The 57,671-nt window shown below is 72.0% G+C and carries 45 protein-coding genes (1 of these 45 running past the window's edge); 21 read left to right on the forward strand and 24 right to left on the reverse strand.

Translation table 11 applies throughout. The features are described from left to right. Window positions 1–35: 35 nt before the first annotated feature. Complete coding sequence (locus ACWGJ2_RS28950) at window positions 36–1,127, reverse strand: CU044_5270 family protein (protein ID WP_453349213.1); 1,092 nt, start codon at window positions 1,125–1,127, stop codon at window positions 36–38. Next, a complete protein-coding gene (locus ACWGJ2_RS28955) occupies window positions 1,124–1,735 on the reverse strand; it encodes an RNA polymerase sigma factor (RefSeq protein ID WP_453349267.1) in 612 nt (203 codons plus the stop codon). The genes ACWGJ2_RS28950 and ACWGJ2_RS28955 overlap by 4 nt, the downstream gene beginning before the upstream one ends. Window positions 1,736–2,537: 802 nt before the next feature. On the opposite strand from ACWGJ2_RS28955, the gene ACWGJ2_RS28960 reads away from it, so the two are divergent. After that, entirely contained in the window at window positions 2,538–3,320 is a 783-nt protein-coding gene (locus ACWGJ2_RS28960) for a DUF2637 domain-containing protein (RefSeq protein WP_453349214.1), read from the forward strand. A 92-nt stretch (window positions 3,321–3,412) separates the two neighbouring features. Here the strand turns inward: ACWGJ2_RS28960 and ACWGJ2_RS28965 are convergent, their stop codons facing one another. The 5 genes from ACWGJ2_RS28965 to ACWGJ2_RS28985 form a co-directional block, all read right to left on the reverse strand. Beyond that, a complete protein-coding gene (locus ACWGJ2_RS28965) occupies window positions 3,413–4,294 on the reverse strand; it encodes a DUF5707 domain-containing protein (protein ID WP_453349215.1) in 882 nt (293 codons plus the stop codon). A 194-nt stretch (window positions 4,295–4,488) separates the two neighbouring features. Then, window positions 4,489–5,628, reverse strand: a complete 1,140-nt coding sequence (locus tag ACWGJ2_RS28970; RefSeq protein WP_453349216.1) for a hypothetical protein — start codon at window positions 5,626–5,628, stop codon at window positions 4,489–4,491. A 231-nt stretch (window positions 5,629–5,859) separates the two neighbouring features. Continuing rightward, a complete protein-coding gene (locus ACWGJ2_RS28975) occupies window positions 5,860–6,750 on the reverse strand; it encodes an alpha/beta fold hydrolase (protein WP_453349268.1) in 891 nt (296 codons plus the stop codon). A gap of 222 nt (window positions 6,751–6,972) precedes the next feature. Next, a complete protein-coding gene (locus tag ACWGJ2_RS28980; RefSeq protein ID WP_453349217.1) occupies window positions 6,973–7,599 on the reverse strand; it encodes a DUF6344 domain-containing protein in 627 nt (208 codons plus the stop codon). A gap of 176 nt (window positions 7,600–7,775) precedes the next feature. After that, complete coding sequence (locus ACWGJ2_RS28985) at window positions 7,776–8,861, reverse strand: Lrp/AsnC family transcriptional regulator (protein ID WP_453349218.1); 1,086 nt, start codon at window positions 8,859–8,861, stop codon at window positions 7,776–7,778. A 92-nt stretch (window positions 8,862–8,953) separates the two neighbouring features. On the opposite strand from ACWGJ2_RS28985, the gene ACWGJ2_RS28990 reads away from it, so the two are divergent. After that, window positions 8,954–10,261 (forward strand): amidohydrolase family protein, encoded by a 1,308-nt coding sequence (locus ACWGJ2_RS28990; protein WP_453349219.1) that lies wholly within the window; start codon window positions 8,954–8,956, stop codon window positions 10,259–10,261. Window positions 10,262–10,344: 83 nt separating this feature from the next. Then, window positions 10,345–11,871, forward strand: a complete 1,527-nt coding sequence (locus tag ACWGJ2_RS28995; protein ID WP_453349269.1) for an AbgT family transporter — start codon at window positions 10,345–10,347, stop codon at window positions 11,869–11,871. Between the two features lie 57 nt (window positions 11,872–11,928). Here the strand turns inward: ACWGJ2_RS28995 and ACWGJ2_RS29000 are convergent, their stop codons facing one another. The 4 genes from ACWGJ2_RS29000 to aspS form a co-directional block, all read right to left on the reverse strand. Continuing rightward, entirely contained in the window at window positions 11,929–13,110 is a 1,182-nt protein-coding gene (locus tag ACWGJ2_RS29000) for an FUSC family protein (protein ID WP_453349220.1), read from the reverse strand. Window positions 13,111–13,197: 87 nt separating this feature from the next. Further along, complete coding sequence (locus ACWGJ2_RS29005) at window positions 13,198–14,676, reverse strand: NAD(P)/FAD-dependent oxidoreductase (RefSeq protein WP_453349221.1); 1,479 nt, start codon at window positions 14,674–14,676, stop codon at window positions 13,198–13,200. A 219-nt stretch (window positions 14,677–14,895) separates the two neighbouring features. Beyond that, complete coding sequence (locus ACWGJ2_RS29010; protein WP_453349222.1) at window positions 14,896–16,977, reverse strand: PhoX family protein; 2,082 nt, start codon at window positions 16,975–16,977, stop codon at window positions 14,896–14,898. 263 nt (window positions 16,978–17,240) lie between these two features. Then, window positions 17,241–19,004, reverse strand: coding sequence for an aspartate--tRNA ligase (aspS, locus tag ACWGJ2_RS29015; protein ID WP_453349270.1), 1,764 nt, complete (start codon window positions 19,002–19,004; stop codon window positions 17,241–17,243). Window positions 19,005–19,112: 108 nt separating this feature from the next. On the opposite strand from aspS, the gene ACWGJ2_RS29020 reads away from it, so the two are divergent. After that, a complete protein-coding gene (locus ACWGJ2_RS29020; protein WP_453349223.1) occupies window positions 19,113–21,365 on the forward strand; it encodes an ATP-binding SpoIIE family protein phosphatase in 2,253 nt (750 codons plus the stop codon). Window positions 21,366–21,466: 101 nt separating this feature from the next. Here ACWGJ2_RS29020 and ACWGJ2_RS29025 read toward each other — a convergent pair whose 3' ends face one another. After that, window positions 21,467–22,426, reverse strand: a complete 960-nt coding sequence (locus tag ACWGJ2_RS29025; protein WP_453349224.1) for a pirin family protein — start codon at window positions 22,424–22,426, stop codon at window positions 21,467–21,469. A gap of 141 nt (window positions 22,427–22,567) precedes the next feature. After that, window positions 22,568–23,074, reverse strand: coding sequence for an SseB family protein (locus ACWGJ2_RS29030; RefSeq protein ID WP_453349225.1), 507 nt, complete (start codon window positions 23,072–23,074; stop codon window positions 22,568–22,570). 115 nt (window positions 23,075–23,189) lie between these two features. On the opposite strand from ACWGJ2_RS29030, the gene ACWGJ2_RS29035 reads away from it, so the two are divergent. Then, window positions 23,190–25,016 carry an acyl-CoA dehydrogenase gene (locus tag ACWGJ2_RS29035; RefSeq protein ID WP_453349226.1) on the forward strand — a complete coding sequence of 609 codons (1,827 nt, stop codon included), beginning with the start codon at window positions 23,190–23,192 and terminating at the stop codon, window positions 25,014–25,016. A 100-nt stretch (window positions 25,017–25,116) separates the two neighbouring features. Next, entirely contained in the window at window positions 25,117–26,439 is a 1,323-nt protein-coding gene (locus ACWGJ2_RS29040) for a M18 family aminopeptidase (protein ID WP_453349227.1), read from the forward strand. 34 nt (window positions 26,440–26,473) lie between these two features. Here the strand turns inward: ACWGJ2_RS29040 and ACWGJ2_RS29045 are convergent, their stop codons facing one another. Beyond that, the gene (locus ACWGJ2_RS29045) at window positions 26,474–27,223 is read right to left on the reverse strand and encodes a hypothetical protein (RefSeq protein ID WP_453349228.1); all 750 of its coding nucleotides are present in this window, start codon (window positions 27,221–27,223) and stop codon (window positions 26,474–26,476) included. Between the two features lie 149 nt (window positions 27,224–27,372). Between ACWGJ2_RS29045 and ACWGJ2_RS29050 the strand changes: the two genes are divergently transcribed. Beyond that, the gene (locus tag ACWGJ2_RS29050; RefSeq protein ID WP_453349229.1) at window positions 27,373–28,029 is read left to right on the forward strand and encodes an ArsR/SmtB family transcription factor; all 657 of its coding nucleotides are present in this window, start codon (window positions 27,373–27,375) and stop codon (window positions 28,027–28,029) included. Between the two features lie 160 nt (window positions 28,030–28,189). Beyond that, entirely contained in the window at window positions 28,190–28,417 is a 228-nt protein-coding gene (locus ACWGJ2_RS29055; protein ID WP_453349230.1) for a hypothetical protein, read from the forward strand. Between the two features lie 230 nt (window positions 28,418–28,647). On the opposite strand, the gene ACWGJ2_RS29060 is transcribed toward ACWGJ2_RS29055, so the two are convergent. Beyond that, on the reverse strand, window positions 28,648–30,582 hold the full coding sequence (locus ACWGJ2_RS29060) for an NHL domain-containing thioredoxin family protein (RefSeq protein ID WP_453349231.1): 1,935 nt from the start codon (window positions 30,580–30,582) through the stop codon (window positions 28,648–28,650). A gap of 339 nt (window positions 30,583–30,921) precedes the next feature. Between ACWGJ2_RS29060 and ACWGJ2_RS29065 the strand changes: the two genes are divergently transcribed. Then, window positions 30,922–31,752 carry a maleylpyruvate isomerase family mycothiol-dependent enzyme gene (locus tag ACWGJ2_RS29065; RefSeq protein WP_453349232.1) on the forward strand — a complete coding sequence of 277 codons (831 nt, stop codon included), beginning with the start codon at window positions 30,922–30,924 and terminating at the stop codon, window positions 31,750–31,752. A 188-nt stretch (window positions 31,753–31,940) separates the two neighbouring features. Here the strand turns inward: ACWGJ2_RS29065 and ACWGJ2_RS29070 are convergent, their stop codons facing one another. From ACWGJ2_RS29070 to pdhA (ACWGJ2_RS29090), 5 genes are all read right to left on the reverse strand, one after another. Continuing rightward, window positions 31,941–33,269, reverse strand: coding sequence for an MFS transporter (locus ACWGJ2_RS29070; protein WP_453349233.1), 1,329 nt, complete (start codon window positions 33,267–33,269; stop codon window positions 31,941–31,943). Next, window positions 33,266–33,943 carry a GntR family transcriptional regulator gene (locus ACWGJ2_RS29075; RefSeq protein ID WP_453349234.1) on the reverse strand — a complete coding sequence of 226 codons (678 nt, stop codon included), beginning with the start codon at window positions 33,941–33,943 and terminating at the stop codon, window positions 33,266–33,268. Before ACWGJ2_RS29075 ends, ACWGJ2_RS29070 begins: the two co-directional genes overlap by 4 nt. A 204-nt stretch (window positions 33,944–34,147) precedes the next feature. Next, window positions 34,148–35,740 (reverse strand): dihydrolipoamide acetyltransferase family protein, encoded by a 1,593-nt coding sequence (locus ACWGJ2_RS29080; protein WP_453349235.1) that lies wholly within the window; start codon window positions 35,738–35,740, stop codon window positions 34,148–34,150. Between the two features lie 14 nt (window positions 35,741–35,754). Then, window positions 35,755–36,720, reverse strand: a complete 966-nt coding sequence (locus ACWGJ2_RS29085) for an alpha-ketoacid dehydrogenase subunit beta (protein ID WP_453349271.1) — start codon at window positions 36,718–36,720, stop codon at window positions 35,755–35,757. A gap of 76 nt (window positions 36,721–36,796) precedes the next feature. Continuing rightward, complete coding sequence (gene pdhA / locus ACWGJ2_RS29090; protein WP_453349236.1) at window positions 36,797–38,104, reverse strand: pyruvate dehydrogenase (acetyl-transferring) E1 component subunit alpha; 1,308 nt, start codon at window positions 38,102–38,104, stop codon at window positions 36,797–36,799. Between the two features lie 373 nt (window positions 38,105–38,477). On the opposite strand from pdhA (ACWGJ2_RS29090), the gene ACWGJ2_RS29095 reads away from it, so the two are divergent. Next, window positions 38,478–38,993 carry a response regulator transcription factor gene (locus ACWGJ2_RS29095; protein ID WP_453349237.1) on the forward strand — a complete coding sequence of 172 codons (516 nt, stop codon included), beginning with the start codon at window positions 38,478–38,480 and terminating at the stop codon, window positions 38,991–38,993. Between the two features lie 60 nt (window positions 38,994–39,053). Here ACWGJ2_RS29095 and ACWGJ2_RS29100 read toward each other — a convergent pair whose 3' ends face one another. Both ACWGJ2_RS29100 and ACWGJ2_RS29105 read right to left on the reverse strand, forming a co-directional pair. Next, window positions 39,054–40,106 carry a phosphotransferase gene (locus ACWGJ2_RS29100; RefSeq protein ID WP_453349272.1) on the reverse strand — a complete coding sequence of 351 codons (1,053 nt, stop codon included), beginning with the start codon at window positions 40,104–40,106 and terminating at the stop codon, window positions 39,054–39,056. A gap of 478 nt (window positions 40,107–40,584) precedes the next feature. After that, window positions 40,585–42,201 carry a protein kinase domain-containing protein gene (locus tag ACWGJ2_RS29105; RefSeq protein ID WP_453349238.1) on the reverse strand — a complete coding sequence of 539 codons (1,617 nt, stop codon included), beginning with the start codon at window positions 42,199–42,201 and terminating at the stop codon, window positions 40,585–40,587. Window positions 42,202–42,604: 403 nt separating this feature from the next. On the opposite strand from ACWGJ2_RS29105, the gene ACWGJ2_RS29110 reads away from it, so the two are divergent. Further along, on the forward strand, window positions 42,605–44,290 hold the full coding sequence (locus ACWGJ2_RS29110) for a protein kinase domain-containing protein (protein ID WP_453349239.1): 1,686 nt from the start codon (window positions 42,605–42,607) through the stop codon (window positions 44,288–44,290). Window positions 44,291–44,336: 46 nt separating this feature from the next. On the opposite strand, the gene paaN is transcribed toward ACWGJ2_RS29110, so the two are convergent. Continuing rightward, the gene (gene paaN, locus ACWGJ2_RS29115; protein WP_453349240.1) at window positions 44,337–46,034 is read right to left on the reverse strand and encodes a phenylacetic acid degradation protein PaaN; all 1,698 of its coding nucleotides are present in this window, start codon (window positions 46,032–46,034) and stop codon (window positions 44,337–44,339) included. 187 nt (window positions 46,035–46,221) lie between these two features. Here paaN and ACWGJ2_RS29120 point away from each other — a divergent pair, with 187 nt between their 5' ends. After that, entirely contained in the window at window positions 46,222–46,830 is a 609-nt protein-coding gene (locus ACWGJ2_RS29120) for a TetR/AcrR family transcriptional regulator (protein ID WP_453349241.1), read from the forward strand. A 44-nt stretch (window positions 46,831–46,874) separates the two neighbouring features. Here ACWGJ2_RS29120 and ACWGJ2_RS29125 read toward each other — a convergent pair whose 3' ends face one another. Beyond that, on the reverse strand, window positions 46,875–47,366 hold the full coding sequence (locus tag ACWGJ2_RS29125) for an Lrp/AsnC family transcriptional regulator (RefSeq protein WP_453349242.1): 492 nt from the start codon (window positions 47,364–47,366) through the stop codon (window positions 46,875–46,877). A gap of 172 nt (window positions 47,367–47,538) precedes the next feature. Here ACWGJ2_RS29125 and pdhA (ACWGJ2_RS29130) point away from each other — a divergent pair, with 172 nt between their 5' ends. The 9 genes from pdhA (ACWGJ2_RS29130) to ACWGJ2_RS29170 form a co-directional block, all read left to right on the forward strand. Beyond that, window positions 47,539–48,714 carry a pyruvate dehydrogenase (acetyl-transferring) E1 component subunit alpha gene (gene pdhA / locus ACWGJ2_RS29130; protein WP_453349243.1) on the forward strand — a complete coding sequence of 392 codons (1,176 nt, stop codon included), beginning with the start codon at window positions 47,539–47,541 and terminating at the stop codon, window positions 48,712–48,714. Between the two features lie 116 nt (window positions 48,715–48,830). Beyond that, entirely contained in the window at window positions 48,831–49,841 is a 1,011-nt protein-coding gene (locus ACWGJ2_RS29135) for an alpha-ketoacid dehydrogenase subunit beta (protein WP_453349273.1), read from the forward strand. Continuing rightward, window positions 49,841–51,391 carry a dihydrolipoamide acetyltransferase family protein gene (locus ACWGJ2_RS29140; RefSeq protein WP_453349244.1) on the forward strand — a complete coding sequence of 517 codons (1,551 nt, stop codon included), beginning with the start codon at window positions 49,841–49,843 and terminating at the stop codon, window positions 51,389–51,391. The genes ACWGJ2_RS29135 and ACWGJ2_RS29140 overlap by 1 nt, the downstream gene beginning before the upstream one ends. An 81-nt stretch (window positions 51,392–51,472) precedes the next feature. After that, on the forward strand, window positions 51,473–52,354 hold the full coding sequence (locus ACWGJ2_RS29145; protein WP_453349274.1) for an NTP transferase domain-containing protein: 882 nt from the start codon (window positions 51,473–51,475) through the stop codon (window positions 52,352–52,354). Then, window positions 52,351–54,048 carry a molybdopterin-binding protein gene (locus ACWGJ2_RS29150; RefSeq protein WP_453349245.1) on the forward strand — a complete coding sequence of 566 codons (1,698 nt, stop codon included), beginning with the start codon at window positions 52,351–52,353 and terminating at the stop codon, window positions 54,046–54,048. Before ACWGJ2_RS29145 ends, ACWGJ2_RS29150 begins: the two co-directional genes overlap by 4 nt. 13 nt (window positions 54,049–54,061) lie before the next feature. Beyond that, on the forward strand, window positions 54,062–55,252 hold the full coding sequence (locus ACWGJ2_RS29155) for a potassium channel family protein (RefSeq protein WP_453349246.1): 1,191 nt from the start codon (window positions 54,062–54,064) through the stop codon (window positions 55,250–55,252). Between the two features lie 147 nt (window positions 55,253–55,399). After that, entirely contained in the window at window positions 55,400–56,395 is a 996-nt protein-coding gene (locus tag ACWGJ2_RS29160; protein WP_453349275.1) for an NAD(P)H-quinone oxidoreductase, read from the forward strand. A 121-nt stretch (window positions 56,396–56,516) separates the two neighbouring features. Beyond that, complete coding sequence (locus ACWGJ2_RS29165) at window positions 56,517–57,395, forward strand: hypothetical protein (protein ID WP_453349247.1); 879 nt, start codon at window positions 56,517–56,519, stop codon at window positions 57,393–57,395. Window positions 57,396–57,461: 66 nt separating this feature from the next. After that, window positions 57,462–57,671 carry the 5' portion of a bacterial proteasome activator family protein gene (locus ACWGJ2_RS29170; protein ID WP_453349248.1) on the forward strand. 366 nt of this gene lie beyond the right edge of the window, so only the first 210 of its 576 coding nucleotides appear in the window; it begins with the start codon at window positions 57,462–57,464; its stop codon lies off the right edge, out of view.

Genomic DNA, 57,671 nt, shown 5'->3' on the forward strand with positions numbered 1-57,671 from the left:
GGCCGGGTGCGGCCCGGCCCCGCGCCCGTCCCGCCTCAGCTCCCCTTCGTGGGCCGGGCACCCACGCTGTCGACCACACCCTGGTCGCGGATCGACTCGCCGTAGAGCAGCGTGCCCTTCTTGCCGTCCGGGGTGTCCTTCGTCAGATAGTTGCGCGAGCCGAGGTAGGAGAGGTCCTCGGCGTCGAAGACCCACTCCGCGCGCTCCCCGCGCTCGGCATCCTCGAGGGCGATGCCCAGGCCCTCGCGCCCTGTGACGTCGCGCGCGTCGGGGGCCTTGGTGACCCCGGGGATGCGGGCCGCCGCCTTGTAGAGGGCCGCGGCGTTCTCCGGCGGCATGACCTGCTCCGAGATGAGAGTGCCGATCATGGCGAAGACCGCCTGGTCGTCCCCCCGCGTCTCCAGCTTCGGGATGTGCGCGTAGAGGTACTTCAGCAGCGCGTCGGTGTCCGTCGGGAGGGAGGCGATCCAGTGGTACGTGGGCCGGAAGAAGCCCGGCTCGGTGCCCTCCTCGTCGCCCAGCTCGGCGTTGATCGGGAGAGTGTCACCGTCCTCGCGGACGTACCCGAGCTTCATGACGGGTCCCGGGCGCTGCGAGAGCCAGGTCTCGCGCTCCCTCAGCGGGCTCGTCACGGCCTTCCCGCTGGTCGCGTCCGAGTCGCGGACCATGCTCCTGGTGTAGACGAACTGGTCTTCGCGGACCGTCTCGGTGCCGGTGGACATCGCCGCCTTGGAGATGCGGCCGAGCAGCGCGCCCGCCTGCCCCGAGCCCTCCGTCGCGGAGGCCGTGTCGCGCGCGCCGCCGCCGTTCCCGCTCCCGCTCCCGCTCCCGTCGCCGCTCAGGGCGAGCCCCGCGGTCAGCGCCCCGGCCAGCGCCAGCGCGGTCACCGGCATCAGGAGCGCGGGGCGCAGCAGCCGGGCGCGGTGGCCGGCGGGGGTGGCGCCCGGCTTCGTGGCTGCCCGGTCGCGGTCGGGGGCGCGGTCGTGGTCGATCTCGTGCATCAGGCGTTCCTTGTGGTGGAGGTGACGTCCGGGCGGCAGGTCCCCGACGGGGGGCGGGGGCAGCAGCCTGGCCACTTCCCCGGCCACGTCGTCGGTGACGGGACGGGACGAGCTGGCGTCGTTCATGCGGTTTCCTCCCGCTCGGACAGGGCCGCGAACGCGGCCTCGCTGGTTACCTCTCCGCGGCCGCGCCGCCGTTCCCGGTGTTCTTCCTCCTCGCTGAGCCGCCGCAGCCTGGCGCGGGCGCGGGACAGCCGGGAGCGCACCGTGCCGACGGGGATGCCCAGCGCCTCGGCGGTCTGCGCGTAGTCCAGGCCCGACCACACGCACAGCGTCAGCACCTCCCGCTCGGGCCGCCGCAGACGGCTCAGCGCGGCGTGAACGGCGGCCAGCCGACGGGTGTCGTCGACGCGGCCCGCCGTCTCCTGCGCGAAGTCCGCCACCGTGGGCGGCTCGGCGCGACGGGCCAGGAAGGCGAGCCGTCGGCGCAGCGCGCGCTTGGCGTTGTCCGCCTTGTGCGTCGCGATGCCCAGCAGCCAGGGGAGCGGCGACCCGCCGTCCGGTTCCAGCCGCTCCCGGGTGCGCCAGGCGGTCAGGAAGGTCTCGGACATGACCTCCTCGGCCGTCGACCAGTCGCCGGTCAGCCGGAGGGCGTGGTGGTAGACCGCCCTCGCGTGGTCCTCATACAGGTCGGCGAACGCCTGCCGGTCCCCCGCCCGTATGCGTCGGCGCAGATCACCCGCGTCGTCTCCCGCGTCTCCCGCGTCTTCTGGATAGCTCACATCCGTTGTCTCTCCGCGACACGGACGGAGTTCCTGTGATCCATGACACATTCCACCGGTCCGCCGCTACACCCCTTCGCCACTCCGTTGTCCGTCATGTTCTCGTGTACGCGGGTTCCTGAGCCCGAGGGATAAAGTGCGCGAAGAGTTCACTTGTCCAAGGGAGCGGGCAGCTACGAAGTCCGGGCAATTCCCCCGCAGTCCGCCGCTTGCGTGGCCGCGCGATGACGGCAACGCAAGCGGAGGCGACAGTGGGAGCGATGCGGGAAGCGGGTCCGCGCCGCCTTCGGGCGTCGGACAACGCGCTGACCGGGCGTGTCTCCCGGCGCGACGCGGTCGGCCCGCCTCCCTCCCGCTGTGCGCGGCGAGGATGCGGAAGCCCTGCCGTCGCAACCGAGTGAATTCATAAGACCGACGAGGATATTCGGAATCTCTTCACACCGGTGTGATTCACCTGTATGCCACACACCTTCACTCATGTGCCGCACTACGCCTATTGCCATTGCTTCGTTTGCGTGAGTGTGACTACACCAGGCGAGGCAAACTCCAGCGACCCTGCGACTTCCGGTCTCTCCTTCTCCCCGCAGCACGGGGAGGGATTCTCCCGGTCCTTCCCCTCAACGCGCCCTGAAGTGGCACCCGTTGCCCAGCCACAGGACTCGGGGTCGTTGTTGGAGGTGTTTCTCGCCGCACTGGGAGGCATCGAGGCGGAGTTCCACCAGCAGTGGTCCGCGCGGATGGAGGCCGGGCGCGCATGAGTGAGCCCTCGTACTACGGCGATCCCTACTGGACCCAGACCGTGGATCCTGGATACACGCCGACGCCTCCCCTCTACGAGGCGTATCCGCTGCCCGTACCGCCCGAGGACGGCTACAGCACGGCCGAGTTCGCGGCGCCCGAGGGGGGCTGGGACTTCGAGGGGGAGCTGAACCAGCTGCTCGACGAGGCCAACGGGACCGGTGGAGCACACGGGGCCGGCGGCGCCCATGGCGCTGGTGGAGCACATGGCGCCAGGGGCGAGGAGCCGCCCGAGTCCGAGATCGTCCGCCCCCGGCGCGTCCTCGCGGCGCACCGCCGCAAGCGCGTACGGCGGCCTCCGATGGAACTGCTGCTGCCGCTGCTGTCCTTCACCGTCGCGACGCTCTCGTTCGCCGTCTTCGCCGGGGTCAGCACGCTCGGCGGCATCGTCACCTACGCCCCGCTGCGCGAGCTGGCGGCGCCCGCCGTGGGGGACGTCGCCTCGTGGTGGCCGATGATGGTGCACGGCCCGTGGGTGGCCGCCTCGCTGGCCATCCTCCGCAACCCGACCATGCGCGGCAGGCACGCGAAGGTGGCCTGGTCGGTGCTGCTGCTGTTCTCCATGGTCACCGCCGCGCTGTGCATCGCCCGCGCGACGAAGGACTTCACCGGGATCGCCATCGCCGCGCTGCCGCCCATCGCGGCGCTGGCCTGCCTCCAGCTCCTCATCCTGCACATCGCCCCGCCCCGGCCCCGGCACGCGCTGCCGCCGCCGGGCAAGCCGCACCGTGCTTCCTGACGGGGCCGGAACCGGCCCGGCCCCGGTTCCGGCAGCGTTGCCGTTGCCAGAACCGGAACCGGAGCCAGAACCAGGAACCGGAACGGTGCCGGTTACCTCACGTCGACGTAGTCACCCGTGGCCTTGACGGCCGGAGTGGTCGAGGTGCCCTTGAAGTAGTAGCGCCAGTAGCCGTCCACGGTGGCCGTGGAGGTGGTGGACAGCTCGCCCTTGGAGTTGGTGGTGACCGTCTTCAGGGTGCCCGGGTAGGTCTCCTGGGACTTCTTGCGGAACTGGAGGTCGGTCTTCTGGACCGTGTAGCCGCGGTAGTCGCCGGTCTCCCAGTTGGCGCGGGTCAGCTTGCCCGTGACGGTGACCTTCTTGCCCTTCTTCACCGGCTCCGGCGCGGCGTTGACCGTCAGCTTCGAGTACCGCTGCACCTTGGTGGAGCCGTGGTAGTCGTTCCAGTACATGTCGCCGTCGTTGGAGAGGGCGCCGACGGTCACCTTCCAGGAACCGGCCAGGTCGTTGGAGTACAGGTCGAGCTTCGGGTCGACCGTGACCGTGAGCTTGCAGGTGGACGTCGTCGCGGAGGACGCCGTGCAGGTGGCCTGCTCCTCGTTGGTGAAGATCAGCCCGTCGATGTTGTCCAGGTCGGTGCCGTGCCACAGGTCGACGGCCACGTCGTAGATCCCGGCGGAGTGCTCGGCCGTCACCGAGACCGTGTAGGTCTTGGCCTTGGTGGTGCCCAGGGCCAGCGCCTTGCCGGAGTTCACCGAGTACTTGACGATCCGCGGCTCCTCCGCTGCCGCGGCCCGCGCCGAGGCGCCGTCACGCTTCGCCGCCTTCCCCCAGTGGTCGGCGGCGGTGGGCTTCTCGGCCCGCAGCCCCGCACCTGATTCGTTCGCGGTCGCGACAGCAGGTGTCGCAGACGCCGCTATCGCGGCCAGACCCAGAGCACCGGTGGCGACGGCCACCGCAGCACGAGTGCGCATGTTTTCCCCACATTCAGGTATCAGCGAGTCTCCATGACTCTGCGGACAAGACCTGATGCAGGAGTGAATAGTTGTACGCGATGATGGATTTTCTGTGACCGACTTTGACCGACCGACCGGTTCGCGCTCCAGGCCGGGGACGGACCCGCCCGTTCCGTCGCTCTACGCCGCCGACGCCACACCCGTCGCCCGGTTCACTCGTACATCACGTACTCCGGCTTCGGCCGCAGCTTCAGCACCTCCTCGGGCTCCATCAGACGGCTGCCGCCCTCGGCGTCCTCCTCGTAGAAGAGCTTGAAGCCCGTGTGCAGCCCGTCCGGCATGTCCTTCACCAGCTTGTGCCAGGTGTCGCGCTTCATGCCGGGTGAGCCGATGCCGTCGGCGCTCTTGATGAGGGCGACGCCGGGCTCCGCGCGCAGCTTCTCCTGCTCGGGGACGACGGAGACGGCGACCTGGTGGAAGACGAACGGCTTCTGCGGCAGGTCGTGCTTCTCGACCAGCTCCGAGAGATAGCGCGAGACGCCGTTCAGCTCGGGCCCCGAGGTCTTCCCGTAGGTGTCGCCGGGCTTCTCGCCCGCGCCCATGTCCCACTCCGGGTCGAGCGCGATGCCCACGTCGGGGTGGACGAGCCACTCGCGCAGCGCCTTGACCTCGTCGAGTGCGGAGGAGCGGCCGGGCTGGATGTTGAGCAGGAGCAGCGCCTCGTGTTCGCGGGCCAGTTCGTGGAAGCGGTGGATGGTGTCGCCCGCTGTACGGGTGCGGTACGCGCCGTCCGGGCCCGGCCCCGGGTTCACGACGGTGGCCAGCAGTTCGAGCGCGGGCAGCGGCTCGCGGTCGCCCGCGTAGGCGCGCGCCTTCTTCTCGATCTCGGCGACGCGCTCGCCGGGATCGCCGGTGCCCAGACGCCCGAGCGCGGCGGCGCCGGGCAGGCCGCAGTACCCGACCATGCGGTAGTGCGGGAACAAGTCCCGGCCGCCGCGCGGGAGTTGGGGCCGCTTACGGGTCCGTCGCGGCGACGGGGAGCCGGAGCCCTTGTCCGAGGGCGCGCCCGCGCCGGGCGAGGCGGACTCCTTGGCGGCGCCGTCCGCCGAGCCGCCCGCGCCGCCCGCGCCGCGCGAGGGCTCGGCGCACGCGGCGAGGAGCCCGAGCCCGGCGGCGGCCGAGCCCGCGAGCACGGAGCGGCGGCTCGTCGGCCTCTTGGCGGTACGGGCGGGTGTACGGGCGGGGTCGGCGGTACGGGCGGGGCCCGGCGCGGGTTCCGCTTCCGCGTCCTCCCTCCGCGCCGGGTGCCCGCTCTCCCGTGCTCCGGGTTCGCCGTGTGTCGCGCGCGCCACGTGACCTCCGTCCGTCGTCTTCCGTCGTCTTCCGACCGGGTGTTCCCGGTTCGACAGTGCTTCGCCATCTGCGCTTCTCCAGCGCGCCACCAGGCGAAACAACCCGACAGGCGGATCAGGCCAAAGCTCTGCCGAGAGAAATACGGCGCGGCCCCGCACGCATGAGCGGCCCCCGCGCGGGCAGGCGCGGCCCGGCATCCGTGACGTCGAAGCCCCCGGCCCGCGCGCCGATCAGCGCTCCCGGAAGAACTCCGTCAGGAGCCGCGCGGTCTCCTCCGGGGCCTCTTCGGGGAGGTAGTGGTCGCAGGGGAGCGCGTGACCGCGCACGTCGGAGGCGTACTCGCGCCAGACCTCCGGCACGTCGTAGTGGCGGCCGACGAAGCTGTGCGCGCCCCACAGCGCGAGCACCGGGCAGCCGACGAGGCGGCCCGCAGCCGCGTCCTCGTCGTCGTGGACGAGGTCGATACCGGCCGCCGCGCGGTAGTCCTCGCAGGAGGCGTGGATCGCGGCGGGGTCGGAGAAACAGCGCACGTACTCGTCCACGGCCCTCGGGTCGAAGGGCGTGCCGCCGTGGTGCCGGGCGCCCATCCGCGTACGGATCCAGAAGTCCGGGTCCTGGCCGATGAGGTGCTCGGGGATGCCGTTCCCCGTCGCGAGGAAGAACCAGTGGTAGTAGCCGAGCCCGAACGCCGCGTCGGCGTGCCGGAAGGCGTGCCGGGTCGGCACGATGTCGAGGACGGCCAGCGCCGGGACCGCCTCCGGGTGGTCCAGGGCGAGCCGGTGCGCGACCCGTCCGCCGCGGTCGTGTCCGGCGACGGCGAACCGCTCGTGGCCCAGCTCGCGCATCACCAGGAGCTGGTCCCGTGCCATCGCGCGCTTCGCGTAGGGCGCGTGCCCGGCGTCGGCGTCGGAGGGCGGCTTGTCGCTGTCGCCGTAGCCGCGCAGATCGGTGAGGACGACGGTATGTCCCGCCGCCACCAGCGCGGGGGCGACCCCGTGCCAGATCAGGTGCGTCTGCGGATAGCCGTGCAGCAGCAGTACGGGCGGGCCCTCGCCCGCGACGCGTACGTGGACACGTACACCGTCGGCGTCCACGGTGCGGCGGGAGAACCCGGGCAGCAGGGGCTGGGGCTCAGGCTGGGGCTCAGGGTGGGTCTCGGGGTGTGGCTCGGGGTGAGGCTGAGGCTGGGGGGAGTCGCTCATGGTCCCGATCACAGCAGTGCGCCGGGACGCCGTCCAAGTGCCGTTCGCGACAACGCTTATAGGCGGGGCCTATCAGGGGCCTGTCAGGAGCGGGTCCCGTCCGTGGGACCCGCCGAGTCACCGACGTCGTGCGCTCGGCGGTCAGGCCGGGCTGAGGACGCGTTCGCGCGTGGCGCGGCTGTCGCGAGCGCGTGCCGAGGGGATGCGGCCCGCCGCCGACGCCGTCGGAGCGGGGGCCTTGGCCTTGGGCGCCGCGATCGCCGCCGAGGCCGCGCCGCCGCCCCGGTGGTCGCTCACGAGCGCGTCGCTGACCAGCGAGGAACGGGTCCTGGAGCTGGGGGAGGAACCGTGCGCCTCGGCCCGGATGCGCTGCTTGATCGTCGGGGGCAGCGGCTGCCTCCGGTTGCGACGGGCCGTGTACGACGGGGGCGGCACACACCGCGACGCCTTGGGCTTCGACCGCACGAACCTGCGCTTGCGCGCCCGCTCCGGTTCCGGTTCGTCCCGGACGCTCAGCGCCGTATCGCCCGAGCCCCCGCGTGGGGCCGCCTCTCCGGTGTCCCCGGTCTCACCGGTGCCGGTGACGACGGTGCGGGCCGTGCCACGCGCTGCCGGGACGGTGGCACCGGCGGCGGCGTTCTGCGCCGAGGCCGGAACGTACGCCGGGACGGTGGCCGTCCGGCGGGTGGCGAACCCGAGGTGGGCGAGCAGTTTGCAGAGAACGGTGATGAAGGCTGTCCAGAGCTGCGTGGTCTTGGCGGTACCCATGACCCCTCACTTTCGGATGGAACGATCCGCGTATGTTCCTCATGATGTGTCCGAGATGCGAGGTGTGGTGGACCGACGCTCCTATTCGCGGATCTTCCGATGAACACCACCCGTACGGCCCAGTGGGACCGGGAAAAACCAGAACCGGCCCCCCAGAAGCCCGGTCAGAAGCCCGGTCAGAAGTCCAGCGGGACGGCCCGCAGGCTGTGCCCCCGGCGGTCGAGAACACGCCCTACGTGCTTCACCGTACGCAGCACCACCGCGCGCTCGGTGACCTGGAGCCGCAGCTTCGCGAGGCGCCGGTTCAGGTGGGCCTCCATGGCGTGGACCTCGTGGAGGGCGCGCAGCCACACGTCGAGGATGAGATTGTGCGGCCCGGCGGTCACACTGCACATCCGCAGCCCGGGAAGCGTCCGCAGCGCGGCGGCGGCCTCGTCCAGGTGCTCGGCGGGTACGGAGGCGAAGTAGACGACGGAGACGGGCAGGCCCGTCAGCGGGCGGGCCAGCGCGCAGCGCAGCGACAGCCGCCCCGTCGCCGTCAGCACCCGCAGGCGGCGGCGCGCCGTGGCCACGCTGGTGTCCGCCTCCTGCGCGAGCCGGGTCAGCGGCATCCGCCCGTCGCCGCCCAGCGCGAGCGCGATGCGGCGGTCGACGGGGCGCAGCGGCTCGTCGGGCAGGTCCTCGCGCCGGGCGCGCAGCAGCTCCTGCTGCGCCGGGGTGAGGCTGCGCAGCCGCCAGTACGCGCCCTCGAAGGGTGCGGCGGTGATGACGTGGATGCGGGTGCCGCGCACACCGGGCAGCCTGCTCACGCGCTCGCCGACGTAGGACGCGAGGTCAGCGAGGTCCCCCGCGCCGACGATGGCCAGCAGATCGCGTCCGCCCGAGGTCTGCTTGAGGCTCAGCACCCTGGCGTCGTCGGCGAGCGCGGCCGAGACCTCCTCGCGCTGTGCGCCGCCGGTGTCCACCTCGACCTGCGCGTAGACGGCCTCGTCTCGGCCCGGCGAGAGATAGCCGTCGACCCAGGCGGCGCCGGTCCCGGCCAGCCGCTCCCAGCGGCGGGCGGCCGTGACGGGGTCGATGCCGAGCGCTTCGCCGACCTGGGCCCAGGGGACGCGGGGGTTGATCTGGAGCGCGTGCACGATCGACAGGTCCAGCTCGTCGAGCCGGACCGCGGCCCCGGCACCGGCACCGGAACCAGAACCGGAACCGTCCGGGTCCGGCGCGTGTCCGGAATCCGTACGCTGCGATTGCTGCGCGTCCATGGTGATAGCAATCCTGCACTCAGAGGGGTTCACAGGCCACGATTCCTGCGATTTTACTCGTTGTTAACCGCTCATTCTGACGCTGCTCCCTCATGAGCACTACCTCGCAGACCGCGACCCCCGCAGCCGCTCCCGCCCCCGCCCCCTCGCTCCGCGTCCACCACGCCCGGCTCGTCGACGGCACGGGCGCGCGGCCCGTCGAGGACGCCGTGCTCGTCGTCGGCGCCGACGGCACCGTCGCGTACGCGGGCCCCGCCGCGACCGCGCCGTCGGCCGGGCCGGACGAGCGCGTCATCGACGCGGGCGGCCGTACCGTGCTGCCCGGCTTCATCGACTGCCATGTCCACCTCGGGGTGGCGACGGCCTCGGAGATGAACCGCAAGTTCGCCGCCGACCCCACCGTCGAGGTGTTCCGCACCGCCGAGCGGATGCGCGCCACGCTGCACGCGGGCGTCACCACGGCGCGCGACCTGGGCGGGCTGCCCGCCGGGTTCCGTACGGCCGTCGAGCAGGGCATGACCGAGGGGCCCAGGCTGCACACCGCCGTGCGCATCATGAGCCACACGGGCGGGCACGCCGACTTCTCCACGCCCAGCGGCTTCGACCCGAGCTGCGGCATCGGCGAGATCGCCGACACCCCCGACGAGGTCAGGCTCGCCGTCCGCAGGCTGCTGCGGGCCGGGGCCGACCTGATCAAGGTCTGCGCGACGGGCGGCATGGGCAGCCCGCACGACCAGCCCGACGACGAGGGCCTGACGGTGGAGGAGATCCGCACCGTCGTCGACGAACTGGCCCGGCACGGCGGCAAACCCGTCGCGGCACACGCGCAGGGCACGGCGGGCATCCTCAACGCCATCCGCGGCGGCGTCACCAGCGTCGAGCACGGCTACGGCCTCACCGAGGAGGCGTGCGAGCTGGCGGGCGAGCGCGGGGTCTTCGTCGTGCCGACGCTCTCCACCGTCTTCGACGGCATCGACAAGGCCACCATGGAGCCGTACCACTACGAGAAGAAGGTCCGCTGGTCCGGCATCACGAAGGAGAACATCTCCCACGCCATCGCGAGCGGCGTGAAGATCGCCATGGGCACGGACGCGGCGATGGTGCCGCACGGGCGCAACCTGCGCGAGCTGGCCCACCTCGTCTCACTCGGGATGAGCCCGATGGACGCGATCGTCGCCGGTACGCGCACGGCCTCCGAACTGCTCGGCCTCCAGGCGTCCGTCGGCACCCTGGAGCCCGGCAAGCGGGCCGACCTCGTCCTGTGCGACGGCGACCCGCTCGCGGACATCGCGGTGCTGTCAGACCCGGACCGCGTCCGGCTCGTCGCGCAGGGCGGCGTGATCCGCAAGAACACGCTCACGGCGGGCGGCGCGGGCAGCGCGGGCGGAGCCGGATCGTGAGAGGGGCGACGAAGACGCGCGAGGCGGCGGGCGGCGGCACGGGCGGCGGGGGCGGCGCGGGGAGCAGGCTGCTCGACGGCGCCATGGCGGGCATCGAACGCGTCGGCAACCGGCTGCCCCACCCGGTACTGCTCTTCACCGGGCTGTTCCTGGTCGTCGCCACCGTTTCGACGGCGCTCTCCTTCGCCGGGGTCACCGTGCGGGTGCCGGGGGACGACAAGACCCTCGCGGTGAAGGGGGTGTTCACCGGGGAGGGGATGGTCTGGCTCCTGAACAACTTCATCCCCAACTTCACCGGCTTCCCCTCCCTGGGCACCGTGCTGCTGATGATGGCGGCCGTCGGCGTCGCCGAGAAGACGGGGCTGCTGGAGACCGCCGTACGAGCCTCGATCGCACGGGCTCCGCGCGCGCTGCTGCCGTACCTCGTCGCCTTCGTCGCCTGCCAGGCGCATCTGATGAGCGACGTGGCCATCCTGGTCGTCCCGCCGCTGGCCGCGCTCGTGTTCAAGAACGCGGGCCGCAATCCGATCGCCGGGCTCATCGGGGGCTTCGCCTGCGTGTGCGCCGGGTACGCGGCGGGCTTCTCCATCGGCGCGCTGGACGCGCTCTACACCGGCATCACGGAGAAGGCCGCCTCGGTCCTGCCGAGCGGCGAGGACGCCGCCACGCACATCCTGATCAACTACTTCTACACGGCAGCCGCGAGCGCCGTCCTCGCCCTCATCGGCGGCTTCCTCATCGCCCGCGTCCTCGAACCCCGGATGCCCCGGCCGCAGGAGCAGGCCGAGGCCGAAGGAGAGGACGAGGGTGCCGTCGAGGGTGCGGAGTACCGTCCGTCGACGGAGATCACCCCGGCCCAGAAGCGCGGCCTGCTGCGCGCGGGGGCGGCCGTCCTCGCGTACGCGGCGCTCGTCGTCGCCCTCTGGCTGCTGCCCGGCAGCCCCCTGCGCGGCACGGGCGGCAGCCTCGTGCCCTCGCCCGTGCTGGACGGGGTGGTGCCGCTGCTGTTCGTCGCGTTCGTCCTCGCCGGGACGGTCTACGGGGTCGCGGTGCGCTCCCTCAAGAAGACCGAGGACGTGCCGCGGATGATGGCCGAGTCGATCACCGGGATGTCCTCGTACATCGTGCTGATCCTGGTCATCGCGCAGGTCATCGGCGTCTTCAACTGGTCGAATCTCGGCATCTGGCTCGCCGTGAAGAGCGCGGCGCTGCTGGAGTCGGCAGGGCTGACCGGCTACGTCGGGCTGGTCATGTTCGTGCTGCTGGTCTGCCTGCTGAACCTGGTCATCACCTCGGGCTCGGCCCTGTGGTCGCTGATGGCGCCGGTCTTCGTGCCGACGTTCATGCTGCTGGGCCTGGAGCCCGCGGTGACCCAGGCCGCGTTCCGCATCGGTGACTCGGCGACCCAGATGATCACGCCGATGAACCCGTACGTCTTCCTGATGCTGGTGGTGCTGCGCCGCTACGAACCGGGGGCGCAGCTCGGCACCGTGCTGTCGCGGCTGTTCGTGTTCGTGCCGCCGTTCCTGCTGGCGTGGCTCGCGGTGCTCGGCGTCTTCTACGGGTTCGAGCTGCCGCTCGGGCCCGGCGCGGAGATCCGCATGCCGTGAGGCCGCGTGCGCTTGCGCGCCCGTGCGCTCACGCGCCCGTGCGTCCGGGGTGACGGGTCACTCCGGGCGCACGGCGCCCTCGCCGTGCGCGTGCGCGAACTCCTGGAGCAGCCGGTGCGCGTCGATGAGCAGCGCGCCGAGGGTGGGCCACGCGTCGTTCTCGCCGGTGCGCCGGGCCAGCTCGTCGTAGTGCTCACGCCCGTTCTCGACGCGTCGCCGCAGGTCCTCGTCGCCCGCCTCCGGGTCCCCGAGGCGCTGGGCCGTCTCCGCGACGAGGTCCAGGAACTCCCCGTAGGCGCGCAGGAACCCGTCGTCGGGCGGATGCTCCTCCTCCAGCGAGCGCTGGAGGCCGAACGAGATGCTGCGCACCTGCTCGGCGGCGCGGGCCAGTGCGTCGACCATGGTGCGGTAGCCGCTGAACGTCGTGGGCGCGCTGCGGCTGAGCAGCCGCCGCGGGTTGTAGCTGATGCTCTCGGCGCCGTGCTCGACCGCGTAACGGGCTTTCCTGACGGTGCCGTCCAGCTCCCGGGCCCGGCGCGCCCACTCGGCGGCCGTGTCCTTCTCCGGAGGCCCCTCGCGCAGCCCGGAGGCCATGTCGGTGAGCACCGAGCAGACCGACGTGGACAGTTCCCGTACTCCCTCGGCCGCCGTCCCGTAGTGCATCGGCGGCAGCAGCACCAGGTTCACGACGAGCCCGGTGGCCGCGCCGAGCAGCACCATGGAGACGATCGGCCAGAGCATGGTCAGCTCGGTGCCGGAGAACGCGTTGTACGCGAACACCCCGGCCACCGGCACCTGGATGCCCTGCACCCCCAGCTTGTGCCAGCGCCCGATCAGCAGCCCGATGACCAGCATCACCGCGAAGGCGGCGACGTTGTCCCCGAGCAGCGGCCCCACCGCGCCGGCCGCGATCACCCCGAGGAGGACGGCGCCCACGTACTGCGCGCTCTGGAGCAGCGTGCGGTAGACCGTCGACTGGACGACGAGCAGCGCGGTGAAGGGCGCGTACGTGGGCTGCGGCGAAGCGACGACGTACTCGGCCAGCGTCCAGGAGACCACCCCGGCCAGCGCGCTCTTGGCGAGCAGCAGCGCGATATGGCGTTCGTGGCCCGCGTGGCCCCTGGCCCGGCTCAGCCACTGGCGCGCCCGCTCGGCGGCGCGCCCGGCGGCGCCGCGGGAGGAGGCTCCGTCGTGCTGGTCGCTGTCGTCGTCGTGGGGGCTGGTGCCGGATGCGCTCATGGTGCTCCGCTGTCGGGTACGGCGGGGTGGAGGGGTTCCCCCGACCTTCGCCCCTTACGCACCGTCAGCCCCGTGAGGCACACCACCTCAGCTCCTGCGGTCCTTGCCGTTCTTCGGCGCACCGCCGTTCTTGGCGGCCGATCCGCTCTTCGCGTGGGTGTGGGCGCCCTTCTTCGGCGACGCGCCGTTCTTGGACACCGCCCCGTTCGGCGAAGCGCCGTTCCCCGACGCCAGCTCGGCCACGCGCTCCCCCGGCAGATACGAGTCGGTGCGCTCGAAGTCCTCCAGCGTGCCAGGACGGCGGGCGAGGAAGCCGGTGCGGACGAAGTCGTCGCCCGTGGCCGCGTTGAGCACCCAGTTCGCCGCCGTACGGAAGCGCGCGGGGGCCGTGCGCAGGGCCGCGATGTGGTAGCCGCGCGTCACGAACTGGGCCGGAAGCCCCGCGAGTTCGAACCCCGCCGGCCTGGCCACCGCGTCCTTGCCGCCCAGGTCGACGACGAGGCCGAGGTCGTGGTGGCGGTACGGCGTGGTCGGCTCCCCGCGCAGCGTCGCCACGATGTTGCGCGCGGCCCGCCAGCCCTGGCGCATCGCGTGCTGCGCCGTGGGCGGGCACATCGCGCCCGCCTCCCCCTTCGCGAGGTCGGGCACGGCCGCCGCGTCGCCCAGCGCGAAGACGCACTCAAGCCCCGGCACGCTCAGATCCGACTCGACCACCAGCCGCCCCTTCACCGTCTCCCGGTCCAGCGTGCCGATGAGCGGGCTGGCGGCCACCCCGGCCGTCCAGATGAGGGTGCGGCAGGGCAGGACGCGGCCGTCGGTGAAGGTGACGGTGTCCTCGGTGACCTCCGCGACGGAGACGCCGAGCGAGACCTCGGTACCGCGCCTGGTGATGATCTCCAGCGCGCGCTGTCCGAGCCGGTCGCCCAGCTCGGGCATCAGCTTGGGCGCGATGTCGATCAGATGCCACTTGATCATGCGGGGGTCGATGCGCGGATAGCGCTTCGTGGCCGAGTTGGTCAGCCGCTGGAGGCAGGCGACGGTCTCCGTGCCCGCGTAGCCGCCGCCGACCACCACGAACTGGAGCCGCGCCGCGCGCTCCGCCTCGTCCGTCGTCGCGCAGGCGAGGTCGAGCTGCGAGATGACCTGATCGCGCACGTACGCGGCCTCGGCCAGCGTCTTCATGCCGCGCGCGTGCTGGTCGAGGCCCGGGATGTCGAAGCTGCGGGTGACGCTGCCGGGGGTGAGGACGAGGTAGTCGTAGCGCCGGTTCACCAGCTTGCCCGTGATCAGCCGCACCACGCAGACCTTGGCCTTCGTGTCCACGCCGATGACGCCGCCGGGGACGATCGCCGTACGGCGCAGGAGGCGGCGCAGCGGCGGCGCGACGGACTGCGGGGTCAGCACGCCGGAGGCCACCTGGGGCAGGAGCGGCAGGTAGAGCTGGTAGCTGTTCGGGGTGACGAGGGCGATCTCCGCCTCGTAAGGGCCGAGGTCGCGCTCCAGCCGCCGGGCGCACTCCACCCCGGCGAAGCCTCCGCCCACGATGAGAATTCTGGGTCGTTCCATGGCTGCACTCGCTAGGTCGACTCAGCACCGCGCGGGCAAACCTGGCGGTACCGTACGAAAAGGCTCGCACGGGGTCTCGGGGCCCGCCACTGGTCGGCCCCGTGGCCGGGCCGCCCCGGCCGGAAGCCGCGGAGGGGGAGGGCCGGGCGGCCCTCCCCCTCCGTCACGCGCTCGGCCGTGCGCCGAAACGCGCCTGCGCCGCGCGCCTGCGCCGTGCGCCTACGCGCCGATGTTCCCGCCGTCCTCGCGCCACACGCTGACGACGGACGGGCGCACGTACTTGCCCGGCCCGTCGGGCCAGGACGAGGCGGGCTCCTCGACGCTCGCGCCGTCCACCTCGCCCGGGTGCTGGACGGCGACGAGCACACGCCGGTCCTGCACGATCGGGCCGCAGGTCTCGGCCCCGGTCGGCACCGTCAGGAACTGCCGCACCTGGCCCCGCTGACGCCCCGCCGTCGCGACCCCGAACAGCCCGTCGTGGGTGCCCAGCGCGTTGCCGTCCGTCGAGATCCACAGGTTCCCGTACGCGTCGAACGTGACGTTGTCCGGGCAGGAGATCGGGCTGACCTGGTCCTTCGGGAAACCGGCGAAGTAGGTGGACGGGTCCTCGGGGTCGCCGCAGACCAGGAAGAGCCGCCACGAGAACTGCTTCGCCGTCGGGTCGTCGCCGCGCTCGGCGAACTCCAGCACCTGGCCGTGCTTGTTGCCGTTGCGCGGGTTCGCCTCGTCCGGGCCCGCCTTGCCGGCGGCGCCGCGGTCGGTGTTGTTGGTGAGCGCCACATAGACCCGCCCGGTGCGCGGGCTGGGCTCCACGTCCTCGGGGCGGTCCATCTTGGTGGCGCCGACCTTGTCACCGGCCAGGCGCGTGAAGACGTACACCTCCTCGGCGGTCATGCCCGGCACGTGCGAGGTGTCGCCCGTCGCCAGCGGGATCCACTCGCCCTTGCCGTCGAACTCGCCGTCCTCGGGGAGCGTGCCCTTGCCGTCGATCTCGCCCGCAGGGCTGTCGCCCTTGAGCTTGGCGACGTACAGGGTGCCCTCGTCCAGCAGCGTCAGGTTGTGCTCGCGCGCCGCCGCGCTGCCGCCGCGCATCATCCGCTTGGCGGAGACGAACTTGTACAGGTACTCGAAGCGCTCGTCGTCGCCCATGTAGACCACGGGACGCCCGTCGCGGGTCAGCCGCGGCTGCGCCGCCTCGTGCTTGAAGCGGCCGAGCGCGGTGCGCTTGCGGGGCGTCGCCTCCGGGTCGTACGGGTCCAGCTCGACGACCCAGCCGAAGCGGTGCGGCTCGTACGGCTCCTTGGTGACGTCGAAGCGCCTCTCGTACAGCTCCCACCTGCGCTGCGAGTCGGTGCCCTTGAGCGCATAGCGCTTGAGGCGCTTCTTGTGCTCCTCGTCCGTCACCTTGTCGGTGTTGGCGAAGTACTGGTCGACGTTCTCCTCGCCGTGCAGCGTCGTGCCCCACGGGGTGGTGCCGCCCGCGCAGTTGTTGAGGGTGCCCAGCACCGTGCGGCCCTCGGGGTCCGCCGAGGTGCGCAGCCACTCGCTGCCCGCCGCCGGGCCCGTCACCTCGAAGGGCGTGCTGGCCGTGATGCGGCGGTTGAGGCGGTGCCGGGGCACGGCCTTGAGCGCGCCCGTACGGCGCTCCTCGCGGACCACGACCACCGAGAGCCCGTGCGCGGCCATGCCGATCTCGACCTGCTCGCGGGTCGGCTTCTTCGCGTCGTACCCCGCGAACATGAGCTGCTCGTCCGTGTACTCGTGGTTCGCCACCAGGAGCTGGCTGCCGTGCTCGTGCTTGAGGGGGAGGAGGGAGAGGAAGTCATTGTTGTAGCCGAACTGGCCCGCCTGGGCCTTCGCCGACTGCTTCTCCGGGTCAAAGTCCGGGGCGCCGCGCAGGATCGGGTCGCCCCAGCGGATCACGACGTTCTGGCCGTAGCCCTGGGGGACGGTGACCTGGTCGGCGGTGTTCGGCTCGACGGGCGTGAAGCGCAGGCCCTTGGCGGCCTTGCCCCCTTTGCCTCCCTTGGCCGCGGCGCCCGCCGCGCCCTGCGCGCCGGAGGCGGCCGACGCCTCCTGGGGGGCGCCGAGCCCGGACCCCGCGGCGGCGGCGACGCCGACCACGGCACCGGCGCGCAGCATCGTACGGCGCGAGAGCGCGCCCGCGATGATGTCGCCGGCGTACTCGTTGCCGCTGGTGTTCGGCGCCTCGTGGAAGCAGGCGTCACCACAGCGGTAACGGCAGGTCATGGCCGATCTTCCGCCTTGGTGCGACCCCAGTATCGGCAGCAGCTTTCGCATGATCCCCTCCGGATGGTGCGGTTCCTCGCAGCGCGACGCTATGGGCGTAGATCCGCGAGGGAGCGTCGTGAGGGTGAACTACAGGTGAATCCCCCGACGCCGCGGGAGGCACGCCGCGCCGTGACCGGGGAGCGCCCCCGTACGAGTGGGGCGTCCGTCGTGCGAGTGCGGCGTCCGTACGCGCGTACGCGTGAAGGCCCCGACCGGGCTGGTCGGGGCCTTCACGTACGGACGTATACGGGCGCGGCGCGCTTACCGTCCCGCTACAGCTTGGGCTTGCGCACCGAGAGGTGCAGCTCCTTGAGGCGGGCCTCCTCGACCTCGCTCGGGGCGCCCATCATCAGGTCCTGCGCGTTGCCGTTCAGCGGGAACGCGATCGTCTCGCGGATGTTCGGCTCGTCGGCGAGCAGCATCACGATGCGGTCGATGCCCGGGGCGATGCCGCCATGCGGCGGGGCGCCGAACTGGAAGGCGCGCAGCATGCCGCCGAACTCGCGCTCCACGTCCTCCTTCGAGTAGCCCGCGATCTCGAACGCGCGGAACATGATCTCGGGCTCGTGGTTCCGGATCGCGCCGGAGGACAGCTCGGTGCCGTTGCAGACGATGTCGTACTGCCAGGCCAGGATGTCCAGGGGGTCCTGGGTCCGGAGCGCTTCCAGGCCGCCCTGGGGCATGGAGAAGGGGTTGTGCGAGAACTCGATCTTGCCGGTGTCCTCGTCCTTCTCGAACATCGGGAAGTCCACGATCCAGCAGAATCGGAAGACGCCCTCTTCGAAGTTCCCGGTGCGCTTGGCCGCCTCGACGCGGACGGCGCCCATGATCTTCGAGACCTCGTCGAACTCACCGGCCCCGAAGAAGACCGCCGTGCCCGGCTTGGCGTTCAGCGCCGTCAGCAGCGCGGAGACGTCGGCCTCGGTGAGGAACTTCGCGATGGGACCCGTCAGCGTGTTGTCGTCGCCGACGCGGACCCAGGCGAGGCCCTTGGCGCCCTGCTCGACGGCGAAGTCGCCCATCTGGTCGAAGAACTTCCGCGGCTGGTCCGCCGTGTCAGGCACGGCCAGCGCGCGCACGTGCTTGTCAGCGAACGCCTTGAAGCCAGAGCCGGCGAAGATCTCCGAGACGTCCACCAGCTCCAGCTGGGCGCGCAGGTCCGGCTTGTCGGAGCCGTACTTGAGCATCGCCTCGCGGAAGGGGATGCGCGGGAACGGGGAGGTGCACTCACGGCCGCCGCCCAGCTCCTGGAACAGCTCGGTCATCAGCTTCTCGATGACCGCGAAGACGTCCTCCTGCTCGACGAAGCTCATCTCCATGTCGAGCTGGTAGAACTCGCCGGGGGAGCGGTCGGCGCGGGCGTCCTCGTCGCGGAAGCAGGGCGCGATCTGGAAGTAGCGGTCGAAGCCCGCGATCATCAGGAGCTGCTTGAACTGCTGCGGGGCCTGCGGCAGCGCGTAGAACTTGCCCGCGTGCAGCCGGGAGGGGACGAGGAAGTCGCGCGCGCCCTCGGGCGATGTGGCGGAGAGGATGGGGGTCGCCATCTCGTTGAAGCCCTGCGCGACCATCTTCTCGCGGATCTTCGCGATGACCTTGGAGCGCAGCATGATGTTGCGGTGCATGCGCTCGCGGCGCAGGTCGAGGAAGCGGTACTCCAGGCGCTTCTCCTCGTTGACCCCGTCCTCGGCGTTGATCGTGAAGGGGATCTGCTCGGCGGCGCCCAGCACCTCCACCTCGCCGACCTCGACCTCGATCTCGCCGGTGGGCAGCTCGGGGTTGACGTTGTCCGCGCCGCGGGCCGTGACCCTGCCGTCGATGCGGACGGTGCTCTCCTTGGAGAGGGAGCTGAGGCGCTCGGCGACCTCGGTCTGCTCGGGCCGTACGACGAGCTGCACGATGCCGTAGTGATCGCGCAGATCGATGAAGAGGATGCCGCCCAGGTTCCGCCGATTGTGCAGCCACCCGCTCAGGCGGACGTCAGCGCCGACGTCCGAGGCCCGGAGTTCGCCGCAGGTGTGGGAACGGTACCGATGCATCATTCATCCAGTCATTCGGCTCAGGTGTCACTTGGGAATGCTTCTCAGACTACCGCCCTGGCCCACCCCCACTCGCCCCGCTTTCGGCAACCTACATAAAGTGGGGCAATGCGCACCGAGGACGTCCTGGCGGCCGTAGGCACCGGCCTCTGGCGATGGGACAACACCGCGGGGACGGTGACCCTCGACGCCCGCGCCTCCGCCCTCCTCGGCCTCCCCGCGCGCCCCAGCCCCACCGGTCTCCTCACCATCACCGAATCCACCGTCCGCTCACACGTCCACGTCGTCGACTTCGTGGAGCTCCAGGGCATCGCCAACCTCGCCGTCGCCGAGGGGACCGTCGCGGAGGCGTTGCTGCGGGTCGTCGACGCGGACGGTGAGGTCGTGCGCAGCGTCCGCACCCGGCTGCACCCGCACGGCGAGGGCGAGGGCGAGGCGTTCGAGCTGGTCGGCCTGATCTCCGAGATCCCCGACCCCTCACCGGCCCAGACGCCCGTCACGGGCGACTGGCGGCGCAACAGGGAGGCGTTCCTGCTCGACGCGGGCCGCGCGCTCGCCGAGGCCCACTCGACGGCCGAGGTGCTGCGCGTGGCCGCCTCGCTGGCCATGCCGGGGTTCTCGCCCGACGGGCTGGCCGTCTTCGGCGTCGAGGGCGACCGCATCTCGATCATCGGGCACCACGGGCAGGCGCAGGGCGCCGAGATTCCCTTCATGGACATGCCACTGGCCACGGAGTACCCGGCGGCCGAGGTCGTACGGACGGGGCGCGCCATCTACCTCGACTCACCGGAGGAGTACCGCCGGCGCTTCCCCACCACCTGGGCGCTGGCGGCGCCCTTCGAGCGCCAGTCGTGGGCGTACCTCCCGCTGATCGTCGCGGGCCGCACCATCGGCGCCTGGATGGCGGCCTTCGCCTATCCCGTCGCCTTCACGCCCGACGAGCGTGCCGTGCTGACGACGGTCGCCAGGATGCTGGCCCAGGCGCTCTCGCGTGCCTCGCTGCACGAGTCCGAGCGGGAGCTGACGGCGGGGCTCCAGCGCTCGATGCGGCCCACGCACAAGCCGGGCATCGACGGGATGGCGGTGGCGGCGCGCTACATCCCGACCGGCGGCGGGCTCCAGGTCGGGGGCGACTGGTACGACGTCATCCCGCTGCCCTCCGGCAGTACGGCGCTGGTCATCGGCGATGTGCAGGGGCACGACGTGCGGGCGGCCGGGATCATGGGCCAGCTCCGCATCGCGCTGCGCGCGTACGCGTCCGAGGGCCACCATCCCGACGCGGTGCTCTCGCGCGCCTCCCGCTTCCTCGCGGGCCTGGACGCGACGGAGGCGGAGGGCGAGCCGGGGCCGGGTCCTGGTCCGGGGGAGGGCGGGGAGACCGGGGCGCTGACAGGGACGGGGGGTGTGGGCGCGGTCGCGAGCGGGGGCAGGGGCGGGAGCGGGGGCAGCGGCGCGTGGGACGGCGACCCGCGCTTCGCCACGTGCCTCTACGTCGAGGCCGACCCGCACACCGGCACCCTCGACATCGCCCGCGCGGGGCACCCCGACCCCGCGATCCGCATGGCGGACGGCACGGTGCTGGTCCGGCCCACGGCGGGCGGGCTGCCGCTGGGCATCGACCCGGACACCGACTATCCGACGACGCGCCTCGTACTGGAGCCGGGCGAGACCCTGCTGCTGTGCACGGACGGACTCATCGAGACCGGCGGGCACGACATGGAGACGGGCTGGACCCGCATCCAGGAGGTCTTCACGCACCACTTCACGGGGCGCGCGGCCGAGGCGTACGGGGACGAGGGCCTGGAGGAGCTGGCCGACTCCCTCGTCCAGGCCGTGCACGGCCCGCCCTCGCACCACACGACGGGCCCGCTGGCCGACCGTCGCGAGGACGACATCGCGCTCCTGCTGCTCGCACTGGGCGACGGCTCCGGCGAGGGCGGCGGCGCCGTCTCCTCGCGCCGTACGGTCCTCACCATCGCGCAGGCCGAACCCGACCGCATCGCCGAAGCGCGGCACCAGCTCCAGGGCCTGCTCTACGACTGGACGAGCGAGGACCAGATCGACGGCGCCGTCCTGATGCTCTCGGAGATGCTCACGAACGTCCTCGTCCACACGGACGGCGACGCCCTCATGGTGGCCGAGATCAGCGGCCCACGGGGGCACCGGCTGCTGCGCGTCGAGGTCGCCGACAACAGCGACGAACTCCCCCACCGCCGTCAGCCGGGCGAGCTGGCCTCCTCGGGGCGCGGGCTGGTGCTGATGGAGATGCTCGCCGGGAGCTGGGGCGTGGACCCGAGGGGCGAGGGCAAGTGCATCTGGTTCGAGGTGCGGGAGGACGAACCGCAGCCCGAGTGGGGGTGAACCCCTGCTCGGGCTGCGGGACGGTCATGGCGCGGGCGCGGGCGCGGGCCTGGCGCCGGTGCCGGGGGGCCGGGCGCGGGGCCCGGGTTCCGGTTCCGGGGTCAGGCGCGGGTGGCCGGGACGCGGCCGAGGCGGCCCGCCTTGAAGTCGTCGAACGCCTGGGCCAGCTCGACGTGGCTGTTCATGACGAACGGCCCGTAGTGCGCCATCGGCTCGCGGATCGGCCGCCCGCCGAGCAGCACGACCTCCAGCTCCGGGGTGTGCGCGTCCTGGGACTCGTCGGCGCGCAGGGTGAGCGCGTCGCCCTCGCCGAAGACCGCGGTCTGCCCGGTGTGGACGGGCCGCCTGCCCGTACCGGCGGAGCCGCGGCCCGCCAGCACGTACGCCAGCGCGTTGAAGTCCGCGCGCCAGGGCAGCGTGATCTCGGCGCCGGGGGAGACCGTCGCGTGGATCATCGTGATGGGGGTGTGGGTGATGCCGGGGCCCTCGTGGCCTTCGAGGTCGCCCGCGATGACGCGCAGGAGCGCGCCGCCGTCGGGGGTGCTCAGCAGCCTGACCTGGCCGCCGCCGATGTCCTGGTAGCGGGGCGCGGTCATCTTGTCGCTGGCGGGGAGGTTCACCCAGAGCTGGAGGCCGTGGAAGAGGCCGCCGGAGACGACCAGCTCCTCGGGCGGCGCCTCGATGTGCAGCAGCCCGGAGCCCGCCGTCATCCACTGGGTGTCGCCGCCGTTGATGACGCCGCCGCCACCCTCGGAGTCCTGGTGCACGAAGGAGCCGTCGATCAGATACGTGACCGTCTCGAAGCCCCGGTGCGGGTGCCAGGGCGTGCCCTTGGGCTCGCCCGGCGCATACTCCACCTCGCCCATCTGGTCCATCATGATGAACGGGTCGAGATGCCGGTAGTTGATCCCCGCGAAGGCCCTGCGCACGGGGAAGCCCTCACCCTCGAAGCCCGTGGGGGCCGTGGTGACGGTCAGCACGGGGCGCTCGGTGGCGGCCTCGGGGCCCGGCACGGCGACACGGGGGAGCGTGAGCGGGTTCTCGACGGTGATCGCGGGCATGGCGGTCCTCCTAGACTCACCGTTCAATGTAGTTGAACGGTGAACATCTGCCAACGTGCCCGCATTCCCGGCCCCGCGCACCGGCCGTCCGCCCTGCGCAAGCGCGCAAGCGCCGCGACCGTCACCCGTGGCCGCGGAGGATCACCCGTACATGCGGCGCATCGCGAAGTCGACCATCTCCTCGACCGCCTTCGCGTCGAAGACGACCCGGTGGTCACCCTCCATGTCGAGCACGAAGCCGTACCCGGACGGGAGCAGGTCCAGCACCTCGGCGCCCGTGATCACGAAGTACTTGGACTCCTTGCCCGCGTAGCTGCGCAGCTCCTTGAGGGTGCTGAACATGGGGATCACCGGCTGCTGGGTGTTGTGCAGGGCGAGGAAGCCCGGGGTCTCGCCGCGCGGACAGTAGACCTTCGAGGTGGAGAAGATGCCCTGGAAGTCCTCGGCGGACATGGAGCCGGTGGTGAAGGCGCGGACGGCCTCACGGAGGGAGGGCGGGGACGGCTCGGGATACAGCGGCTGCCCGGCGCCGTGCTGCCCGTAGGGCGGCGGGGGCGCCTGCTGTGCCGTGTACTGCTGGTGCCCCTGCTGCTGCCCACCGTGAGGGTAGCCGTGCCCGGCGGACGCGGTCTGCTCGTAGCCGTACATGCGGGAAAGAGTAACGAGTCACAGATGGACGGTTAGGGGTTGCTTCTTATTACCGACGGGTAGCATCATCGGAGACTGCTTATCAACCGAGAACGAGTCATACGGAGCCGTCGCCATGGGGCACTACAAGTCGAATCTCCGCGACATCGAGTTCAACCTCTTCGAGGTACTCGGCCGCGACACGGTGTACGGAACCGGACCGTTCGCGGAGATGGACATCGAGACCGCCAAGAGCGTGCTGTCCGAGATCGCGCGCCTGTCGGAGAACGAGCTGGCCGCGTCGTACGAGGAGGGTGACCGCACCCCTCCGGTCTTCGACCCCGAGACCAACACCGCGCCGGTCCCGGCGTCCTTCAAGAAGAGCTACCAGGCGTACATGGACGCCGAGTGGTGGCGGCTGGGCATCCCGGAGGAGATCGGCGGCACCACCGCGCCGCGCTCGCTCCTGTGGGGCTTCGCCGAGACGATCCTGGGCGCCAATCCCGCCGTCTGGATGTACGCCTCAGGGCCGGCCTTCGCCGGTGTCCTCCACGAGGAGGGCACCGAGGAGCAGCACAAGATCGCCAAGCTGATGGCGGACAAGCAGTGGGGCTCCACGATGGTGCTCACCGAGCCGGACGCGGGCTCGGACGTCGGCGCAGGCCGCACCAAGGCCGTCCAGCAGGACGACGGCACCTGGCACATCGAGGGCGTGAAGCGCTTCATCACCTCCGGTGAGCACGACATGTCCGAGAACATCGTGCACTTCGTCCTCGCCCGCCCCGAGGGCCACGGTCCGGGCACCAAGGGCCTGTCGCTCTTCATCGTGCCGAAGTACGACTTCGACTGGGAGACCGGCGAGCTGGGCGAGCGCAACGGCGTCTACGCGACCAACGTCGAGCACAAGATGGGCCTCAAGGTCTCCAACACCTGCGAGATGACCTTCGGCGCCAACGCACCGGCCAAGGGCTGGCTGCTGGGCGAGAAGCACGACGGCATCCGCCAGATGTTCAAGATCATCGAGTTCGCCCGGATGATGGTCGGCACGAAGGCCATCGCCACTCTCTCGACCGGCTACCTCAACGCCCTTGAATACGCCAAGGAGCGCGTCCAGGGCGCCGACCTGGCGCAGTTCACCGACAAGACCGCGCCGCGCGTCACCATCACCCACCACCCCGACGTGCGCCGCTCGCTGATGACGCAGAAGGCGTACGCGGAGGGCATGCGCGCCCTCGTCCTCTACACGGCCTCCGTCCAGGACGAGATCCTGGTCAAGGAGTACGACGGCGAGGACGCCTCCGCCGCGCACCGCCTCAACGACCTGCTCCTGCCGATCGTGAAGGGCTACGGCTCCGAGAAGTCCTACGAGCAGCTCGCGCAGTCCCTCCAGACCCTGGGCGGCTCCGGCTACCTCCAGGAGTACCCGATCGAGCAGTACATCCGGGACTCCAAGATCGACACTCTCTACGAGGGCACCACCGCGATCCAGGGCCAGGACTTCTTCTTCCGCAAGGTCGTCCGCGACCAGGGCCAGGCGCTCACCGCGCTCTCCGAGGAGATCAAGAAGTTCCTCTCCGAGGCGAAGGGCGGCGAGGACCTCGCGCAGGCCCGTGAGCAGCTCTCCAAGGCCGCCGTGGACCTGGAGGCGATCGTCGGCGCGATGCTGACGGACCTGGCCGCCACCGAGAAGGACGTGAAGTCCATCTACAAGGTCGGTCTGAACACCACCCGCTTCCTGCTCGCCTCCGGCGATGTCGTCATCGGTTACCTCCTCCTCCGTGGTGCCGCCGTCGCCGCCGAGAAGCTGCCGAACGCCTCCGCCAAGGACAAGCTCTTCTACGAGGGCAAGATCGCGGCAGCGAAGTTCTTCGCGGCGAACGTCCTCCCGGGTATCGCCGTGCAGCGCGGTCTGGCCGAGTCCATCGACCTGTCCGTGATGGAGCTGGACGAGGCGGCCTTCTGAGCCTCTGAAGCCGCCCCTCCCGGCTCACCCCTCATTCGGAACGCCCCTCTCCGCCCCATCCGGGAAGAGCGGGGCGTTTCGCATTCGTATGCTGAGGCATATGAGTCCGAGCACTGAGTCCTCCGAGCGCGACGCGCCTTCCCCGCCCCGCTTCGACTGCCGCCACACGGACGGCCTGATCGAGTTCCTCGCGGGCTCGCCCACGCCCTACCACGCGGTGGCCGGAGCGGCGCAGCTGCTGGAGAAGGCGGGCTTCCGGCAGGTCAGTGAGACGGACTCCTGGGACGGCTCCAGCGGCGGCAAGTACGTGCTGCGCGGGGGCGCGCTGGTGGCCTGGTACGTCCCCGAGGGGGCCGCTCCCGCGACTCCCTACCGCATCGTGGGCGCCCACACCGACTCCCCCAACCTCCGGGTCAAGCCGCTGCCCGACACGGGTGCCAACGGCTGGCGGCAGATCGCCGTCGAGGTCTACGGCGGCACCCTCCTCAACACCTGGCTGGACCGCGACCTCGGCATCGCCGGACGCCTCTCGCTGCGGGACGGCTCGACCCGGCTGGTGAACGTGGACCGGCCGCTCCTGCGCGTCCCCCAGCTCGCCATCCACCTGGACCGGCAGGTCAACGACGGGCTGAAGCTGGACCGCCAGCGTCACATGACCCCCGTGTGGGGGCTCGGGACGCCGCACGAGGGCGACCTGATCCGCTTCCTCGCCGAGGAGTCGGACCTCCCCGCCGAGGAGATCACCGGCTGGGACCTGATGGCCCACAGCGTGGAGCCGCCCGCCTATCTGGGCAGGGACCGGGAACTGGTGGCGGGTCCGCGCATGGACAACCTCCTCTCTGTGTACGCGGGCGCGGCGGCCCTGGCCGCCGTGGCCGAACACGGGGACCTCTCCCATGTGCCGGTGCTGGCCGCCTTCGACCACGAGGAGAACGGCAGCCAGTCGGACACCGGCGCCGACGGGCCGCTGCTCGGCAATGTGCTGGAGCGTTCGGTCTTCGCCCGTGGCGGCGGCTACGAGGACCGGGCGCGCGCCTACGCGGGCACCATCTGCCTCTCCTCCGACACCGGGCACGCCGTCCACCCCAACTACGCGGAGCGTCACGAGCCGGGCCACCACCCGATGCCGAACGGCGGGCCCATCCTCAAGGTCAACGTCAACCAGCGCTACGCCACGGACGGTGCGGGCCGTGCGGTCTTCGCCGCCGCCTGCGAGCGCGCCGGCGTGCCCTGGCAGAACTTCGTCTCCAACAACGCGATGCCCTGCGGGACGACGATCGGCCCCATCACCGCGGCCCGGCACGGCATTTCGACAGTGGACATCGGAGTGGCGATCCTCTCCATGCACTCGGCCCGCGAACTGTGCGGCGCGGACGATCCCTATCTGCTGGCCAACTGCCTCACCGCCTTCCTGGAGGACTGAGCCCGAGCCGGTCAGCAAGACAGTCCGGTGCCGGTCAGGACAGTTCGGTGTACGCGCGTATGAAACGTGTGCCGTCGAGGTGGATGCTGTTCTGCCCTGACGGGGAGGGCAGCTCCAGCAGGCGGTCGAGCACCCGGCCGTAGGGGCCGCAGCCGGAGGTCCTGGGGAGCGCGAAGCGCTGATCTTCGATGCCCGGCATCTCACCGGGCGCGGGCTCGCCCACGGCCTGGAGGACCAGACCGATCGGCTCCGCTCCGCTGCCTATGGAGCAGGTGCGCGGCAGACCGGGCCCGGAGAGGCCGAAGACCATGTCCAGCTCACCCATGCGCTCTTCGTCGCTGAGGAAATCGAAGGAGCCCCCATAGCCCGGGGTGACCGAGAGAGGGGTGCCCGGGACGCGCAGGGCGGCGGCCTCCAGGCCGCCGAAGACCTGGTGGAACTCCCCATCGATACGGCCCTCCGCGTGCGTGACGGTCATCGGCTCGGATATGGGGACCTCAGCGCTGCCGAGCCGCAGATGCCCCGTCGCGACGACGGCCTCGCAGCGCCACTGTGCGGGATCGGCACCGGATGGCAGCTCGGACCGGGTGGGACACGAGGCGAAGCGGCCGTCCCCGTCCCCCGCTTCCACAGCCGCGGCCACAGCCGTGGAAGCGGCGCCGACGGAGCCGGCGGCCCCGAGCGTCAGCGCCGCGAGCGCGGCGAGAACCCCGCGCGGGATGCGGGACGGCCGGGCTGTACGCACCGCGCGGGCGCCACGGACGGCGCGGGCCATGGATGACATGCGGGTGGTGAACACAGAGCTCCCCCTACGAATCGAACCAGTTCCTGCTCAAGGACCGTTCTCCCGACCAGCATTACAGAGTTTTCTCTGCAAAGAAAGATCCGCAGAGAAAACTATGCAGAGAAAGTTCTGTGAGCTACGCTGGCCCCATGACAGCCAAGGAGGAGCCAGCCCGGCAGGTCAGTGATCCCGCGGTGCTGAAGGCGCTGGCACACCCGCTGCGCCAGAAGATCCTGCGCCGCCTCGGCACGGCGGGGCCCGCGACGTCGACCACGCTCGCCGCCGCCCTCGGCGAGAACACCGGAACCCTCAGCTATCACCTGCGCCAGTTGGAGCGCGGCGGCTTCGTCGAGGACGTCACCGAGCGCCCCGGGAGCCGGGAGCGCTGGTGGCGGGCGGTGTCCGGGCTGGACATCCGCAGACCGTCGCCGGAGGAGCTGACGGACGCGGAGCGCACGGTCATGAACGAGCTGGACCGCATACGCGGCGAGGAGGATCTGCGCGCCCTGCATCTCGCCCACCGGCACATGCTGGAGCAGTCGGGGCCGGTCCGTTGGGTTCAGGGCTCGCGCGGGCTCAGTCATCTCACGCACGAGGAGCTGAAGGACTTCCACGACGCGTACTTGGAGCTGCTGGCCCGCTATTCCAGAGGCCCGGAGGAGGCCCCGGAGGACGCGCGGCCCGTGCTCCTGCGCTGGTTCGGCGTCGTGGACGACGCCGAGGAGGGGGCCGCGGAGGGAACTGCGGAAGAGGGTGCGGCCGGGGGAGGCGCGAGCGGACGAGGCGCAGGGACCAGCACCACATAAGACCCGTGGAGGGAGGGGAAGTTGGCGACTGCCGAGTTCAACAGCGCCCCTGGCTCTCCTCAGTTGTTGTGGCGGCCACCGATTGGCCTTCGGCGGGAGGGGTACCCGGCGTCACGTACGGGCCCGGAAGCAAGCCAACAAAGCTCGGAGGCGGATTTCGATGGGCATCGTCATCTGCATCGCCATGATGGCCATAGGGGGCATTCTCACCCTCGGGGTCAGTTGGGATGTCAGCGGTGTCAACCTCGACGTGATCGGACTGATCCTGATCGCTGTCGGCATGATCGGCCTGGCGGCCTACATCAGCATCTTCAAGCGGCGGCGCGTGCAGCCGCCGTCCCCGGCGGCTCCCGTCGTCGAGGAAGTCAACAAGCACCACTGGGAGTAGCCCCGGCCCCGGGAACAGCCCGGGAGGCCCATGCCCGCGACGGCTGCGGGCAGGTCGCGGGCGGGTCACGGAAGAGAGGCGGGGGGACGGTGACGGACTGCGGCAGCACGGAAGCCGGGCGGCGGATCGAGGTCCGTCGCCCGGCTTCCCGCGCGTCCGCGCCTCCACGGACGCGGGCCGTTCCTGCCGCTCCGCCCCTGCCAGGCGTTCCGGCCCTTCCAGGCGTGGGCCTATTCGCTGTCGAGTCCCGCCAGCACGAGCCCCAGCCGGTCCACGCCGTCGTCCGTGACCCGGATCGGGACGCCCCAGTCCTGCTGGTGCACATGGCAGGCGGGGAACTCGATGTCCGGCGCGTCGTCGCACGAGGCGGCCATCGCCGAGACGTGCAGCACGCCCTCCGTCACACCGTCGGCGAGCACCACGTAGCGGTCGAGATCGGTGCCCTGCCCTGCGCCGTCCTCCAGGAGTTCGGGCGGTGTCGCGCTGACGAGGAGACGGGTGGACGGGCCGTAGCGCTCGTCCAGCTTCTGTCCGGCCGGGGCCTGGAAGACCACGTCCAGCCGCAGCTTCCCCGGCGCCACCTCGGTCGCGGCGCGCTGGGTGCGGTGGGCGACGGACTCGACGCGCACCGCCTCCTCGGGCAGCCGCAGCCGCGTCAGCCGGTGCCGTGCCGATTCGACGACGAGGATCTCTCCCCGGCCCGCCGCCCCCGTGTCCGTCCCGGCCGCGCCGTCGTCGGCGGCCCCGGCGGCCAGCACCGCGCCGGAGGGCTCGCGCAGGTCCGTTGCCAGCGTCGTGACCTCGCCCGTCGCCGGGTCGTAGCGGCGCAGCGCGTGGTTGTAGGTGTCGCTGACGGCGACGGAGCCGTCCGGCAGCGCCGTGACGCCCAGCGGGTGCTGGAGCAGCGCCTGGCCGGCGGGGCCGTCGCGGTGCCCGAAGTCGAAGAGGCCGGTGCCGACGGCCGTGCGGACGGTCAGTTCGCGGTCGATCCAGCGCAGCGCGCTGGTCTCGGAGTCGGCGATCCACAGCCGTTCCCCGTCGGGCGAGGCCGAGAGGCCGGAGGGCTGCGCGAACCACGCCTCCTCGGCCGGGCCGTCGACGAGGCCCTCGTTCGTCGTGCCCGCGGCGGCTCGTACGGTGCCGTCGGCCGGGTCGTAGGTCCACAGTTGGTGGACGCCCGCCATGGCGATCCACACGCGGTCGGCGAACCACGCCACGTCCCAGGGCGAGGACAGCGCCACCTCGCGCGCCGGGCCGGAGACCGGGGAGCCCTGCCACCACTGGCGTCCCGTGCCCGCGAGGGTGGTCACCTCGCCGGTCTCCACGTCGAGGCGGCGCAGCGCGTGGTTGACGGTGTCCGCGATGACGACGGCGCCGTCGGGCAGCAGCGCGAGGCCCTGCGGCTCGTTGAAGCGCGGCTCCCGCGCCTCCGCCTCAGCCGCTCCGGCCGCTCCAGCAGCCTCGGAACCCGTCGCTCCCCCGCTCGCACCCGCCGTGCCGTCGGTCAGCCCGCGCTCGCCGCTGCCGATCCTGCGGACGACGGTCTCGCCGTCGTCCGCCAGCTCCACGAGCTGGTGCCGGGTCGTGTCCGAGACGAGATAGTGCCCGCTGCCGGGCAGCCGCAGCGCCTTGCCGGGAAAGCGCAGGTCACTGGCCTCCGGCTCGGGCGGTACATACGGGCCGTCCCCTCGGTGCAGCGTGCCCTTGGCCTCGTGCTCGCTCTCCAGCCGCTCCACCAGCGTCTCGATAGCGTGCGCGTGGCCCTCGCCCGCGTGCTGTGCGACGACATACCCCTCGGGGTCGATCACGACGAGGGTGGGCCAGGCGCGTACGGCGTACTGCTTCCAGGTGGCCAGCGAGGGATCGTCGAGGACGGGGTGGTGCACGCCGTAGCGCTCGACGGCGTCCACGACCGCCTGGTGCTCGGCCTCGTGCACGAACTTCGGCGAGTGGACGCCGACGATCACGACGGTGTCCCTGTGGCGTTCCTCCAGCTCGCGCAGCTCGTCCAGGACGTGCAGGCAGTTGATGCAGCAGAAGGTCCAGAAGTCCAACACCACGATCTTTCCCCGCAGGTCAGCGAGGGTGACGGGGGTGCCTCCTGTGTTCAGCCAGCCGCCCTCGCCGATCAGCTCGGGGGCACGGACGCGCGCGTGTGAAGCCATGTCACCATCCAACAGCAGCGTCCCCCGGCCGCATTCCTGGCCCCCGTCGGCCCGGACGTACGTCACACCCCCGCGCGGCTCCGGCGCACCTCCCGTGGCGCCTCTTCCCGCAGGCCCGTCGCGCCCCGGAGCGAATTGACCGGCTCGTCCGGATCCACCCGCATCTGCCAGGAGAAAGCGCGCACCGTACCACCGGCCATGCATTCGAGGGGGTCAATTGGGCCTAGCATCGTCACTCAAAAGCACTGCCGGGGTGCCCGCGCGCAGCGTAACTTGAGAGCACCCAGACCGCGAACGATCCGTATTGCCCGAAACGATCCGTACCGCCCGAGGGGTCTCGTGACCGACCACCCAAGCCTTCAGCCTTACGTCGACGCCTGGACAGAGTCCATCGAAGCGATATCCGAGCTGGTGAAGCCGCTCGCCGAGGGCGAGTGGAACCGGTCGACAGCCTGCCCCGGCTGGTCGGTCCGCGATGTGGTCTCGCACATCATCGGCCTGGAGTGCGAGCTGCTGGGCGATCCGCGTCCGATCCACACGCTTCCGCGCGACATCTACCACGTCGTGGACGAGCCCAGCCGTCACATGGAGATCCAGGTCGACGTGCGACGGCACCACACCGGGCCCGAGATGACGAGCGAGCTGGAATACACCATCATCCGCCGCACCCGTCAGCTCCGTAACGAGAAGCGGGCGCCGGACGCCGAGGTGCAGAGCGTCATGCCGGGTGGCGGGAAAATGCCCCTGGAGCGGCAGTTGATGCTGCGGGCCTTCGACGTCTGGGTCCACGAGCAGGACCTCCGCCGCGCGCTGGGCAAGCCGGGCAACCTCGACTCCGCGGGCGCCCATGTCGCCCGTGACGTGCTGCTTCTCGGGCTGCCGAAGGTGGTCGCCAAGCGCGCCTCCGCGCCCGTGAACTCCGCGGTGGTCTTCGACATCAGCGGCCCGGTCGAGTTCATGCGGACGGTGCGCGTCGACGCCGAGGGCAACGGCTCGGTCGACGGCAGCCCCTCGCTGGGCCCCGCGGTGACGATCTCGCTGGACTGGGAGACGTATCTGCGGCTGGCGTGCGGGCGGGTGCGGTTCGATCAGGTCAGCGACCAGGTCAAGATCGAGGGTGACGCGGCCCTCGGCACCGCGATCATGAACGTCTTCAGCGTCACCCCGTAGAACCCGTTGGCCCCGGGGACGCCGGGAGCCCCCGGCCCCGCAACCGGGGACCGCACGTGCCCGCGCCCGCGCCCGGCCCGCGCCGACGGGCGGACGGGCCGGGCGGGCGGGCGGGCGGGGCGGGCGGGCCGGGCCAGAGGCATCAGCACGGACACGGGCATGGGCGCAAGGGGCGGCAGGGGCGGCCGTCAGGCCGGTACGTGCACGGCCTCGACCCTGCTCGCGACGACCCGCTCCCGTTCACGCTGGTGCGCACGCCCCCGCAGCCGCAGGATCTGGACGACCCCGATCGCCTCCAGCACGAAGACGCTGGCGAAGGCGATGCGGAAGTTGTCGCCGGTGAGGTCCAGCAGCACGCCGACCGCCAGCAGCGTCGTCATCGAGGCCGTGAAGCCGCCCATGTTGACGATGCCCGAGGCCGTGCCCTGCCGCTCCGGCGGGTTGGCGGGCCGGGCGAAGTCGAAGCCGATCATCGACGCAGGACCGCAGGCGCCGAGCACCACGCACAGCACCACGAGCAGCCACGTGGGCGCCTGTCCCGGCCACGCCAGGACCACGCCCCACGACGTGGCCGTCGCCGCGACCGTGCCGAGTGCGATGGGGGTGCGCGCCGTGTGGTGCCGGGCGATGACCTGCCCGAAGACCAGGCCGACCGCCATGTTCGAGAGCACGACCAGCGTCAGCAGCTCACCCGCCGAGGCCCGCGAGAGCCCCTGCGCCTCGACCAGGAACGGCATCCCCCACAGCAGCAGGAACACCATCGCGGGGAACTGGGTGGTGAAGTGGACCCACATGCCCATCCTGGTGCCGGGTTCGCGCCAGGTGCGGGCGATCTGACGGCGTACGTAGCCGCGCCCGGTGTGCGTCGCGGGCGGCGGCTCGTGCCCCTTCGGGTGGTCCTTGAGGAAGATCAGCATCAGCACGAGGACCAGCACGCCGCCCAGCGCGCTGCCCGCGAAGGTCGGGGTCCAGCCGAACGCGCCGAGCAGGCGCGCCAGCACCAGCGTCGTCACCAGGTTGCCCGCCATGCCGATCAGCGCGGCGATCTGCGCGACGAGCGGGCCGCGCTTGGCCGGGAACCAGCGCGAGCCGAGCCGCAGCACGCTGATGAACGTCATCGCGTCGCCGCAGCCCAGCAGGGCGCGGCAGGCGAGCGCGGCGGCGTACGAGCTGGAGAACGCGAAGCCGAACTGCCCGACCGTGAACAGGACCACGCCCAGCGTCAGGACCTTCCTGGTCCCCCACCTGTCGACGAGCAGGCCGACGGGTATCTGCATGCCCGCGTAGACGAGCAGTTGGAGGATGGAGAAGGTGGAGAGGGCGGAGGCGTTGATGTCGAAGCGCTCGGCGGCGTCCATGCCCGCGACGCCGAGGCTGGTGCGGTAGGTGATCGCGACGAAGTAGACGGCCACGCCGAGGCCCCATACGGCGATGGCGCGTCGGCCGCCCGGGGGTTCGCCCGGGACGGATATGCCGTGCGGCGGGCGCGAGGAGGGGGAGGAAGCGGCAGCGCTCACCGCACATCACCCTGCACCAGGTGCCGCACCCAGCTCACGTGCTGGTTGACCGCCGTGGCCGCCGCTTCCGCGTCGCCCGCGCGCAGGGCCTCCATGATCTCCGTGTGCTCGGCGATGTTCTTCGCGATGCGGTCGGGGTGCGCGTGCATGACGGCGACGCCCATCCGCAACTGGCGGTCGCGGAGCTGGTCGTAGAGCCGCGAGAGGATCTCGTTGCCCGTGCTGCGGACGATCTCCGCGTGGAAGCAGCGGTCGCTGGCGGCCACGGCGGCGAGGTCGCCGGAGGCGGCGTGCGTGCGCTGCTCCTCCAGCAGTTCCTCCAGCCGCTCGATGAGCCCTGCCCGTACGGGCGACGCCGTGCGCACCGCGTGCTCCTCCACCAGCAGCCGCGTCTCCACGACGTCGTGGATCTCCCGCGCGGACACCGGCAGGACCAGGGCGCCCTTCTTGGGGTAGAGCCTGATCAGCCCCTCCACCTCCAGGCGGAGCAGCGCCTCGCGCACGGGCGTACGGGAGACGCCGACGGCCTCGGCCAGCTCGCCCTCGGTGAGCAGCATGCCGCCCTCGTAGCGCCGTTCGAGCACGGCTTGCTTGATGTGGGCGTAGACGCGGTCGGCGGCTGGTGGCTGCTTGGGGGAGGGGGAACTTGCTGGCACTACGGGTGCGACGGACATGTGCACACCATAGATACAACAGAGATGCGTGAGTAGACGCGTCCGCGATACGGACGTGATACGGACGTGCCCCGTGCGCCCGGAGTCGCTCGTTCCGGGGGCACGGGGCACGTCGTGTGTGCGCGGTCACGCCGTACGCGGGGTCACCGGGCTCGCGGGGTCACCGCGCTCGCGGGAGCACCGCCCGCGCGTACGGCGTCAGCGTCACGCCCAGGTCATCAGGCGCTTCGGCCGCTCCAGCACCGCCGCCACGTCGGCCAGCACCTTGGAGCCCAGCTCGCCGTCGACCAGGCGGTGGTCGAAGGAGAGGGCCAGGGTGGTGACGTGGCGCGGCTTGACCTTGCCCTTGTGGACCCAGGGCTGTTCACGGATCTGGCCGAAGGCCAGGATCGCGGACTCACCGGGGTTGAGGATGGGCGTACCGGTGTCGATGCCGAAGACGCCGACGTTGGTGATGGTCACCGTGCCGCCCTGCATCGCCGCCGGGCTGGTCCTGCCCTCGCGGGCCGTGGACACGAGGTCGCCGAGGGCCGATGCCAGTTCGGGCAGCGTCTTGGCCTGCGCGTCCTTGATGTTGGGGACGATCAGACCGCGCGGGGTGGCGGCGGCGATGCCCAGATTGACGTAGTCCTTCTGGACGATCTCCTGGTTCGCCTCGTCCCAGGAGGCGTTGACCTCCGGGTTGCGGCGGATGGCCACCAGGAGCGCCTTGGCCACGAGCAGCAGCGGGTTGACCCGCACGCCCTCCATGTCCGGGTCCTGCTTCAGCTCCTGGACGAGCTTCATCGTCCGCGTCACGTCCACCGTCACGAACTCGGTGACGTGGGGCGCTGTGAAGGCGCTGTTGACCATCGCCTGCGCGGTCGCCTTGCGTACGCCGCGGATCGGGGTACGTGTCTCGCGGTCGCGCTGGGTACCGGCACCGGTACCGCCGGGGCGGCCCACGGCGGCCGTGGGCGCCGCCTCCGGGGCGGGTGCCGGCTGCGCGGCCGGTGCGGTCTGCGCGGCCGGTGCGGTCTGCGCTGCCGGGGCCGGCGCCGGTGCCGATGCCGAGGCCGCCGTCGCGGCCTCCGCCGCGGCGAGCACGTCCTCGCGGGTGACGACGCCGCCCTGGCCCGTCGGGGTCACCGTCGCCAGATCGACGCCCATGTCCTTGGCGAGCTTGCGCACGGGGGGCTTGGCCAGGGGCCGCTCCCCGTTCGCGCGGCCCGCGTCCGGAGCCGGTGCCGGAGCCGGGGCCGGGGCCTGTGCCGGGGTGGCGACGGGCCCCGCGCCGTGGCCGTTCAGCTCACCCTGTACGGCGCGCTGTCCCGCGGCCCGCTCCGCGTCCTGACCGCCGTCGCCCGCCTGCCCCGCCTGCGGCTTGCGCGGGCGGCGCTTCGTCGACGCCTCCGAGACGCCGTAGCCGACCAGCACCGGCTGACGGCCACCACCGGACTCACCGGCCTCGGAATCGGCCTCGGCCTCCCGCCCCTCACCGTCGCCCCCGGACGCCGCCTCACCAGCCACGTCGTCGCTCCCCGTCAGCGGCCCCGCCGAGGGGTCGGTGTCGACGGAGATGATCGCGGTGCCGACGTCCACCGTCGTGCCCTCGTCAAAGCGCAGCTCGTGCACCGCGCCGTCGAAGGGGATGGGCAGCTCGACGGCCGCCTTGGCCGTCTCCACCTCGCAGACGACCTGGCCGTCCGTGACCGTGTCCCCCGGCTGGACGTACCACTTGAGGATCTCGGCCTCGGTCAGGCCCTCGCCCACGTCGGGCATCTTGAACTCGCGGATGCGGGTCCCGCTCTCAGTCATCGTCACGGCTCTCCTCAGTACGCCAGCGCGCGGTCGACGGCATCGAGCACCCGGTCGAGTCCCGGAAGGTACTCGTCCTCCAGCCGGGCCGGAGGATACGGCGCGTGGAAACCGCCGACGCGCAGCACCGGGGCCTCCAGGTGGTAGAAGCACCGCTCCGAGATGCGCGCGGCGACCTCGGCGCCCGTGCCGAGGAAGACCGGTGCCTCGTGCACCACCACCAGCCTGCCGGTCTTCTCGACCGAACGCTGGATCGTGTCGAAGTCGATCGGCGACATGGAGCGCAGATCGACGACCTCCAGCGAGTTGCCCTCCTCCTCGGCAGCGGCGGCGGCCTCCAGGGCCACCTTCACCATGGGCCCGTAGGCCGCGAGGGTGAGATCGCTGCCCGTACGGGCGACGCGCGCCGCGTGCAGCGGCCCCGGGATGGCCGAGGTGTCGACCTCACCCTTGTCCCAGTAGCGCCGCTTGGGCTCGAAGAAGATGACGGGGTCGTCGCTCTCGATGGCCTGCTGCATCATCCAGTAGGCGTCGGAGGCGTTCGAGGGGGAGACGCACTTGAGCCCCGCGACGTGCGCGAACAGCGCCTCGGGGGACTCGCTGTGGTGCTCGACGGCGCCGATGCCGCCCGCGTAGGGGATGCGGATGACGATCGGCAGCTTGATGGTGCCCAGCGCGCGGGCGTGCATCTTCGCGAGCTGCGTGACGATCTGGTCGTACGCGGGGAAGACGAAGCCGTCGAACTGGATCTCCACGACGGGCCGGTACCCGCGCAGGGCCAGCCCGATGGCGGTGCCGACGATGCCGGACTCGGCGAGCGGGGTGTCGATGACCCGGTCCTCGCCGAAGTCCTTCTGGAGCCCGTCGGTGATGCGGAAGACGCCGCCCAGCTTGCCGACGTCCTCGCCCATGATCAGGACCTTGGGGTCGTTCTCCATGGCCTTGCGCAGGGACTCGTTCAGCGCCTTCGAGAGGGGCATCTTCCGCACGCTGCCAGGGGTGGCGGCAGTGGCGGAGGAGACGGCGGGAGAGGAGGCGGAAGTGTCGGTGGCCATGTCAGCGGCCCTCCTCGGCGGTGTCGGCGAAGGACGCGGCGTACTCCGCGTACTGGGCGCGCTCCTCGTCCACCAGGGCGTGCCCGTCCGCGTAGACGTTCTCAAAGATGGCCATGGAGTCCGGGGCCTTCATGGTGCGGATGGACTCGCGTACGTGCTTGCCCATCGCCTCGCTCTCCTCGTCCAGCGCGGCGAAGAAGTCCTCGTCGGCGAGACCGGTCTTCTCCAGGTGGAGCCGCAGCCGCTGGATCGGGTCCTTGGCCTCCCACTCCACGCGCTCCTCGTCGCGGCGGTAGCGGGAGGGGTCGTCCGAGGTGGTGTGGGCGCCCATGCGGTACGTGAACGCCTCGACCAGCATCGGTCCCTGCCCCGCGCGGGCGCGCTCGACGGCGGCCCGGGTCACGGCGAGGCAGGCGAGCACGTCGTTGCCGTCGACGCGGACGCCGGGGAAGCCGAAGCCCTGCGCTCGCTGGTAGATCGGCACCCGGGACTGGCGCTCGGTGGGCTCGGAGATCGCCCACTGGTTGTTCTGGCAGAAGAAGATGACCGGCGCGTTGTAGACGGCGGCGAAGGTGAACGCCTCGGCGACGTCGCCCTGGCTGGAGGCGCCGTCGCCGAAGTACGCGATGACGGCGGAGTCGGCACCGTCCTTGGCCACGCCCATCGCGTAGCCGGTGGCGTGCAGCACCTGCGAGCCGATCACGATCGTGTACAGGTGGAAGTTGTTGTCGTTGGGGTCCCAGCCGCCGTGGTTCACGCCGCGGAACATGCCGAGGAGGTTCGTGGGGTCCACCCCGCGGCACCAGGCGACGCCGTGCTCGCGGTAGGTGGGGAAGACGTAGTCGTCGTCGCGCAGCGCGCGCCCCGAGCCGATCTGCGCGGCCTCCTGGCCGAGCAGCGACGCCCACAGGCCCAGCTCGCCCTGCCGCTGGAGCGAGGTGGCCTCGGCGTCGAAGCGCCGGGTCAGCACCATGTCGCGGTAGAGGCCGCGCAGCTCTTCGGGGGTCGGGTCGAAGGCGTAGTCCGGGTGCTCGACGCGGTCGCCTTCGGGGGTCAGGAGCTGGATCAGTTCGGTCTGCCCGGCACCGGAACCGGAACCGTCGACGGCTGCGGGGGCGGTGGCGGGAGCGGTCCTACGGGCGGCGGTGGCCGTCTTCTTCTTCGCGGGGGCCTTCGCGGGGCTCTTCGCCGCCGTCTTCGCCGTCGCCGTCGACGTCTTCTTGGCGGCGGCCGTCTGCTTCGTAGCGCGCTTGCCTCCGGTGCCGCTGCTGCGCGTTGTACCGCGCGCGGCAGTGCTCTCCACGGTCACGTGTGCTCCTCTTCTGTCCGGCCCCCGGGGTCGCCGGTGGCCTGGGGGTCCCCCGCCTGGGAGGCGGGGGGAGGCTCGCCCGTTCCCGTACGGCGCACGGGGTGGGTGCGGCGCGGACGGAAGCCGAGCGGTGACTACTGTCCCGGTCGACGGCCCGCTGAAGCCATGCCCAGACCTCCATACACGCACGAAGCCGCCCTGACCTGCAACTTTGTTCGGATATCCAACTAAGAACTCGGAAATCCAAACATCGTCGGGATATCAGGGACGTCACTGGTCACGGCCTCGCGGACCCCGCGGACACCCGCACGGTATCCCGGAGGCCACAAGCGCGGGAAGAGCAGCGCGGGGACCAGTATGTGAGACTGAGGCCGTGCGCGAAGACCGAAAAATCACCGTATTCCTCGTCGATGACCATGAGGTGGTCCGTCGGGGGGTACACGAGATGCTTTCGGTGGAATCGGACGTCGAGGTCGTCGGCGAGGCGGGCACAGCGGCCGACGCACTCGTCGGGGCCTCGGGCTATGTGCTGAAGGCGATCCGCGGCCAGGAGCTGCTGGGGGCCGTACGGGACGTGGCGGCGGGCAAGTCGCTGCTGGACCCCGTCGCCACCCAGCGGGTGCCGGAGCGGCTGCGCGACGGCGGCAGGTCCGGGGAGGACGGCAGGCTCGCGTCGCTGACCGGCCAGGAGCGCAGGATCCTCGATCTGATCGGCGAGGGCCTGACCAACCGCGCCATCGGCGAGCGCCTCCACCTCGCCGAGAAGACGATCAAGAACTATGTCTCCGGCCTGCTCGCCAAGCTCGGCATGGAGCGCCGCTCGCAGGCCGCCGCGTACGTGGCCCGTATGCAGGCGGGCCGGGCGGCGCGGGGCGACGGGGGGTCGTAGCCGTCGCCCGGTGCCCAGCGCCCGTCGCCTGGCGCCCGGCACCCAGCACCCGGCACCCGGTCAGTCGCAGAACGCGCCGCGCACCGCCGCGTACTCGCTCGTCCACCACACCACCAGCGACGCCGCGGCGGGGAACTGCGGATCGGCGCGGCCGTCGCTCAGCTCGTAGCGCCAGCACAGCATCCAGAAGTCGTTGAGCCGCTCCCACCACACGCGGTGCACCGCCGCGCTCAGCTCGTCGGGGGAGGCGTGCGCCGCGTGGCGGTACGCGCGTGCGTAGGCCCGTACGCGGGGCAGGTCGAGGGTGCCGTCGGGTCGTACGAAGAAGATCGCCGCGGCCCTTACCGCCTCCTCGGCGCGCGGCTGCACCCCCAGCCGGTCCCAGTCGACGATCGCGAGCGGCTCACCGGGGCCGCCGGAGTCGTCGGGACCGCCGGGGCCGCCGGGGCTGTCGGGGCTGTCGGGGTCGGTGTGGCGGTAGAGGAGGTTGAGGGGGTGGAAGTCGCCGTGCACCCAGCCCGCGACCGGCTCGGCGCCCTCGGGCGGACGCTGCCCCGCGAAGTCGTGCAGCAGCGCGCGGCGCTCCAGGAGGCGGTACTCGGCGAGCGCGTCGAAGCTGTCGGGCGCCTTCCGTGCCCTGATCCGGACGAGGAGTTCGCAGATGAGGGCGTGCGTGTCCGAGGGGTCGGCGCTGGGGTGCGCGGGCGCGGCGGCGGCCGGTATGACCTGCGCGAGCCGGGTGTGCACCTGCCCCAGCAGGGCGCCGAGGCGGCGGGACTGCGCCGTGGTCAGCTCGCTGCCGTGCCGGTGGCGGCCCTCGATCCAGGGGTGCAGCGCGTAGCAGCGGTCGCCGACGACCGCGACGGTGCGCCCCTCCGCGTCGGACACCGGTGGCACGACGGGGATGCCGAGCGCCCCGAGCAGCGCCGTGGCGCGGTGCTGGCGGCCGATGGCCTCGGGGTCGCCGTCGAGATGGTGCTTGAGGAAGAAGCGGCCCCGGGTGGTCGCGAGCCGGTACCCGTGGTTGAGCAGTCCCTGGGAGAGGGGCACGCAGGAGAGGGGTTCCCCCGCGCCGTAGCGCCGCAGCAGGACGCGGAGGGTACGCGCGCACAGGTCGGGGTGGGAGGGGCGCGAGGGATGAGAGAGAGGGGAGGGGTGGGAGGGCGTGGGCGGGCGGCGCTGCTGCCGCGCGGGCTGCGGGAACTGCACGGTCTGGTGCTGCACGCGCCGCATCTTAGGCGACCCTTAGTGACGTACGAGGCGGAAAGGGAAGGGAGCGGTCCGGGTGATCAGGCCCGTAATCCGGGGCCCGCGGACCGTCCCGCGAACGGTCTCCCATGATCACGCTCGACCAGCTCCGGTCTACGGGCAGCACGGCCCGGTCACCCGGTGGCACACTCCGGAGCAGGCCAGCGGGCCGGAATCACGTGCTCCGCTCCGGGGCCGGTTCCGGGCCCGAACTCGGCCCCGGAGCCAGGCCCCGGAGCCAGGCCGGGAAACGGGCGAGGCCCCGGCCGTGGGCCGGGGCCTCGCACATTCCGTCACTCCGTCACTCCGTGACTCAGTCGCTGAGCCGCTCCGTCGCTACGGGTCAGTTCTCCGCCGCGCCGCCGCCGTCCGCCGCGGCACCGCCGTCATCCGACCCCTGGTTCGTGTTGCCGCCGTCGTCGTCCGGGGGCGAGGGGTCCTCGTCCGTCGGGTCCGAGGTGTCGCCGCCGCTGCCGCCGCCGTTCGAGGAGCTGCCGCCGCTGCCCGAGCTGGTCTCGGTCGGGCGCCCCGTGGGCTGGTTCGACGGGGTCGTCTCGGGGTCGGTGGGCTGGCTCTCCGAGTACGTCGGGGTCGGCGAGTAGTCACCGGTGTCGCCCGTGCTGGTGCCCGGGTCCTCTTCCTCGGTCTCGGTCGGCGTCACGGACGGCTCGTCCGAGGTCTTCTCGTCCTTGGGCGCCGAGCTGGAGGTGTCGGGCTTCGGTGTCTTGTCCCCGTCGTCCGAGCCGGAGTTGAGCGCGTAGAAGATGCCGCCCGCGATGGCGATCACGGCGAGGAAGGCGATCAGCGCGTACTTGACGCCGCTGCCGCGCCCGCCGCCGCCCCGGTGTCCGCCCTCGAAGCCGCCGTCGTCGCGGTCGGGGCGGCCCATCAGCAGGGGCGGGCCGAGCTGGGAGGTGTCGCCGTGCTGGGGGTGCTGGCGGGCATCGGCGCCGGGCACGCCCATGGCGGGAGTGGAGCCGCCGCCGTGCGCGACGGGGCCCGTGTTCCAGATGCCGCCGGTGTGGCCGCCCTGCTCGTGGAGCATCTGGAGCGCGTACTGCGTCAGGCCGCGCATCTCCTCGGCGGTCTGGAAGCGGTCGTCGGGGTCCTTGGCCAGCGAACGCATGACCAGCCCGTCCAGCTCCGGCGGCACCGCGTCGGAGACCTCGGAGGGGAGCGACGGGTCGTCCTGCACATGCTGATAGACGACCGAGAGGGGGGTCTCGCCGGTGAAGGGGGGTCTGAGCGTGAGCAGCTCGTAGAGCAGACAGCCCGTGGCGTAGAGGTCCGAGCGGGTGTCGACGGTCTTGCCGAGGGCCTGCTCGGGGGAGAGGTACTGCGGGGTGCCCATGACCATGCCCGTCTGGGTCATGGTGTTGGAGGCGCCGTGCAGGGCGCGGGCGATGCCGAAGTCCATCACCTTGACCGCGCCGGTGTTGGTGATGATGACGTTGGCGGGCTTGATGTCGCGGTGCACGATGCCGTGCTGGTGGCTGTAGGCCAGGGCCTCCAGGACGCCCGCGACGATGATCAGCGCCTGGTCGGCCGGCGGGGCGTCGGCGTTCAGCAGCAGATCGCGGATGGTGCGGCCCTCGACCAGCTCCATCACGATGTACGGCGTGATGTTGCCGCCGATCTGCTCCTCGCCGGAGTCGTACACGGCGACCACGGAGTGGTGGTTGAGCCCCGCGACGGACTGTGCCTCGCGGGTGAACCGGGCCTTGGAGACCGGGTCCTCCGCGAGATCGGAGCGGAGCAGCTTGACGGCGACCGTACGGCCGAGGCGAAGGTCCTCAGCCGCGAAGACCTCTGCCATGCCGCCGCGGCCGAGTCGGTAGGTCAGGCGGTAGCGGCCGTCACCGACCACCCCCTGGTTTCCCCACAACTCCGGCGAATCCGGCATGGAGCCGCCGTTCGCGTCGGGGTCCGAAGGGCCCCCGGCGGCCTGCGTCTGAGCCATCAGTCCTCGCCGTCGATTTCGGTTCCGCGCCGCGCGCGGTACGTACTCCCCCGCTTCGCTGGGGATGTCCCGACCCCCCGCTTGGAGGCTACAGGCTCGGAGGAGGTACTTGGATGGGGACGGATGAGCCATCCAAGCGGCTGCGGTACCTGACTGGCAAGTTCGCAGACCGCGAGCGGACCGCGCGCGGGCCGCGACAGGACGGCCACACCTGTGGGCACAGGATGCGCATCCGGTTACGGAACGGGCAACGAGCTTGACGTACTAGAGCCCTCCGGCAGACTTGGGCCAGTATCAGGATCATCGTCACTGGATCAATTGTCACTGGATCACCGGAGCCCCCTCGGGAAGCTCCGGGGACGTACTTGCGCGGGGGCAGCGCCGCCGAGGGGGAAGCAGTCAGATGAGCGACGACGGCGCACAGGCAGCCGCACAGTATTTGGGCCGTACGGTCGGCGGGGGGCGCTTCCAGCTTCAGAGCCTGCTCGGCGCGGGTGGCATGGCCTCCGTGTATCTCGCCTACGACTCGGTGCTCGACCGCCAGGTCGCGGTCAAGACGCTGCACACCGAGCTGGGCCGCGAGCAGTCCTTCCGTGAGCGCTTCCGGCGCGAGGCGCAGGCAGTGGCGAAGCTCACGCACACCAACATCGTCTCCGTCTTCGACTCCGGCGAGGACGAGATCGACGGCTCGATGGTCCCGTACATCGTCATGGAGTACGTCGAGGGCAAGCCGCTGCGCAGCGTGCTGGACGAGGACGTGGCGCAGTTCGGCGCCATGCCGACGGAGAAGGCCCTCAAGATCACCGGTGATGTGCTGGCGGCGCTCGAGGTCAGCCACGAGATGGGCCTGGTGCACCGCGACATCAAGCCCGGCAATGTGATGGTGACCAAGCGCGGCGTCGTCAAGGTCATGGACTTCGGCATCGCGCGGGCCATGCAGTCCGGGGTCACCTCGATGACGCAGACCGGCATGGTCGTGGGCACCCCGCAGTACCTCTCCCCCGAGCAGGCGCTCGGGCGCGGTGTGGACGCCCGCTCGGACCTCTACTCCGTCGGCATCATGCTCTTCGAGCTGCTGACGGGACGGCTGCCCTTCGACGCGGACTCGCCGCTGGCCATCGCGTACGCGCATGTGCAGGAGGAGCCTCCCGTCCCCTCCTCGATCAACCAGGCGATCCCGCCCGCCGTGGACGCGATGATCGCGCGCACGCTGAAGAAGAACCCCAACGAACGCTTCCCCTCCGCCGAGTCGATGCACGACGAGTGCCATCGCATCGGCGGCTCCGGCGCGGCCTCCGGGGCCAACCCGATGATCGTCGGCGGAGTCCCGGCGGCGAACAGCGGCGCGGGCGTGGGCCAGGCCGTCTTCCCGCCCGTCGGGCAGGCGCAGGGCACCCCGCCGCCCGGCAGTGTGCAGCAGCCCTACCAGGGGCAGTACGGCGGCTTCGGCCCCTCGACCCCGCCGCCCGCCACGGGCCCCGCGCCCATGGGCCAGCCCGGCTACGCGACCGGCTCCCCCTACCAGGGCGGCGCCCACACCCCGCCCCCGTACGCCATGTCGCCCTCCCCCTCGGGGAATGGTGGCGGCGGCAAGAACAACACCCCGGTGATCATCGGTTCCGCCGTCGCGGCCATCGTGGTCGTCGCCGCGCTGATCATCGCGATCAGCATGAACAGCGGCGGCGAGGAGGAGCCCCAGGCCGGTGGCGGGTCGAGCGGCGCGACGTCCCAGGAACCGGCGGGCACGGGCGGCAGCGGCGGCGAGGACACCAGCTCGGACTCGGACGACACCGACCAGTTCAAGCCCGAGGACAAGACCAAGACCATCGACTCCACCAAGTGCACGGACGCGACCGAGAGCTACAACGACAAGTCCAAGGTGCTCATCCCCGAGTTCACCTACAAGAACCTGTCCTCGGTGAAGCAGTGCATCCGTGAGGCCGGGTGGAAGCTGGGCGACGTCTCGTACGAGGACGAGAACGTCTGGGGCAAGAACATGGTCCTGGAGCAGTCCCCCGACGACCTGGACGACTTCGACCCCAAGAAGGACTCCATCGACCTGACCGTCTCCACCGGCAAGCCGGAGTAGCCGGAGCCGCTTGCCGCCCGGTCCGCGCCCGCCTCCGCGTCCGCGTCTAGGCCGGGCGCCTCACCTCCACCGTGCGGAAGCGGTCCGAGACGAACGCGCCGTCGCACAGCGCCGCGTTCGCCGCCGGGTTGCCGCCCGAACCGTGGAAGTCCGAGAAGGCGGCGGTCTGGTTGACGTACACCCCTCCGGTGAGGTTGAGGGACAGCTGGGCGCACTCGTCCAGGCAGGCGTCCTCGATCAGACGCTCGGCGTCCGGCGAGGTGGTGTAAGCGCCGACGGTCATCGCGCCCTTGTCCCGGATGGTGCCGCGCAGGAGGGACACCGCGTCCGCCGTGGAATCGACGGCCACCGCGAAGGAGACGGGCCCGAAGCACTCCGAGAGATAGACGGCCTCGGCATCGGGCTTCGCGGACTCCAGCTTGACGATCACCGGGGTGCGGACGGTGGCGTCCGGGAAATCGGGGTGCTCCACCGCACGGGAGGGCAGGGCCACCTCGCCGAGCGACGGCGCGGACTCGATGCGCTCGCGCACCTGGGGGTTGACGATGGCGCCCAGCAGCGCGTTGGCACGGGCATCGTCCCCCAGGAGCTTGGAGACGGCCGTGGCCAGATCGGCCACCACCTCGTCATAGCTCTTCTCGCCCGCGTCCGTGCTGATGCCGCCCCTCGGGATCAGCAGGTTCTGCGGGGTGGTGCACATCTGGCCGCTGTAGAGCGAGAGGGAGAAGGCGAGGTTGGCCAGCATCCCCTTGTAGTCGTCGGTGGAATCGATCACGACGGTGTTGACCCCGGCCTTCTCGGTGAAGACGCGGGCCTGGAGCGCGTTGGCCTCCAGCCAGTCGCCGAAGGCGGTGGAGCCGGTGTAGTCGATGATGCGGACCTCGGGGCGCAGCGCCAGCTCCTTGGCCAGGCCCTCGCCTTCGCGCTCGGCGGCCAGCGCGACCAGATTCGGATCAAACCCGGACTCGGCGAGCACCTCGCGGGCGATCCGCACGGTGAGCGCGAGGGGCAGCACCGCGCGCGGGTGCGGCTTCACCAGCACCGGGTTCCCGGTGGCGAGGGAGGCGAAGAAGCCCGGATAGCCGTTCCACGTCGGGAACGTGTTGCAGCCGACGAGGAGGGAGACGCCGCGCCCCACTGCGGTGAACCGCTTGCTGAGATCGAGGGGATCGCGCTTGCCCTGGGGCTTGGACCAGGAGGCGGACTCGGGGGTGCGGGTCTGCTCCTCGTACGCGTACACCACCGCCTCCATGCCGCGGTCCTGCGCGTGGGGGCCGCCCGCCTGGAAGGCCATCATGAACGCCTGGCCGCTGGTGTGCATGACCGCGTGCGCGAACTCGTGCGTGCGGGCGCTGACGCGCGACAGGATCTCCAGACAGACGGCGGCCCGGACCTCCGGCCCCGCCGCGCGCCACGCGGGCATCGCCGCGCGCATGGCGGGCAGCAGCACATCGGCGTCCATGTGCGGATAGGAGATGCCCAGCTCCAGGCCGTAGGGAGAGGACTCGGTGGCGGTCCACTCGCCGTCGGCCCCCGGCTGGTCGTCGAGCGCGAAACGGGTGCCGCGCAGCGCGTCGAACGCGGCCTGGCCCGCCTCCGCGCTCAGGGAGCCGCCCTCGCCGTACGCCTTGGGGTGCTCGGGGTGCGGGGACCAGAATTCCCGGCTGCGGATCGCCTCCAGCGCCCGGTCACGGGCCGGGCGGTGCTTCTCGATGAGCTGCGCTGTGCTGAGTCCGGTGGTCACGAGCGACCAACTCCTCGCTGAGCTGGATGAATGGATGGGCGGCAGGCAACGGCCGCGACGGCCGGGGTGCGCCGGGGGGTGCGTTTCCCCGGTACAGGACAGATACTGCTACCGAACGATCGGTCGGGGCAAGGGGGCTCGTAAGCCTGTGGATAACTCGGTCAGCGGCGCGGATAGCATCGGCGGCATGCCAGCCAAGCGCGACGCCTTCAAGCGCGACACGTACACGCCGGACTCGCTGCTCACGGTCGCCGTGCGGGTGTTCAACGAGCGCGGCTACGACGGCACGTCGATGGAGCACCTCTCCAAAGCCGCCGGGATCTCCAAGTCCTCCATCTACCACCACGTCCGCGGCAAGGAGGAACTGCTGCGGCGCGCGATAAGCCGGGCCCTGGACGGGCTCTTCGGCATCCTGGAGGAACCCCGCGCCCGCGAGGGCCGCGCGGTCGACAGGCTCGAACACGTCACCCGCCGCACCGTCGAGGTGCTGATGACCGAGCTGCCCTACGTCACGCTCCTCCTGCGCGTGCGCGGCAACACCGACACCGAGCGGTGGGCGATGGAGCGGCGGCGCGAGTTCGACCAGCGGGTCGCCGAGCTGCTGAAGCAGGCGACGGCCGACGGGGATCTGCGCGCCGACGTGGACGTACGGCTGGCGACGCGGCTGCTCTTCGGGATGATCAACTCGATCGTCGAGTGGTACCGCCCGGGCCGGGCCGGACGCGGCGCCACCACCAGCGAGGAGGTCGCGGAGGCCGTCGTCCGTACCGCCTTCGCGGGCCTCCGCGTCACCTGACGGGCGGGCCCTTGAGCCGCCCGGAAGCCTGACACTCCCGCCCCTCACGCCTCCGGTTCGAGGTCGGTCTCCTCGAAGACCAGCAGCGTCCGCGTGCTGAGCACTTCCGGTATGGACTGGATGCGGGTGAGCACCAGATCGCGCAGCGCCCTGTTGTCGGGCGTGTGGACCAGCAGCAGGACGTCGAAATCGCCGCTGACCAGCGCGATGTGGGAGGCCCCGGGAAGCTCCCTGAGCTGTTCCCGCACGCTGCGCCACGAGTCCTGGACGATCTTGAGCGTGATGTAGGCGGAGGCTCCCTGACCTGCCCGTTCCTGGTCGACGCGGGCGCTGAAGCCGCGTATCACGCCATCCTCGATGAGGCGGTTGATGCGCGCGTACGCGTTGGCGCGCGAGACGTGGACCTGCTCGGCGACGGACCGCACCGAGGCGCGGCCGTCCGAACGCAGCAGCCGCAGGATGTCCCTGTCGATCGCGTCGAGGGGACGGGCCGGAGGACGCGGGATGTCGTCGGTGACCATCTGTTCGTCCGGCATGCCCTGCGGCCTCCCCTCCCTGGACGTCCTGCTGATATCGAACGCACTACCGGGCCGTTTGTCCACAGGCAGAGGGTGCCTGTAGCCAAAATGTGCCAGCGACCGAACAATCGGTAGGGAAGCCCACCAGGCTTCCCGCCCCTTCGCGGCTTCCCATGAGGAGGTGCTCGTCATGACGGTCCTAGAGCAGCCCGGTGCCTATCGCCTCGCGCCGCCCCCGGCCTGGCGCCCCCGCCTGGACCCCGCTCCCCTCCTGCCCGACGCCGAGCCGCACCGGCTGCTCGGCACCGGCGCGAAGCTCGACGCCGGGCTGCTGCGGGAGCTGTACGGAGAGCTGGTGCGCGGGCGGCGGTACAACGAGCAGGCCACGGCCCTCACCAAGCAGGGCCGCCTCGCCGTGTACCCCTCGTCCACGGGCCAGGAGGCCAGCCAGGTGGCCGCCGCGCTGACGTTGGAGGAGCGGGACTGGCTCTTTCCCAGCTACCGCGACACCCTCGCGGCCGTCGCCAGGGGCCTGGACCCGGTCGAGGTGCTGTCCCTGCTGCGCGGTGACTGGCACTCCGGTTACGACCCGCGCGCCACCCGCGTCGCTCCCCTGTGCACCCCGCTCGCCACCCAGCTCCCGCACGCCGTCGGGCTGGCGCACGCCGCGCGCCTCCAGGGTGACGACGTGGTGGCGCTGGCCATGGTCGGTGACGGCGGCACGAGCGAGGGCGATTTCCACGAGGCGCTCAATTTCGCGGCCGTGTGGCAGGCGCCCGTCGTCTTCCTCGTCCAGAACAACGGCTTCGCGATCTCCGTGCCCCTCGCCAAGCAGACCGCCGCGCCCTCCCTGGCCCACAAGGCCGTCGGGTACGGGATGCCGGGCCGCCTGGTCGACGGGAACGACGCGCCGGCCGTGCACCAGGTCCTCTCCGAGGCCGTAGCGCGCGCCCGCGCGGGCGGGGGGCCGACGCTGGTCGAGGCCGTCACGTACCGCGTGGAAGCGCACACGAACGCCGACGACGCCACCCGCTACCGCACGGACGACGAGGTCGCCGCCTGGCGCGCGCACGATCCCGTCGCGCTGCTGGAGCGGGAGCTGCGGGAGCGGGGCCTGCTGGACGAGGAGGGCGTGCGGGAGGCGGCGCGGGCCGCCGAGGACATGGCCGCGAAGCTGCGCGAACGGATGAACGCGGACGCGGAACTTCGCCCCGCCGATCTCTTCGACCACGTCTTCTCCCACGACACGGCGCGGCTGCGCGAGCAGGCCGAGCGGCTGCGCGCCGAACTGGAAGCGGAGGCGGAAGCCGGGACGGACACGGACACGGACACGGGCACGGGGAGCGAAGGGGGAGACGCCCGATGAGTGCGGGGACGAGGACGGAAACCGGAGCGGGCACCGGAACCGGTACGGGGACGGGCACGGGAGCCGGGGCGGGAGCGGGAGCGGGAGCGGGCCGTGGCGCCCGTACGCGGTCCTCGATGGCGCAGGCGCTGAACCGCGCGCTGCGCGACGCGATGGCCGAGGACCCGAGCGTGCACCTGCTCGGCGAGGACGTCGGCACGCTCGGCGGCGTCTTCCGGGTCACCGACGGGCTCGCGAAGGAGTTCGGCGCCGCACGCTGCGCCGATACGCCGCTGGCCGAGGCCGGGATCCTCGGCACGGCCGTCGGCATGGCGATGTACGGGCTGCGGCCCGTCGTGGAGATGCAGTTCGACGCGTTCGGCTACCCGGCCTTCGAGCAACTGGTCTCGCACGTCTCCCGGATGCGCAACCGCACGCGCGGCGCGCTGCCGATGCCGCTCACCGTGCGCGTACCGTACGGGGGCGGAATCGGCGGGGTGGAGCACCACAGCGACTCCTCCGAGGCGTACTACATGGCGACGCCCGGACTGCACGTCGTCACGCCCGCCACCGTCGCGGACGCCTACGGACTGCTGAGGCGGTCCATCGAGAGCGACGACCCGGTCATCTTCATGGAGCCCAAGCGGCTCTACTGGGGCAAGGCCGACTGGTCGCCCGAGGAGCCCACGCCCGTGCCGGACATCGGGCGCGCCGTGGTCCGCAGGGAGGGCACGTCGGCCACTCTGATCACCTACGGGCCCTCGGTCCCCGTCTGCCTGGAGGCCGCCGAGGCGGCGCGCTCCGAGGGCTGGGACCTCGAAGTCGTCGATCTGCGCTCGCTCGTCCCCCTCGACGAGGAGACCGTGGTCGCCTCCGTACGGCGTACGGGCCGGGCCGTCGTCGTGCACGAGTCGCCGGGGTTCGCGGGGCCTGGCGGCGAGCTGGCGGCCCGGATCGGCGAGCGCTGCTTCCACTATCTGGAGGCCCCGGTGCTGCGCGTCGCGGGCTTCGACATCCCCTACCCGCCGCCCATGCTGGAGCGGCACCATCTGCCGGGCGTGGACCGGATTCTGGACACGGTGGCACGGTTGCAGTGGGAGAGTGACTGGGTCGAGAGCCGCGTCGGACGCGAGGGGAGCGGTCACTGATGGCGGAGGTCCGCGAGTTCACCCTGCCCGATCTGGGGGAGGGCCTGACGGAGGCCATGATCGTGCAGTGGCTCGTCGCACCGGGGGACGTGGTCGCTGTGGACCAGCACGTCGTCGAGGTCGAGACGGCCAAGGCACTGGTGGAGGTCCCCTGCCCGTACGCCGGGGTGATCACTGCGCGCTACGGCGAGGAGGGCGCGGAGATTCCCGTGGGGACGCCGCTGGTGACGGTCGCCGTGGGCGCGGCGCCCTCCGACGGCGGGCACGAGGCCGGGGCCGACGGCGCGCAGGGGGCCCCTGGTGACCAGAGTGCTCCGAGTGCTGCGGGTGCTGCGGGTGCTGCGGGTGGTCCCGGTGACGGCCGGGGCGACGGTGCGGGTGGCGGTGGCGAAGGGGGCGGTGGCGCGACGGCTCCGGTCGTCGCCGGGAGCGTCAATGGCAGCGGCACGGGCGCCAGGCCCCCGGGCGGCGAGGAGGCGTCCGGCAACGTCCTGGTGGGGTACGGCACGCAGGCTCCGGCGGCGCGGCGTCGCCGGGTGCGCGGACCGCTCTCCACCGTGGCCTCGGCGGACACGGGGGCGGGTGCGGGCGCGTCCCAGGGTGCGCCCGGCCGGGGTGCAGAACCGGTGGCGGTGATCTCCCCGCTCGTACGGCGTCTCGCCCGCGAACACGGCGTAGACCTCCGCGAGGTGAGCGGCACCGGGCCGGACGGGCTCATCATGCGCGCCGACGTCGAACGCGCGGCGCGGGCCCTCGCCGGGGGCGCCCCGGCGGCCACCGCACCCGCGGCAGCGGCCACGGCACCCACCACGGCTTCCGGCGCGGCCCGGCGCATCCCGCTGACCGGACTCAGGGGCACCGTCGCCGACAAGCTCTCGCGGAGCAGGCACGAGATCCCGGACGCCTCGTGCTGGGTGGACGCCGACGCCACGGAGCTGCTGGCGGCGCGCCGCGCCATGAACGCGTCGCGGACGGACGAGGCACGTACGGACGCGGCACGTGCGGAAGAGGGCGGCAAGGTCTCCCTCCTCGCGCTCCTGGCCCGCATCTGCACGGCGGCCCTCGCCCGCTTCCCCGAGCTGAACGCGACGGTGGACACCAAGGCGCGCGAGATCGTGCAACTGTCCGAGGTGCACCTCGGGTTCGCGGCGCAGACCGAGCGCGGTCTCGTGGTCCCCGTCGTACGGAACGCGCACACGCTCGGCGCCGCCGCGCTCAGCGCGGAGATGTCCCGCCTCACCGAGGCGGCCCGCGCGGGCACGCTCACCCCCGCCGATCTCACCGGCGGCACCTTCACCCTCAACAACTACGGCGTGTTCGGCGTCGACGGCTCGACCCCGATCCTGAACCACCCCGAGGCGGCCATGCTCGGCGTCGGCCGGATAGCCGAGAAGCCGTGGGTGGTGAACGGCGAGCTGGCGGTCAGGTCCGTCACGCAGCTCTCCTTCACCTTCGACCACAGGGTGTGCGACGGGGGTACGGCGGGCGGCTTCCTGCGGTACGTCGCGGACTGCGTGGAACAACCCGCGGTGCTGCTCCGTACGCTCTAGGGCGTGACGCACACCCACGACGACGTACCGGTTCCGAACGACGCACCCGGCCCGCACGGCACACGGGCCCCGTACGACGCGATCGTCCTCGCGGGCGGCGGTGCCCGCCGCCTCGGCGGCGCCGACAAGCCCGCGCTCACCGTCGGGGGCCGCTCCCTGCTGGACCGGGTGCTGTCGGCGTGCGCCGACGCCTCCGCCACCGTCGTCGTCGGGCCGCGCCGCCCCACCCACCGCCCCGTCACCTGGGTCCGCGAGGACCCGCCGGGCGGCGGCCCGCTCGCCGCGCTGGACGCCGGTCTGCGCCGCACGACGGCGGCGACGGTGCTCGTCCTCTCCGCCGATCTGCCCTTCCTCCGCGTCCCGACGGTGCGGGCGCTCCTGGACGCCGGGTCCGGGGACGCGTACGAGGGTGCCGTCGTCAACGACGGGCGCGACCAACCCCTCCTCGCCGCCTATCGCGCGGAGCCGCTGCGCCGTGAACTGGCCCTGCTCCAGACCGAGTACGGGCGGCTCGGCAACCTGCCCTTGCGGCTTCTCCTCCCGGAGCTGAGACTTCGGCGCATCACCGCGTCCGACGCTCTCGACTGCGACACCTGGGACGACATCGCCGCCGCGAGAGCCCGTATCAGGGAGCATGGCACCGTGCTGGACGAATGGACTTCCGCAGTCAAGAGCGAACTCGGCATCGATCACCTCGATGTGGACACCGCTGCCCTTCTCGACCTCGCGCGCGACGCCGCGCACAACGTGGCGCGCCCCGCCGCGCCCCTGACCACCTTCCTCGTGGGATACGCGGCGGCGGCGAAGGGGGGCTCCCCCGAGGACGTCGCCGAAGCGGCCCGCAAGGCGGCGGCGCTGGCGCTGCGCTGGGCGGAGGAAGAATCCGCCGGAGCAGCGGACGAGGCAGAAGACGGGGGAGCGGCGGGCGACGGCAAGACGAAGGGTGCGGACGACGGACGATGAGCGGCGCGGACGAGCTGGACGAGGCAATCGCACTGGCCAACTACCGGGGTGACGGGCAGCAGCCGCCGCCCCCACAGCGAGGAGCGACGACGCCTCCGACGACGTCCGACGAGCTGGACGGGCTGGACGGACTGGACGGGCTCGGCGTGCTCAGGAACAGCGGCCCCTCCCATGGCTCCGCCTCGGGCCCAGCGCCCGACCGGCGCCCCGGCGAGCCCCCGGAACGGGCCACGCCCTCCCCGTCCTCGTCCCGCCCCGGAACCGGAACCGGAGGTGGAACCCGAACCGGAACCGGGAACGCCGCACCGGCCCAGCCCGCCGAACCCCCGCAGCACAGCCCCCGCACCCAGCCGCCCCACCAGCACGCAGAGCCCACGACCTGGCACGAGGCCCACGCCCTGGCGGCCCGCACGGGCGCGCCCCTCGGCACGGTCACGCTCCCCCTCGACCGCGCGCTGCACCACACGCTCGCGGCACCCGTGACGGCGCTGACCGATCTGCCGTCGTTCGACACCTCGGCGATGGACGGCTGGGCCGTATCGGGCCCCGGCCCATGGGAGTTGACGCACCTCCCCGACGCGCCGGGCACGACGCGCACAGGGACACATACCGGGGCGAGCGGCGCGCGCCAGGCCGCCACGCCCGGCCTGGGCATCCTCGCCGGCGACCGGCGCGAACCGCCCCCGCTCGCCGACGGCCACGCCATCCGCATCGCGACCGGCGCCCGCATCCCGCCGGGCGCGAGCGCCGTGCTCCGCTCCGAGTACGGCGAGACCGTCGGCGGCCGGCTGCGTACCCAGCGACCGCCGCAGCCCGGCACCGACATCCGCCCGCGCGGCCAGGAGTGCCGCTCCGGCGACACGCTGCTGCCCCCCGGCACCCCGCTGACCCCTCCGGCGCTGGGCCTCTCGGCCGCCGCGGGCTACGACGAACTGGCCGTCGTACGCCGCCCCCGGGCCGAAGTGCTGGTGCTGGGCGACGAGTTGCTGCACCGGGGACTGCCCCGTGACGGCCGCATCCGGGACGCGCTCGGCCCGATGGTGGGCCCCTGGCTCGCCGCGCTCGGCGCCGAGGTGCTGGTGACGCGGCGGCTGGGCGACGACGCGGAGGCGCTGCACGAGGCGGTGGCCACGACCACGGCCGACCTCGTCGTGACGACGGGCGGCACCGCCTCGGGCCCCGTCGACCACCTCCACCCCACACTGGAGCGCGTGGGGGCGCGGCTCCTGATCGACGGCGTACGCGTGCGCCCCGGGCACCCCATGCTGCTGGCCCGGCTGCCGGGCGGACAGCACCTCGTCGGCCTGCCGGGCAACCCCCTGGCCGCGCTGTCCGGCCTGGTCACGCTGGCCGCGCCCCTGGTACGCACCCTCGCCGGACGCCCGCACGAACGGAACCGCAACCGGGACCGGGACCGGAACCAGGGACGAGGCCGGGACCGGAACCAGGAACGGGACCACGGCCACGCCCCGGAGGAGATCCGCGCGCCCCTGTCCGAGGAGGTGCACGGTCACCCCCGCGACACCCGGCTCGTCCCGGTCGCGTACTCTCCGGCGGAGTCCCTCGCCCGCCCCCTGCACTACACCGGACCCGCCATGCTCCGCGGCATCGCGACCGCCAACGCCCTCGCCGTCGTCCCACCCGGAGGCGCAACACCGGGCACGGACGTACAGCTTCTGACGCTCCCCTGGTGAGGACCACAGACACGTGAACGACCAGCACCGCGTCCTGCTGCCCCGGCCCGAGATCAGTCCCCTTCGACAGGTGACCCGCAGGCTGCTTGCGGCCTTCGGCGTCCTGTGGGCGACCGTGCTCCTCGTCTACCTGGAGCGCGAGGAGTACAACGACAACGCCGACGGCCACGTCTCGTTCCTGGACTGCGTCTACTACACGACCGTCACGCTCTCCACGACCGGCTACGGCGACATCGCGCCCGTCGGGGACACCGCGCGGCTCGTCAACATCCTGCTCATCACGCCGCTGCGCGTGATCTTCCTGATCATCCTCATCGGCACCACGCTCGAAGCGCTCACGGACCGTACCCGCGAGCAGTGGCGCCAGTCCCGCTGGAGGTCCCAGTTGCGCGACCACACCGTCGTCGTCGGCTTCGGTACGAAGGGCCGCTCGGCGACACAGACGCTGCTGTCGACGGGCGTGCCCAGGAACCAGATCGTGGTCGTCGACCCCAACCACCATGTGGTCAAGGCGGCCAACGACGAGGGCTACGCGAGCGTCCTGGGCGACGCGACCCGCAGCGAGGTGCTCGGCCGCGCCGAGGTGCGGCGCGCCAAGCAGATCGTCATCGCCGCGCAGCGCGACGACACGGCGGTCCTCGTCACCCTCACGGCCCGTCAGCTCAACGCCCGACTGAAGATCGTCGTGGCGGTGCGCGAGGAGGAGAACGCGCCGCTGCTACGGCAGTCGGGCGCCGACTCCGTGATCACCAGCGCCAGCGCGGCGGGACGCCTGCTGGGCCTCTCGGTCCTGAGCCCCAACGCCAGCTCCGTCATGGAGGACCTGATCCAGCAGGGCACGGGGCTCAGCCTCAACGAACGCCCCGTCACCAAGGCCGAGGTCGGCCGCTCGCCGCGCGAGTGCGACGACCTGGTGGTCACCGTCGTCCGCGGGCACCGGCTGCTCGGCTTCGACGACCCGGCGGCCGACCCGCTGGAGCCCACCGACCGGATAGTCGTCATCCACCGCTCCCCTGCCCCGCACCCCGGCGGCCCCGGAGCGGGCAGCGGACCCGGTACGGGGCCCATCGCCACGTCGGGCGGCGGCGCGGCGGACCGACGAGGCGGGGCGACGGACCGGCGCGGCGGCGCAGCGGACCGGCGCGACGGGATCGCCGACCGGCGAGGCGGCCCCACCGACCGACGCGGCGGGCCCACGGACTGACGCGACGGGGCGGGCACCGGACCGACGCGACGGGCCGACGGGGCGATGGGGCCGACGGAACGACCCGGCGGGCGGGCGACCGGCCGGGAGGGCACGGGCCGGAGTAGCGTCGGTCCCATGGGTAACTCCACTTCCACCGATGCCACGATGCACGCGGTCACCGTCCCCGAGCCCGGCGGCCCCGAGGCGCTGGTCTGGGCCGAGGTCCCGGCCCCCGAGCCCGGCGAGGGCGAGGTACTGATCGAGGTCGCGGCCAGCGCCGTCAACCGCGCCGACCTCCTCCAGCGCCAGGGCTTCTACGACCCGCCGCCCGGCGCCTCCCCGTACCCCGGTCTGGAGTGCGCGGGCCGGATCGCGGCGCTCGGCCCCGGCGTTTCCGGCTGGTCCGTCGGCGACGAGGTGTGCGCGCTGCTGGGCGGCGGCGGCTACGCCGAGCAGGTCGTCGTGCAGTCGGGGCAACTGCTTCCCGTGCCCGAGGGGCTGGACGTCCGCACGGCCGCGGCGCTGCCCGAGGTCACCTGCACGGTCTGGTCGAACGTCTTCATGGTCTCCCACCTGCGCCCCGGCGAGACGCTGCTGATCCACGGCGGCGCCAGCGGCATCGGCACCATGGCGATCCAGCTCGCCAAGGCCGTGGGTGCGCGGGTCGCGGTCACGGCGGGCAGCCAGGAGAAGCTGGAGCGCTGCGCCGAGCTGGGCGCCGACATCCTGATCAACTACCGCGAGCAGGACTTCGTCGAAGCGCTGCACGCGGCGACGGACGGCTACGGCGCCGACGTCATCCTCGACATCATCGGCGCCAAGTACCTGGACCAGAACGTCAAGGCGCTCGCGGTGAACGGCCGTCTCGCGATCATCGGCCTCCAGGGCGGCGCCAAGGGCGAGCTGAACCTCGGAGCCCTGCTCGGCAAGCGGGGCGCGGTCACGGCGACCTCACTGCGCGGGCGGCCCGCAGCCGAGAAGTCGGCCATCGTGGCGGCGGTGCGCGAGCACGTGTGGCCGCTGCTGGCCGACGGCCGCGTGCGGCCCGTGGTGGAGCGCGAGCTGCCGATGAGCGACGCGGCTGAGGCGCACCGGGCGCTCGACGCGGGGGACCACGTCGGCAAGATCCTGCTGACGACCGGGGAGCCGCACGAGCGGTAACCCACAGGGGCCTGGAGGGAACCTGGGGGAGCCTGAAGAGCCCTGCCCGAAATGCCGGTTCCGTCCCGTCGTGTGACGCTGGTTACACCGAGGGACGATCCGGCTCGGGGAGGACTCAGTCGTGAGGCAGTCGCAGCGCAGCCACATAACGGTCACCCTTGTCGCCTGCCTCGCGGCAGCCCTCCCCGCCCCCCTCGCGACCGCAGCCGAGGCGGCGCCGGGGGCGCCAGGTGCGGCGCACGCCGCGCGGAACGCTCCCGGCAAGGGCGCGGAGGCGACGTCCGGTACGGGCAGCCGCGCGAGCAGGAGCCCCGGCGCCGGTCCCCTCGTCCACGGCAGGGAGCCGGGCCCCGTCCCCGACCCGGACGTCCCCGACGTCCCGGACAGCGACACGGGCACCGGCACAGGCCCGGACGGGGACGGCCCGTCCTCCCCCGGTCAGAACGGCCAGAGCGGCCAGAGCACGCCCGGGCGGACCGCCCCTGGCGAGACCTCGCCGGACGAGACGGACGCCTCCCAGGACGAGGACGGCGGCCAGGGCCCCTCCGGCAGGGAGCCCTCGGACAGCGACAGCGGAGACGGGGACGAGGGCGGGGACGGGGACGGGGACGAAAGCGATGGCGGGCGCGGTGACCAGGGCGGCGAGTCGGTACCCGTGGCGCCGCGTCCGCCCGCACAGCCGCGCACCCCGGACGAAGCCCAGGGGCGGGACCAGGGCCAGGGGCAGGGGCAGCCGCAGGGCGACGGGACGACGGGACCGTCCCGTACGGAGAAGCCCTCCGGCGAGGGCACGCGCAGGCCCGCTCCCCGCGACTCCGACCAGGCCGTCGGCAACCATGACCTCTACGAGCCCGACCGCCGCGAACCGCGCCCCGAGGGCTCCGTCGAGGCCGCACCCGCAGCGCGCGAGCAGATACTTCCGGTACTGCCGCTGGGCGCCGGGCTGGCCTCGATGGGCCTGGGCCTCGCCTTCCTGGCACTGCGGCTGCGGCGTCGCTGAGAACGGACCCCGGAGAGGACGGACTCGTCGGCCGTGGAGGTCGGGAGTGCGTGCAGAATGGGGGGTATGACACAGCCGAGCAACGAACGGTCGCAGGAGAGCCCCCAGGTCCTGGTCGTCGGACCAGACGGGATGGCTCTCGGCAGCACTGCCCCCAAGGGTGGTGACAGTGATGGCGATGAGCAGGCTGAGGTCCCCGTGACGGAGATGGTCGAACAGCCGGCGAAGGTCATGCGCATCGGAAGCATGATCAAGCAGCTACTGGAAGAAGTGAAG

The organism is Streptomyces sp. NPDC054796 (assembly GCF_053611545.1).

Bases quoted from the DNA above. Each gene is read 5' to 3' on its own strand.
- ACWGJ2_RS28950 (WP_453349213.1), bottom strand. From the start codon at position 1,127: ATGAACGACGCCAGCTCGTCCCGTCCCGTCACCGACGACGTGGCCGGG.
- ACWGJ2_RS28960 (WP_453349214.1), top strand. From the start codon at position 2,538: ATGAGTGAGCCCTCGTACTACGGCGATCCCTACTGGACCCAGACCGTG.
- ACWGJ2_RS28965 (WP_453349215.1), bottom strand. From the start codon at position 4,294: ATGCGCACTCGTGCTGCGGTGGCCGTCGCCACCGGTGCTCTGGGTCTG.
- ACWGJ2_RS28980 (WP_453349217.1), bottom strand. From the start codon at position 7,599: ATGGGTACCGCCAAGACCACGCAGCTCTGGACAGCCTTCATCACCGTT.
- ACWGJ2_RS28985 (WP_453349218.1), bottom strand. From the start codon at position 8,861: ATGGACGCGCAGCAATCGCAGCGTACGGATTCCGGACACGCGCCGGAC.
- ACWGJ2_RS28990 (WP_453349219.1), top strand. From the start codon at position 8,954: ATGAGCACTACCTCGCAGACCGCGACCCCCGCAGCCGCTCCCGCCCCC.
- ACWGJ2_RS28995 (WP_453349269.1), top strand. From the start codon at position 10,345: ATGGCGGGCATCGAACGCGTCGGCAACCGGCTGCCCCACCCGGTACTG.
- ACWGJ2_RS29000 (WP_453349220.1), bottom strand. From the start codon at position 13,110: ATGAGCGCATCCGGCACCAGCCCCCACGACGACGACAGCGACCAGCAC.
- ACWGJ2_RS29005 (WP_453349221.1), bottom strand. From the start codon at position 14,676: ATGGAACGACCCAGAATTCTCATCGTGGGCGGAGGCTTCGCCGGGGTG.
- ACWGJ2_RS29010 (WP_453349222.1), bottom strand. From the start codon at position 16,977: ATGCGAAAGCTGCTGCCGATACTGGGGTCGCACCAAGGCGGAAGATCG.
- aspS (WP_453349270.1), bottom strand. From the start codon at position 19,004: ATGCATCGGTACCGTTCCCACACCTGCGGCGAACTCCGGGCCTCGGAC.
- ACWGJ2_RS29020 (WP_453349223.1), top strand. From the start codon at position 19,113: ATGCGCACCGAGGACGTCCTGGCGGCCGTAGGCACCGGCCTCTGGCGA.
- ACWGJ2_RS29025 (WP_453349224.1), bottom strand. From the start codon at position 22,426: ATGCCCGCGATCACCGTCGAGAACCCGCTCACGCTCCCCCGTGTCGCC.
- ACWGJ2_RS29030 (WP_453349225.1), bottom strand. From the start codon at position 23,074: ATGTACGGCTACGAGCAGACCGCGTCCGCCGGGCACGGCTACCCTCAC.
- ACWGJ2_RS29035 (WP_453349226.1), top strand. From the start codon at position 23,190: ATGGGGCACTACAAGTCGAATCTCCGCGACATCGAGTTCAACCTCTTC.
- ACWGJ2_RS29040 (WP_453349227.1), top strand. From the start codon at position 25,117: ATGAGTCCGAGCACTGAGTCCTCCGAGCGCGACGCGCCTTCCCCGCCC.
- ACWGJ2_RS29045 (WP_453349228.1), bottom strand. From the start codon at position 27,223: ATGTCATCCATGGCCCGCGCCGTCCGTGGCGCCCGCGCGGTGCGTACA.
- ACWGJ2_RS29050 (WP_453349229.1), top strand. From the start codon at position 27,373: ATGACAGCCAAGGAGGAGCCAGCCCGGCAGGTCAGTGATCCCGCGGTG.
- ACWGJ2_RS29055 (WP_453349230.1), top strand. From the start codon at position 28,190: ATGGGCATCGTCATCTGCATCGCCATGATGGCCATAGGGGGCATTCTC.
- ACWGJ2_RS29060 (WP_453349231.1), bottom strand. From the start codon at position 30,582: ATGGCTTCACACGCGCGCGTCCGTGCCCCCGAGCTGATCGGCGAGGGC.
- ACWGJ2_RS29075 (WP_453349234.1), bottom strand. From the start codon at position 33,943: ATGTCCGTCGCACCCGTAGTGCCAGCAAGTTCCCCCTCCCCCAAGCAG.
- ACWGJ2_RS29080 (WP_453349235.1), bottom strand. From the start codon at position 35,740: ATGACTGAGAGCGGGACCCGCATCCGCGAGTTCAAGATGCCCGACGTG.
- ACWGJ2_RS29085 (WP_453349271.1), bottom strand. From the start codon at position 36,720: ATGCCCCTCTCGAAGGCGCTGAACGAGTCCCTGCGCAAGGCCATGGAG.
- ACWGJ2_RS29105 (WP_453349238.1), bottom strand. From the start codon at position 42,201: ATGGCTCAGACGCAGGCCGCCGGGGGCCCTTCGGACCCCGACGCGAAC.
- ACWGJ2_RS29110 (WP_453349239.1), top strand. From the start codon at position 42,605: ATGAGCGACGACGGCGCACAGGCAGCCGCACAGTATTTGGGCCGTACG.
- ACWGJ2_RS29120 (WP_453349241.1), top strand. From the start codon at position 46,222: ATGCCAGCCAAGCGCGACGCCTTCAAGCGCGACACGTACACGCCGGAC.
- ACWGJ2_RS29125 (WP_453349242.1), bottom strand. From the start codon at position 47,366: ATGCCGGACGAACAGATGGTCACCGACGACATCCCGCGTCCTCCGGCC.
- pdhA (WP_453349243.1), top strand. From the start codon at position 47,539: ATGACGGTCCTAGAGCAGCCCGGTGCCTATCGCCTCGCGCCGCCCCCG.
- ACWGJ2_RS29135 (WP_453349273.1), top strand. From the start codon at position 48,831: ATGGCGCAGGCGCTGAACCGCGCGCTGCGCGACGCGATGGCCGAGGAC.
- ACWGJ2_RS29140 (WP_453349244.1), top strand. From the start codon at position 49,841: ATGGCGGAGGTCCGCGAGTTCACCCTGCCCGATCTGGGGGAGGGCCTG.
- ACWGJ2_RS29150 (WP_453349245.1), top strand. From the start codon at position 52,351: ATGAGCGGCGCGGACGAGCTGGACGAGGCAATCGCACTGGCCAACTAC.
- ACWGJ2_RS29160 (WP_453349275.1), top strand. From the start codon at position 55,400: ATGCACGCGGTCACCGTCCCCGAGCCCGGCGGCCCCGAGGCGCTGGTC.